Below are 50,397 nucleotides of genomic sequence, written 5' to 3' on the forward strand. Positions count from 1 at the left end.
CGCCGTGCTGGCGCACGAATTCGGCCACTTCGCGCAGCGCTCGATGGCGGTCGGACGCTGGGCTTACGTGGCCCAGCAAGTCGTGCAGGAGATGGTGGCGCGGCGCGATAAACTGGACGACCTGATTGAAGGCATTGGCCGCCTTGATATCCGCTTGCGCCTGGTGGCCTGGGTGTTGCAGGTCATCGTCTGGTCACTGCGCTCGCTGGTGGAGCAAGCGTTCCGCCTGGTGGTGTTGATGCAGAGGGCCTTGTCGCGTGAGATGGAGATGCAGGCTGACCTGGTGGCCGTGTCGCTGACCGGCAGCGACGCGCTGATCCACGCCTTGCATCGGCTGGGCGCGGCGGACGACGCCTGGGAGCGCACCGTCGGTTTCGTGTTCGGCGAATATGGCGCCGGGCGCGCCACCGTCGATGCCTATGCCATACAAAGCCATGTCACGGCGCGCATGGCCGGGATCCTGGACGATCCCTATTACGGCAAGGTGCCGCCGCTGCCGGCGCAGCAGCCGGAACAGCACCGTGTTTTCAAGGCGGAACTGGGCCAGCCGCCGCGCATGTGGCAAACCCACCCGCAAAACCACGAGCGCGAAGAGAATGCCAAACGGCGCTACCTGGCAGCGGCGATCGACCAGTCCAGCGCATGGTCGCTGTTCGACGATCCTGCGGCCCTGCGCCAACGCATGACCATCCACTTGCTGGAAGGGCAGGAAGGCAAGGCCGAACCGGTCGAACTGGAAGAAAGCCTGAAGCGCCTGGCGAAGGAATATCGGCGCGAGCATTTCCAGAGCCGCTATTGCGGCGTGTACTTCGGCCGCTCGCTGACGCGCCATGCGGCGCAGGCCGCGCAGCTGCGCGCCGCCCGCAATGCGCAACCTGCCGCCGAAGCCAGCGCGCTGTATCCGGTCTCGCTCAAGGACGATGTGCGCCAGTTGCGCCAGCTGCAGGAAGAGCGCGCGCAACTGGCGGCTGTGATCAACGGCCATGCCAAGGTGCAGGGAAATCGCGTGCAGTTGGGCGGCGAAGAATACCGCGTGAATCAATTGCCGGCGGCATTGCAGCGCACCGATGAACGCATCGACCATCTGGAAGAAAAGCTGCGCCGCCATGATGCGACGGTGCGCGCCTGGCATTATGCGGCTGCCGTCAAGCTGGGCGAAGGCTGGCCTGCTTATCTGGATAGCCTGATCGACGTGCTGCATTACGCCGAACATGGCGCCGCCAACCTGCGCGACGCCTGGGGCCTGGTGCTGAACACCCGCGCGGTGGTGACTGCCGTGGCGCGCCAGAGCGAGAGCAATATCCGCCGCCTGATCGCCGATTGCAGCAGCTTGTACGTGGTGCTGGACGAAATCTATCGCGGCAACGGCGCGGTGCAGTTCGATCCACAGCTGATGGAACGCCTGGAAATGAAGGAGAGCTGGCAAGCCGCGCTGCAGAAGTTCACGCTGCCGCCGGTATCCCGTGACAACATCAACGACTGGCTGCAAGCCGCCGCCAACTGGACCTCCCACACCAGCAACTGGCTGGTGTGCGCTGCGCTCGGCGGTGCTGGAGCAAATGCTAGTCAGCGAAACGCTGCTTGCCAGCCCATGCACGCAGCGGCACGCCGATCGCCGCGGCACCGCAACCGTGCCAGGTCCCCCAATCGTACAGCGTGCTGCTGGCCGGCAGCGAGCGTAAATTGCAAACGTCGCTGGACTGGTGGTCGCGTTTCCAGCGTGCGGACGGCTGGTTTGCCGGCGGTGCGCGCCTGGCGGTTGCCGGCGGCGTGGTGGTCAGCGTTCTGGGTATGGGCATGGCGCTCGGCACGTCGACGGTCATGGTCTACAACGGCCTTGGCACGCCGGTACGCGTGACGATCGACGGCAATTCGAGGCTGGTCGATCCGGGGCAGCACGTCACCATCGATGCCAGCCCGGACGCGCAGCACGCGGTTGAAGCGCGCCTGCTGGACGGCCAACTGCTGGAGAGCTTCCGCCCCAGCGATGGCTCGAACCAGTCGGTGTACAACGTTGCCGGCGGCACCGTGATGGCGACGGGCGTGGTGCACTACGGCGGCCCTGGCGACGAACAGAATACCGTGCTGGGTGCGCCGCGCTGGTTCGACACCGACGCCGACGTGCTGTTCGAAGAGCCGCCAAAATCGGTCAGCAGCAAGAGCAAGAACTGGCGCAAGGTTCTTGCCGCCGCATCCGGCATGGAGCCGGAGTCGCTGTCCGGACTCGTCAAGGATGATGCGCAGCGCAAGGCCATGGTGCTGGCCCATGCACGCTGGGACAATATCAAGATTCCGTCGACCTACACGTGGCTGACCATGGCGCACGAAGACGGCGCCGGCGACGTGCTGGTGCAGCGCCTCAAGGAAAGTCCGGAAAACGTCCAGCTGCGCCGTGCTGAACAGGGTGTTGCCAACGAATCGCCGGAAATCTGTGCAGCCGCGCGTGAGCGCGCCAAGGAGCGGCCGGACGACGGCGACCGGCTCTACCTGGCATTGCGTTGCGGCCAGGCGGCCGGCAGCGAGGAGATCGCAGCCGCGCGGGCGCGCTTCCCCGACAACGTCTGGCTGACCTACCTGTATGCGCGCACCTTGCTGGACCATGGCGCCTGGAACGAAGCCCTCGAGCCGCTGCGCAAGGTACAGGGGCAAGCTGCCGTACGAAAACGCCGAACTGGAAATGCAGTTGGAGCGTTTGCAGCGCCTGCTGGACGGCCAGGTCAAGAACCGTATGTTGACCGAGGGCTCGCGCGTCGCTGCCTTGGCGCAGGCGGAACGTGATGCGAACGACCCCTATAGCGTCCTGTCGCGCGGCGAGATTGGCAAGGCACTGGAAGCGAGCAAGGACGACCCGCGCCAGGCGGCACGCATGCGCCGGATGGCGGGGGGCGTCGGACGGCGCCAGTGCTGCCCAGGTGCAGGCTGCACTGGAGGAACCGATGACGAATGGCATCGACCAGGTGACCTTGCTGCTCGGTGCTGCGCTGGCGTTGCGCCATGGCCGCGACACCGAGCCATACTGGGCCCAGGCGAGGTCAATGCGTGAATATGCGCCGCGCCTGCGCCGCTTCATCGAGGCGGCCAATGCAGGCAAATTCCAGGAAGCGGAAATGGAGCTGGGATCAATGCCGATGGAAGCGCGCGCTCTGGCCTATGCCGCGGGCGTGGTGGCGGCAGGCGACGCTGCGCCGTCCCGTTGGCGCAAGACCGCACGCCTGGTGTTGTTCGCGCCTGAGCGTCCATATCTGCGAAGCTGAAGCGCACTATAATGCTCCGGCGTTTTCCAACAACCGCCGGAGCATTGAGATGATTCGTTCTGCCGTACTGCTTTCACTGTTTGCCGCTTTTCCATTGGCGCATGCCGCGCCCGACCTTACCACCGTCGCAGAACGCTCCGGCTACCACGCCACGGGCCGCTATGATGAAGTTCAACGCTTGTGCGCGGATTACCAGAAGGCTTACCCGAAAGCGGTGCGCTGTTTCTCGTTCGGCGAAACGCCGGAAGGGCGGCCGATGCTGGCGCTGGCCATTTCCCGTGCCGGTGCTTTGACCGCCGCCTCAGCCAAACAGCGCAAGCTGCCGGTGCTGCTGGTGCAAGGCGGCATCCACGCCGGCGAGATCGATGGCAAGGATGCCGGCTTCTGGGCCCTGCGCGAGGCGCTGGACGGGAAAGCCGCCGCCGGTGCACTGGACAAGCAGGTGGTGCTGTTCGTCCCGGTCTTCAATGTCGATGGCCATGAGCGCTTCGGCAAAAACAATCGTCCGAATCAGCGCGGCCCGGTCGAAATGGGCTGGCGCGTTACGGCGCAGAACTACAACCTCAATCGCGATTACGTGAAGGCCGATGCGCCTGAAATGCAGGCCATGCTCAAGCTGGTCAACGAATGGGACCCGCTGGCCTACGTCGACCTGCACGTGACCGACGGTGCCAAGTTCCAGCCTGACGTATCGATCCAGGTCGAGCCGGTGCACGGTGGCGATGCGGCGTTGCTCCCGCTGGGCAAGGAGATGCGCGACAACGTCATGGCCGACCTGCGCAAGCAGGGTTCCGACCCGCGTCACTTCTACATCTCCTTCGACAAGACCGACCAGCCGGATTCCGGTTTCGTCGACAGCATGTCCACGCCGCGCTTTTCGACCGGCTACTTCCCGTTGCGCAACCGCTTTGCCATGCTGGTGGAAACCCATGCGTGGCGCGATTACCCGCACCGCGTGAAGGTCACCCGCAACACCATCGTCTCGCTGATGGAGCAGTTCGCGCAGCACGGCGCGGCCTGGGCCAAGGCCGCGGCAGAAGCCGATGTGCGTGCCGCCAAACTGGCCGACATGCCGCTCAGCTACAAGACCACCGATCGCACCGAGATGATCGACTTCCCGGGTTATGAATACACCCGTACCCCTTCCGACGTTTCGGGCGGGGTCTGGACCAGGTATGACGAGTCCAAGCCGCAGAAATGGAGCGTTCCGCTGCGCGATGAAGTGGTGCCCGACGTAGTGCTCAAGGCGCCGGTTGGCGGCTACCTGGTGCCGGCCGCGCAAGCCGCGCTGGTCGAGCCAAAGCTGAAGGCGCATGGCATCAGCTACAAACGCCTGGAGCGGGCGCCCGGCAAGGTGGCGCTGGAAGCTTTCCGCGCGGAGGAAGCCAAGCTGACCGCAACCTCCTTCGAAGGCCACCAACTGGCGAGCTGGAAAGGCGCCTGGAAGAACGAACAGCGTGAAGTAGGCAAGGGCGCCCTGTTCGTGCCGATCGCCCAGCCAAAGTCGCGCTTGTTGATGACCATGCTGGAACCGGCCGGCGCCGACTCGCTGGCGGCCTGGGGATTCTTCAACAACTACCTGGAACGCAAGGAGTACATGGAGGAATACGTGGCCGAAGAGGCAGCGCGTGAAATGCTCGCAGCCGACCCGGCGCTGGCAGCCGCTTTCAAGGCCAAGCTGGAAAGCGATCCGGCTTTTGCCAAGAATCCGCGCGCGCGCCTGGACTTTTTCGCCCGCCGCCATGCCACCTGGGACGAGCGCCATAACCTGTATCCGGTGTACCGCACGGCCGTTGTTTACTAAACTTCCTGAAACTTCGCCGTTTCTGCCACTTTCGATTGCGAGGAAAGATCTGGTAAAGGTATAAAAGCAGCATCATAAAAGGAGACACCATGGGTATCCGACCTTTCGTGGCGCTGTTTACCGCAACGCTGCTGGCCGCCGCTGCGCAAGCGGCGCCGGCGGGCAGTCCGGCGGCCGCCGTCAACGTGTTTATCGGCACGGGCGGCGACGGCCACACTTTCCCCGGTGCCAGCCGCCCCTTCGGCATGGTGCAACTGAGTCCAGATACGCAGTTGCGGCATTTCCGCCAAAGCTACCCCTGGGCTGCCGGCTACCGCTACGAGGACAACTCCATCCTCGGCTTCTCCCATACCCATTTTTCAGGCAGCGGCCACTCCGACCTGGGCGACATCCTGCTGATGCCCTATAGCGGCGAGACCAAGCTGGAGCCGGGCTATCCGGAACGTCCGTTCAGCGGATACCGTTCGCGTTTCCGCCACGAGGATGAACGCGCGGAGCCCGGCTATTACGCGGTGCGCTTGCAGGACCATGAGGTCGATGCCGAACTGACCGCCAGCGAGCGGGTCGGCCTGCACCGCTACCGCTACGCCAAGGGCGCGCAGGCCAAGCTGATCCTCGACCTGCGCCAGAGCATTTACGACTACGCCGGCAAGAACCTGTGGTCATCGCTGCGCCTGCGCGACAGCACCACGATTACAGGCATGCGCATCACGCGCGGCTGGGCGCCCGGCCGCCAGGTCTATTTCGCCATGAAGCTCTCGCGTCCCGTCGCCGGCCATACCCTGGTCAATCGCGAGGAGGGCGTGGAATACAAGGGATTCGCCGGCCCCGGCAAGACGCCCGCCGACAAGGTGCAGGTGGAAGGCAAGGCGCTGGTGGCGGCACTCGATTTCGGCACGCCGGATGACGGCACCCTGCTGGTCAAGGTCGCGCTGTCGGGCGTCAGTGAGGATGGCGCGCTGGCCAACCTGGAAGAAATGCCCGGCTGGGACTTCGACGCCGAACGCCAGCGTGCCAGCATCGCCTGGAACGAAGCGCTGTCCGCCATCGCCATCGAGGCACCCTCCGACATGCGCAGCATGGTCTATACGAGCCTGTACCACGCCATGCTGGCGCCAAGCCTGTTCATGGACCGCGACGGCAAGTATCGCGGCCCTGACAACCAGGTGCACCAGGCCAAAGGCTTCCGCTATCACTCCACATTCTCGCTGTGGGATACATACCGCGCCCTGCATCCCTTGCTCACGCTGGTGCAGCCGGAGCAGCGCAATGCCGACTTCGTGAACTCGCTGGTCGCTTCGCGCCAGCATAGCCCGCACGGCATCCTGCCGGTGTGGGCCTTCCATGGCCTGGAAACCTGGTGCATGATCGGCTACCACGCGGTGCCGGTGATCGCGGACGCCTACATGAAAGGCATCAAGGGCATCAATGCAGACGAGGCGTTGGCAGCCATGGTAGCCAGCGCCGACTACGGCCCTTACGGCGGCCTTGAACATTACAAGAAGCTGGGCTACGTGCCGATCGACCTGGAGCCGGAAGCGGCCTCCAAGACGGTGGAATACGCCTTCGACGACTGGACCATCGCGCGCATGGCCGAGAAGATGGGCAAGAAGGACGTGGCCGCGCGCTTCTACCAGCGCGCGCAGAATTACCGCAATGTGTTCGACAGCAGGACGGGCTTCGTGCGCGCCCGCAAGTCGACCGGTGAATTCCGCGAGCCATTCAACCCGGTACAGTCCAACTTCGGCAGCGACTATACCGAAGGAAGCGCCTGGCAATATTCCTGGTATATGCCGCACGATAACGCTGGCCTGGTCGGCATGCTGGGCGGCGACGCCGGACTGCAGTCGAAGATCGACCAGGTGTTCGACGCCAAGGTCGATGACAACGTCTACGCCCACATGGAAGACATCTCAGGCCTGATCGGCCATTACGCCCACGGCAACGAACCATCGCACCACGTGGCCTATTTGTATAACTTCGCCGGCGCACCGTGGAAGACCCAGGCGCGGCTGGCGCAAATTGTCGCCAGCCAGTACCACAACAAGCCGGACGGCCTGGCGGGCAATGACGACCTGGGCCAGATGTCGGCCTGGCTGGCGTTCACCGCGCTGGGCTTCTATCCAGTAGCGCCGGGCAGCAATCAGTATGTGATCGGCCGTCCATTCGTGGACAAGGCGGTACTGACGCTGCCGAACGGGAAGCGCTTCACCATCCGCGCCGAGGCCATGTCGGCCGCGAACGCCTTTGTCGGCAGTGTCGCGCTGAACGGCAAGCCGCTGCTGCGCAGCTTCCTGCGCCATGAAGACCTCATGGCCGGCGGCGAGCTGGTGTTCCGCATGCAGGCCGCACCGAACAAAGAGTGGGGCCGCGAAATCAGCGCCCGTCCATATAGCCAGACTGGATACCAGCAATGAAGATATTTGCCTTGGCATTGACCCTCGCATGCGCGGCGGCACCCGCCGCAGCCCAATTCGTCGGCAAGATCAGCGACCCGGTGGAGTGGGTCAATCCCCTGATGGGAACTGCCAGCAAGCCCGAAATGTCGAACGGGAATACCTATCCCGCCATCGCGGTCCCTTGGGGCATGAACCTGTGGACGCCGCAGACCGGCAAGATGGGCAACGGCTGGACCTACCAGTACGAAGCCGACAGGCTGCGCGGCTTGAAGCAGACCCACCAGCCATCGCCCTGGATGAACGACTACGGCCAGTTCTCCGTCATGCCGGTGACCGGCGCCAAGCGCTTCACGGAAGACGACCGCGCCAGTGTGTTCTCGCACAAGGCGGAAACGTCCAAGCCGTATTACTACAGCGTCTACCTGGCGGATGCTGACGTCACCGCGGAACTGACGCCGACCGAGCGTGCCGCCCAGTTCCGCTTCACATTCCCGGCGTCGGACCAGAGCTATGTAGTGGTGGATGCCTTCGACAAAGGTTCCTACGTCAAGATCCTTCCCGAGCAGCGCAAGGTGATTGGCTACAGCACGCGCTACGCGCGCGGCCCGCTGCCATCCAACTTCCGCCTGTACTTCGTGATGGTTTTCGACAAGCCCTTTAGCTCCACCGACGTATGGCGCGGCAAGGAACTGGTGGAAGGCGCGCTGGAAATGGAAAGCCAGCATAGCGGCGCTATCGTCGGCTTCAAGACCACGCGCGGCGAGCAGGTGCACATGAAGGTCGCGTCCTCCTTCATCAGTCCGGAGCAGGCCGAGCTGAACCTGCAGCGTGAACTGGCCAACGACGATTTCGACACCACGCGCGCCCGCGCCAAGGCAAGCTGGAACCGGGTGCTGTCGAAAGTGGAAGTGGAGGGTGGCAGTATCGACCAGATGCGCACCTTCTACTCAAGCCTGTACCGTATGGTGCAGTTCCCGAACAAGATGTATGAGATCGATGCCGCCGGCCAGCCGGTGCACTGGAGCCCTTATAACGGCAAGGTATTGCCCGGCTACCTGTTCGCTGGCACCGGCTTCTGGGATACGTTCCGCGCCCTGTATCCGTTCCTGAACCTGGTCTACCCATCGATCAACCGCGAAATGCAGGCCGGCCTGGCAAACGCCTACCGCGAAGGCGGTTGGCTGCCCGAGTGGTCGAGCCCCGGCTATGCTGACATCATGGTCGGCAACAACTCCGCCTCGGTGGTGGCCGACGCGTGGATCAAAGGCAGCCGAAGCCCGGACATCGAAACACTGTGGCAGGCGCTCAAGCACGGTGCCGACAATGAAGGACCGGTCAGCGCGGTTGGACGCGCAGGCGTGAAGTACTACAACGAGCTCGGCTACGTGCCATACGACGTGAAAATCAACGAGAACGCCGCACGCACGCTGGAATATGCCTACGACGACTTTGCGATTTACCAGTTGGGCAAGGCGCTCGGCAAGCCGGAGTCGGAAATCGGCATCTACGCCCGGCGTGCCATGAACTACAAGAAGCTGTTCGATCCGGAGACTGGCCTGATGCGCGGCCGTAACAAGGATGGCAGCTTCCAGGCCCCGTTCAACCCAGTCAAATGGGGCGATGCCTTCACTGAAGGGAACAGCTGGCACTACACCTGGTCGGTGTTTCACGACATCGATGGACTGCTGAACCTGATGGGCGGCCGTGCGGCCTTCGCCAGCAAGCTGGATACCGTGATGAGCATGCCGCCGGTGTTCGACGAAAGCTATTACGGCTCGGTGATCCACGAGATCCGCGAGATGCAGGTGGCGAACATGGGCCAGTACGCGCATGGCAACCAACCGATCCAGCATATGCTCTACCTCTACAACTATGCCGGCGCGCCGTGGAAGTCGCAGTACTGGATCCGCGAAACGCTGAACCGCATGTACCAGCCAACGCCGGACGGCTACTGCGGCGATGAAGATAACGGCCAGACGTCGGCCTGGTATGTGTTCTCCGCGCTCGGTTTCTACCCGGTGACGCCGGCAGTCGGGCAGTACGTGGTTGGTGCGCCGCTGTTCCGGCACGCCACCGTACACCTGGAAAACGGCAAACGGATTCGCATTAATGCGCCGGCCAATGGCGCCAGCATGCGCTACATCCGCGCCGCCAAACTGAATGGTCGCGCGCTGCAGCGCAACTGGCTGGGCCACGATGAACTGCTGCGCGGCGCCAGCTTCGATGTGGAGATGTCGGCGCAGCCGAACCGGCAGCGCGGCATCGCGCCGGCCGACGCCCCGTACTCGTTCTCGCGCGCCGAGGGCGCGGCTACTTCGCGGAAACGATAGCGTCGATCATCTGCTGGGAATAGGCGTCGCCCTTCGCTTCGGCTGCCTGCATCATCGAGCGCCAAAGTGGAACGATGCCGACGCCCAGCTTGTCGAAGCGCACCAGGCCACAGGCATAAATGCCGTCGTAGGTATCGACGGTGTTGTTGAGCTTCTCGCAGGCCGCGGCCTGCTTCGCGCGGTAGGTCTTTACCGAATCTTCGCTATACACACCGGTCTGGAGCAGGGCGTCGAGGGACATCGCCTCCGCACCGCCTTCGTGGATCCACGGATCCTGTCCGCCTATGCCGCCGCGCGAGACAGCCATTTGCCAGATGTGCGCCATCTCGTGTGCAACATTGAGGGCCGCGTAGTCGCGCAGTTTCGGATGATCGGTATTCAACTGCTGGCCTTCCAGGCGGTAGGAGACCTGGCCCTGGCCCATGACGGCGCCACCCTTCATCGAAAAGCCAGGCGACTCGAAGTTGGCGACCGATACCATGATCAGCAGTTCGTCCTTTAACTGCCGCTGGTAAGCCTTCTCGTAGTAAGCGGAAGTTTTTGCGCCGACATCGAGTATCGTTTCGCGCAGCCACTGCGGGGTTCTTGGATCAATCAGGACTGTCGCCGCACCAGCGGGGATAGCCTGCGCCGGACCAAAATAGGCATAGCCACGCTCTGCGCCGGGCTCCATGCGGTTATCCGGCGGCGCGATCACGTTTTCCTGCGCCAGGCCAAACAGCTTGATATCGGTGTGCATGGAGAGCGTCTTCCTGCCCTGCTCGACGTCGCCTTGCAGGTGGCCGAGGTAGACCGTCGTCCCGCCATCGCCGAAGCGGTTGAACGAGACGTACTCTTTGGGCGACCAGCCGTCGAACGTCTTGATCTGCACGCTGGCCGACTTGAACGGCTTGCCCTTCGACGCAATCACATCGAAGTCCGGTCCGGACTTCATGCCCATGCCGGGAGTGAGCACCTTCCACTCCTGTTTGCGGAACTCGCCGATGGAATGCAGCTTGAGCGCAGTAACAGGCTGCGCGAACCGGTAATCCACGCGCCACAAGCCTGGCGCCACATGGCGCACGTCCAGCGCCACCGCAAGCTTAGGCTGCTCCTCCGCCTGAACAAGCGGCGCAGCACACAACATCAGGAAAGCGGCGCACAGGCCAGGGAATCGATGCATCGGGAGGTCCCTTCAGTAAGATTGAAGGGACCGATTTTAACCCGGGAAGTTGCTTTTATTGCAAATTTACCAGAGGAATCGTGGTCGGGGCCGGCGTCGAGCAAGGCTCTTCGTCGAAGGCGATATCGCCCAGCGGGTTGGCGATGCCGTCGGTCTTCAGGTCGGTGAAGCCGAACAGCTCGCGGTCCATCAGGTGCGAAGGAATCACGGTGGACAGGGCGGAGAAGGTGCTCTCCACGCGGCCCGGGTGCTTCTTCTCCCAGTCGCGCAGCATGGCCTTGATCTGCTTGCGCTGCAGGTTTTCCTGCGAGCCGCACAAGTCGCACGGGATGATCGGGAAGTTCTTCACCGCGGCATAGCGCTCGGTGTCTTCTTCCTTCACGTAGGCCAGCGGACGGATCACCATGTGCTTGCCGTCGTCGGACACCAGCTTGGCCGGCATGCCCTTGATCTTCCCGCCAAAGAACATGTTCAGGAAGAAGGTCTCGAGAATGTCGTCGCGGTGATGGCCCAGGGCGATCTTGTTGCAGCCCAGTTCATCGGCCACGCGGTACAGGATGCCGCGCCGCAGCCTGGAGCACAGCGAGCAGGTGGTTTTGCCTTCCGGGATCAGGCGCTTGACGATCGAGTAGGTGTCCTGGTTCTCGATGTGGAACGGCACGCCCAGCTGCTCCAGGTAGGCCGGCAGCACGTCGGCCGGGAAATTCGGCTGCTTCTGGTCCAGGTTGACGGCCACGATCTCGAAGTTGATCGGCGCGCGTTCGCGCAGCGTCATCAGGATGTCCAGCAACGCATAGGAATCCTTGCCGCCGGACAGGCAGACCATCACCTTGTCGCCGTCTTCAATCATGTTGAAGTCGCCGATGGCCTGGCCGACCAGGCGGCACAGGCGCTTGTGCAGCTTGTTGTTTTCGTAGGCGACCTTGTCTTCGCTCTTGGTGTCGACGACGGCGTTCATGCTGCGTCCTTGATCTGGAACACTTCCACGCCAACGCCTTCGCAATCCGGATACACGTCAGGCTTCATGGTCGACACGCGGGCAGCGCGCACGCTTGGATGCGCCAGCATGGCTTTCACCACGTCGTCCACCAGGGTTTCCTGCAGGTGCACGTGGCCTTCGGCCATGCGGCGCGCGATGGTCTCGCGCATGAAGTCGTAGTCGACCACCTCGTGCAGCTCGTCGGCCTTGGGGGTCGACACGGCCAGCGGGATGTACAGGTCAACGTTGATCAGTACGCGCTGCTCGCCTTTCTTCTCGAAATCGTGCACGCCGATGTTGATCAGCACTTCATAGTTGCGCAGGAATAGCCGGCGGCAGTTTTGCAATTGCGGGTGAATCAGGGCGGACAGCATGGTGCTTAAACCTTAAAAATGACAATTCTTTATTTGGCCAGGAACATCACGTCGCGCGGCGAAGGCAGCAAATGCTGGCCGCCATCGACCAGCAGGGTGGTGCCGGTCACCGCACGCGCGCCAGCCGCATAGACCACGGCGGCGGCAATGTCCTCGGGAGTGCTGGAACGGCCCAGCGGCGTCTGGGTGTGCGCCTTGGCGAAGCCTTCCTCGCTCTGGTCGCCCGACACCATGGTGATGCCGGGCGCCACGCCTACCACCCGGACCTTGGGCGCCAGCGACTGGGCCAGCATGGTGTTGGCCGCCTGCAGCGCCGCCTTGGACAGGGTGTAGGACAGGAAATCAGGGTTGAGATTATAAAGCTTCTGGTCCAGCAGGTTCACAACCACGGCCTGGCCGCCCTCCGGCGTGGCGTCGTACAGGGCGCGCGCCAGCTGGATCGGCGCTGCGACATTGGCGTGCATGTGCGCGTCGAGCCGGGCGTAGCTGAAATTCAGGTCGCTGTCGTAATCGAACAGCGAGGCGTTATTCACCACGCAGTCGACCCGCTCGAGCGCCTTCAGCGCCGCCGGCAGCAGCGCGCGCACGGCTTCTTCATCGGACAGGTCGCATTGCAGCGTGATGGCGCGGCGGCCCAGGGCGGCAATGGCTTGCGCCACTTCGCGCGCTTCGTCGTGCGAGTGGCGATAGTGGACGGCGATGTCCCAGCCGGCGCGTGCCAGGCCGAGCGCGATCTCGCGTCCCAGGCGGCGGCCGGCGCCGGTCACCAGGGCCACACGCGAATTTTCCTGAGCAGTTGTAGTCATAGTCAAAACGAGCAAAATGGCGCCGGGCAGCGCTGAACCGCTACAATGCCGGCATGTCTTTACCAGCACCTTCACCTGACGCGCTGGCCGCGTCCCAAGCCTTGCAGCGCCTGATTGCCGACGATATTGCGCGGCATGGTGGCGCCGTTCCGTTCTCGCGCTTCATGGAGCTGGCGCTGTATGCGCCCGGCCTGGGCTATTACAGCGGCGGCGCCGCCAAGCTGGGCAAAGATGGCGATTTTACAACCGCACCCGAGCTGAGTGCCCTGTTCGGGCAGTCGCTGGCGCATGTTGCAGCCGCTATTATGGACCAAAGCGCGCCGCACATCCTCGAATTCGGCGCCGGAACGGGCAAGCTGGCCAGGGATATCCTGACCGAGGCGGCGCATGCCGGCATTCTGGTCGAGAGCTATTCCATCGTCGAACTGTCCGGCGAGCTGCGCGCCCGCCAGCAGCAGCTGCTGCGCGATTTTCCGCAAGTGCGCTGGCTCGATGCCTTGCCGGAATCGTTCCACGGCGCGGTCTTCGGTAATGAGGTGCTGGATGCGATGCCGGTGGACGTGGTCACCCTCACCGAGCAGGGCTGGCAAGCGCTGCACGTCGCCGTCACGGAAGCGGGCTTCGCCTGGCGTCCAGCGGCCGCCGACGCCGCGCTGCTGGCGCAAATCGAGCGCCAGGTACCGGATGCCGGACAGCTGCCGGCCGGCTACGTGACCGAAGTGCACGCCGCCGGCTGCGGCTTCATGGCCACGCTGGCCAGCATGCTGGTGCAAGGCCAAGGCGCCGCCTTCCTGTTCGACTACGGCTTCCCGGCGCGCGAGTTCTACCTGGGCGACCGCGCCAGCGGCACCCTGATGTGCCACTACCGCCACCACGCCCACGCGGAACCGTTCTACCTGCCCGGCCTGCAGGACATCACCGCCCACGTCGACTTCACCGCCATGGCGCTGGCGGCGCAGGATGCCGGCGCCGAAGTCATGGCGTATAACAGCCAGGCCGGCTTCCTGATCGGCGCCGGCATCGGCGAGCTGATGCAGCGCTTCGACCCGGCCGACGCATTGAACTACCTGCCGCACGCCAACGCGCTGCAGAAGTTGCTTTCTCCTGCCGAAATGGGAGAATTGTTCAAGGTGCTGGTGATCGGCCATGGCGTTGAGCTGCCCGGGCAATTGCTGCGTGGCGACCGCAGCTACCGTTTGTAATATGATTGAGAGATGGGAAAGATACATACTCACTATGACAACCTGAAGGTAGCGCGCGGCGCGCCACAGGAAGTGATACGTGCGGCTTACAAAGCGCTGAGCCAGAAATATCATCCTGACAAGAATCCCGGGGATGAGAAGGCGGCCCGCATCATGGCGATCGTCAACACGGCGTATGGCACGCTGTCCGATCCGCAGCGGCGCAAGGAGCACGATGAGTGGATCACCCAGGAAGAGTGGGAAATCGAATGGCTCGATAGCACCCGGCACGAGCCCGCGCATGAGCCTGGCTGGTCCGGCGAACTCGACCTGCCGCGCCGGCGCCGGGTGCTGAAATCCTGGCGCTTCTGGGGCACGGTTAGCGGCGCCGCCGCCGCCGGTTGGCTGGGCGGGGTGCTGACGGTAACCGAGCCGCGCGCCATGTCCAGCGTGCTGGCCGGGGCCTGGGGCGGCAAGGCGCCTGCTGAACTGACGGCCACCGCGGCCGCCACCCCGAAAATCCACCCGCCGCGGGTGGAAAAGGTCACCCCGGACGATGGCTGGGCCGTCGCCAAGCCGTATTCGCCGGAACCATCGATCGCTGCCGCCGCGGCGCCGCCGATCAAGGTGTTGGCTCTGTCGCAAGTGGTGCTGCCTGGCGCCGCCGTCGACTGCGAAGCCGAGGTCGCCCCGTCGGTCGCGCCGAATGGCGAGCCATGGCCGGTACAGTCGGGCTATGTGGAAGGCTTCCCGGTCGGGAACAAGGGCGAAGACATGCAGCTGACGCTGGACAACAGCGCCAACGCCGCGCCGGTGTTCATCAAGGTGTACGACCTCGAGCGCCGCTCGAACGTGCGCTACGCGTATGTGCAGCCGCACGACAAGCTGGTGGTCGACCAGCTATCGAACGGCAAATACGAAATCCGCTACCAGAACCTGAACCTCGGCGCCGGCCAGAGCGGCTGCACCCACAAGAACGGTTAAGCGGTTCCGGCAGCCAGCGTCTCGCTCAGTCCCATTTCCGGGCTGGCCATCAGGCGGTAGATATCCACCAGGATCAGCATGCGCTGGTCGATGGTGCCGAGGCCGATCATGTACTCCGAGCTGAAGGCGGTGCCCAGGTCCGGCGCCGGCTTGATCTGCTCGGGCGTCAGCGTGGTCACGTCGGACACCGAATCGACCACCATGCCCACCACGCGGCCATTGATGTTCAGGATGATCACCACCGTGAACTGGTCGTACACCGGTTCGCCCAGCTTGAACTTGATGCGCATGTCGACCACCGGAATGATGATGCCGCGCAAGTTGATCACGCCCTTGATGAATTCGGGCGCATTGGCGATGCGGGTCACCGCTTCGTAACCGCGGATTTCCTGCACTTTCAGGATATCGATGCCGTACTCTTCGGCGCCCAGCTTGAATGCCAGGAATTCCTTGCCTTGGCTGGCGTCTTCTTGCGCAGTAACTTGCATGGTTTTTTCCTTTAGCAAAATCTGTGTTGTCAAAGCGTATCAGAGTGCAAAGCGATTTACGAGCGGGCAATTTTTAATTGCTAGCTAAGTCAAATCTGATTATGCTGGATGTAAAGATTAGCGCATTTTGATCAAGGAGACTTCATGGCGGACCCTCAAGCCGTCGATGACAACTGGCTGCTGGAAGAAGACGAAGAAGAGAAGCAGCCAGCATCGACCGGATCGCCTGAACAGCGGCTGTGGCGCGTGCTGATTGTGGACGACGACCAGGACGTGCATGCGGTGACCCGGCTGGCGCTGCGCAACGTCAGTTTCAAGGGGCGCGAGCTGGAGTTGTTCTCGGCCTACAGCGGGCGCGAGGCGTTCGACATCCTGCGCGATACGCCCGACATCGCCCTGGTCCTGCTCGACGTGGTGATGGAAACCGACGATGCCGGCCTGCTGCTGGCGCGCCGCATCCGTGAGGAGCTGCACAATTCCATCGTGCGCGTGGTGTTGCGGACCGGCCAACCTGGCCAGGCGCCGGAGCAGCGCGTCATCATCGAATACGACATCAACGACTACAAGGCCAAAACCGAACTCACCACGCAGAAGCTGTTCACCACGGTGATCTCGGCGCTGCGTGCGTACGAGAGCCTGAACATGCTGGAGCGCTCGCGCATCGGCCTGGGCAAGATCCTGGCCGGCGCGACCAACCTGTACCAGATCCATTCGCTGCGCGAATTCGCGTCCGGCGTGCTGAACCAGGTTTCCGCGATTCTCGACGTGGGTGCCGATGGCGTGCTGTGCCTGATGCAGGTCGATACCGGCGACACCACCGTGGTGGCCGCCACCGGCGGTTATGCACCGCTGGCGGAAAACGAGCAGATGCCGGAAAACCACCCGCTGTGGCCGACCATCAGGAAGGCCTTCAAGGAAAAGAAGAGCCAGTTCGAACACCCGGCCAATGTGCTGTTCATCCACACCCAGGACAGCCGCGACGTGCTGATTTCGGTCACGCCGCCCTGGCCGCTGGCGCAGATCCAGCGCGACCTGCTGGAAGTGTTCTGCGAGCGCATCGCCGCCGCCTTCGACAACCTGTACATGTTCGGCCAACTGCGCAAGGCGCAGGAAGCCACCGTGGTGGCGCTGGCCGACCTGGCGGAATTCCGCGACGGCTGCACCGGCGGCCATGTGCGGCGGGTCCAGCAACTGTCCTCGGCGATTGCGGCGCGCATGCGCGAGCGCGGCGTGTATGACGACGAGCTGACGCCGCAACTGGTCGACATGATCGGTCTCGCCTCCATCCTGCACGACGTGGGCAAGGTGGCCACGCCCGACCATATCCTGTTGAAACCGGGCGCCCATACCGATGAAGAGCGCGCGTTGATGCAAACCCATGCCGCCGTCGGGCGCAGTGTGCTGGAACGCGCGGCCAATATGGTGGACGGCGTCAGCTACCTGACGTACGGGGCGGAAATTGCTGGCGGCCATCATGAGTATTGGGACGGCGGCGGTTATCCGAGCCAGCTCAAGGGCAAGCAGATTCCTTTGTCGGCGCGCATCGTGGCGGTGGTCGATGTCTTCGATTCCCTGCTGCATGAGCGTCCGTACAAGGAACCTTGGCCGTACCCGGAAGTGATGACCTATATCCGCGACCGGATCGGTACCCAGTTCGATCCGGAAGTGGTGGCGGCCCTGAACGACGTGGTCGAGCGCAACCCGGGCCTGGGCCAGGGCCGCTGAGCGATCCCGACTGTGGCAGCCGCGCCGCGCCGCCCCGTTCATTCTCTCCAAATTTCACGGCGTGCAGCGTGCAAGCGCTAAAATAAGGACAGCCCTTGTCCTACGCCGACAGCCATGAATGAACTGAAGGGCCTGACAGCGCTGGTCATCGAGCCCAATCCCAGCATGCGCGCCAGCTTGCACAATATGCTGAGCTTGTGCGGCCTGGTGCGCATTGACGATGCCGCCAGTTCCAACCAGGCGATCCGCGCGCTGGAAACCCGGATCTACGACCTGGTCCTGTGCGAGTACGCGCTGGAAGGCGGCCAGGATGGCCAGCAGATGCTGGAAGACTTGCGCCACCACCGTTTGATCAATGCCGCCACCATGTTCTTCATGGTCACTGGCGAAGGCCAGTTCAGCAAGGTTGTCAGCGCCGCCGAGCTGATGCCCAACGATTACATCCTCAAGCCGTTTGCTGCCGATGCCATGCTGGAGCGCATCTGGCGTGCCCTTGACCGCCGCAATGCCCTGCTGCCGGTGTACCAGTTGGTCGAGATGGGCGACTTGCGTGCGGCGATCGAAGCCTGCGAGGAAGGTGAGGCTGCGCAGCCGCGCTTTGCCATGGAATTCCGCCGCCTGCGCGCGGAAATGCACATCCAGGCCGGCGAGCCGGAGCTGGCGGAGCCGCTATATGCCGAGCTGTGGGACAGCCGCCAGGTGCCGTGGGCCCGCCTGGGCCAGGCCAAGACCCTGTACCTGCGTGGCCGCTTCGATGAGGCGCGCGCGATGCTGGAAGACCTGCTGGGCAAGAACAGCCGCTTCCTCGATGCCTACGACTGGCTGGCGCGCACGCATGAAGCGAATGGCAACCCGGCGGCGGCGCAGGCCGTGCTGGCCGAAGCGGTGGAGTTGTCGCCGCACGCGGTGCGCCGCTTGCGCCGGCTGGGCGAAGTGGCATTGGAGGCGGGCGACGTCGATGGCGCCGAGCGCGCCTTCAAGCAGGTGGTCAGCAAGACCCGCTACTCCGAATTCCGCACGCCGGAAGACCACGCCAAGCTGGCGCAAACCCTGGTCAAGAAGGGTGACCCGGTGCAAGCCGCCGCGGTGATCCGCGACCTGGACAAGTCGCTGTCCGGCACCCCCAACACCGACCTCTGCAGCGCCATTGCTTCAGCCGCGCTGCATGAATTCACCGGCAACGTGGCGCGCATGAATGCTTCGCTCGACTACGCGGTCAGCGGCGCGCGCGCGGCAACCGGCCTGTCGAATGAAATGAAGATGGAACTGGCGCGCACCTGCCTGGAAGTGGGCAAGGAGGAACAGGCGACCGAAGTGATGCGCGACGTGATGCGCAACTCCGCCACGCCGGGCGCCATGGAGCGCGCCATGCGCATGATGGAAAAGAGCGGCCACGCGGAACTGGGGCAACGCCTGGCCGATGAAAGCCGCAACGAGGTGGGCGAGATGGTGGCGGCCGGCGCGGCGCTGGCGAAGCAGGGCGACTTCCGCGGTGCGGTCGACCTGATGCTGGAAGCGGTGGCCAAGCTGCCGGACAACGCCCAGGTCGCCTTCAACGCGGCGGTCGCGATCCTGAAATGCCTGGAAAACCAGGGCTGGGACGATGCCCTGGGACGCCACGTGCTGGCGCTGGTGGCCACCGTGCGCCGCCTGGATCCGGCCAACGACAAGCTGAACGCATTGGCCGGCCTGCACCAGGACATATTGAAGAAATACAACATCCGGCCGGCTGCGCGGCGTGAAGCAGGAGTGCGCGTCGCGATCTGATAGCCGCTGGCGCTACAATGGGCTATGAGCTCCAATCCACCAGAAGATCGCCCGGTCCGCGCTTACCTGCTGAAGAAGTTGTGCAGCGATGATGAGGGCTTGTTTGCGCTTGGCGTGTCGATCGCGCGCGTGGTGCAGATGGCCGACTCGGACGACCAGGGCACGCAAAGCCTGGCTTACCACGTGCTGTCGGACGTCGCGCTGACGCAGAAGATCCTGCGCCTGGCCAATACGCCGCAATACCGCCAGGCGTCGGGCGCCCCGGTAACCACAATTTCCCATGCGATTTCGCTGCTTGGTTTCGATAATGTGAAGACCACGGCGCTGGCCATGCTGCTGGTCGACACCATGGCCAACAGCAAGCACGCGCAAAGCGTGCGCGTGGAGCTGGAGGCGGCGCTGTGCGCCAGCCTGGTAGGGCGCGAGCTGGCGCGCTACAGCCCTTACCAGAAGGCGGAAGAAGCGGCCATCGGAGCGCTGTTCAAGAACCTGGGGCCGTTGCTGATTGCTTCGCGCGAGCATGAACGCTTCCGCGAAATCAACGCGCTGGTGGTGGCCGGCGAACATTCGCAAGGCCAGGCTTCGCAAATGATCCTTGGCAGCACGTATGACACGCTGACGGCCACCGTGCTGCGTGAATGGAAAATCCCCGACGTGATCATCCGCTCGCTGGCGCCCCTGTACGGCAGCACCTTGCGGCCGCCGGCGGACCGCACGGAATGGATACGGCAGGTGGTGCACTTCAGCATGGATGCGGCGCGCGCGCTGACCCGCCTTGGCGGCGTTGCTGCCGACGACGTGCGGCTGCTGCACCAGCGCTTCGGCAATTCGCTGGCGCTGGAGCGCGAGCAGGTGACCACGGTGCTGACGCGTGCCCGCAGCAGCATGGACGCCTTGTTGAACAGCATGCAGCTGGATGGCGCGTCGGGCGGTTCGGCCGGCGAGCCGGGTGATCCGTATGCCGAATCGGGCGAGGCGCCTGGCGCTGCCGGAACCTTGCCGAGCGTGCTGGCGCTGGCCAGCCTGGATTCCGGCGCGAAGGAGGGCGCATACCCGAGCGGCAAGCCGTTCGACGCGCGCGAGCAGTTGCTGGCGGGGGTGCAGGAGCTGACCGAGATGCGGGTGGAGGGCAAGGCGCGCGTCAATGAACTGGTGCAGGCGGTGCTGGAGACTTTGTACCGCAGCATGGGGTTCCGCTTTGCGACCGTGTGCCTGAAGGATGCGAAGACGGGGCAGTTCCGGGCCCGCATTGCGCTGGGGGACAAGCGTGCCTTGCGGCAGGAGGGTTTCGTGTTTCCGCTGCAGGGGAAGGATCTGTTCCACCTGGCGCTGGAGAATGATGCGGATCTGATGATCGCGGATGCGAGCGTAGCGAAGATTCGCGACCTGCTGCCGAAGTGGCACCTGGATTTGCTGCCGGATGCGCGCAGCTTCATCGTGCTGCCATTGGTGGTGCAGGGCGTGCAGCTTGGCTTGTTCTACGCGGATCGCGCGCAGCCGGCGCCGGAAGGGGTGGCGCCGGATGAGACGTCGCTGATTCGGGCGCTGAAGGCGCAGGTGCTGGCGGCGTTGTCGCCTTAAAACCGGTAAACCAGGGTCAGACCCAAGGGTCTGACCCTGTCTGCGCGGCGGCCGCGGTCAGGGTTGTGTGCCGTTGATCTTCTCAAAAAGTCAAAGACCCAGAACCAACCCCGACACGCTCGATCTGACAGGGTCTGACCCTTGGGTCAGACCCTGGTTTACCGGTTTCAGACGGATTCAGGCAACCGCCCGGCCAGCGCCTCAAACTCCGCCACCGGCATTGGCCGCGCAAACAGGTAGCCCTGCGCTTCGTTGCAGTATTTGCTGCGCAAGAACTCCAGCTGCGCCTCCGTCTCCACCCCCTCGGCCACCACGCCCAGCCCCAGCGCATGCGCCAGCCCGATGGTGGCAGTCACAATCACGGCATCGTTCGGATCGCTCTCGATATCCTTCACGAACCCGCGATCAATCTTGATCCGGTCAAGCTCGAACAGCTTCAAGTAACTGAGCGAGGAATAGCCGGTCCCAAAGTCGTCGATTGCCACCTTGATCCCGCGTGCCCGCAGCTCGCGCAGCAGGTCGCGGCTGCGCTCCGGATCCTGCATGGCCGCCGATTCGGTAATTTCCAGCTCCAGCAGCGCAGGATTGATCCCGCTCTCGCGCAGCAACTGGTCCAGCAGCGGCAGCAGGGCGCTGCCGTGGCACTGGCGCGCCGACAGGTTGACCGCCAGCCGCAGCGAGCCGTCCCAGCGGCGCAGCAAGCCAACCGCCTGCTGCAGCACCCACTCGCCCAGCGGCAGGATCAACCCCGATTCTTCCGCAATCGGGATAAAGCGGTCCGGCCCCACCAGGCCCAGTTCCGGATGGTGCCAGCGCAGCAGCACCTCGGCGCCGATCACGCGGCGCGTGGCCAGTTCCACCTGCGGCTGCAGGTACAGCTCGAACTCCTGGCGTTCCAGCGCCTGCCACAGGCGGTTTTCCATCATCAGGCGGTCGTGGGTGGCGGCATTCATGGCCGCTTCAAAGAACTGGAAGTTGCCGCGCCCCTGGCTCTTGGCTGCGTACATCGCGGTATCCGCATGGCGCAGCAAGGTGGCGCTGTCATGGCCATCGGGCGGGAACATGGCCACGCCGACGCTGGTGCCGGTATGGATAGTCTTGCCCGCCAGGTGGAACGGCTCTGCCAGCGCAGCCACGATGCGCACCGCGACCTGGCTTGCTTCAGCTGGCGTGACGTTGCCGCCGGTGACGACGATGAATTCATCGCCGCCCAGCCGGGCGATGGTGTCGACTTCGCGCAGCAACTCGCGCAGGCGGTCGGCCACCGCCACCAGAAGCTGGTCGCCGGTGGCGTGGCCGTGGGTGTCGTTGATCTTCTTGAAGTGATCCAGGTCGAGGAACATCACCGCCGCCGTGCCGCTGGCGCGGCGGGCCTGCGCCAGCAACTGGTCGAGGCGCAGGTTGAGCGACAGGCGGTTATCCAGGCCGGTCAGCGGATCGTGGTGGGCCAGCTTGTAGATGCGCTCCTGCGCGCGCTGCTGCTCGGTCAGGTCGTGCAGGATGGCGACGAACAGGTTGCCGTCCGGGAGTTCCACCTCGCTGACCGAAGCCGCGATCGGGAAAATGCTGCCGTCGTGCCGGCGGCCGCTCGACTCGTGCTCGTGGGTGGCGCCGCCGGCGATATTGCGCAGCAGGCGCGCCGCGTTATCGCTTTCCGCTTCCGGCAGCAGGGCCGCCATCGGCATCCCGGCCAGCGCCTCGGCCGGGTAGCCGAACAGGCGGCAGGCCGCCGCATTGGCTGAAACCAGCAAGCCATCGGCGCCGATGGTGAGGATGGCATCGGCCGCCTTGTCGAGGATGGCTTGCAGGCGGGCTTCACGCTCGCGCAGGCGGATCGTGGCTTCCGTTACCTGCTGCTGGATCTGGGCCCGTTCGCCGCTGGTCAGCAACATCAATGCGCCCAGCAGGCCGGTCAGCATCAGGCCGGCACTCAGCACCAGCCAGCTCTGCCAACCGTGCTGGTGCACCATGAAGGCGGCCGAGGGCGCCAGCACCAGTTCATAGTCGCGCCCGCCAAGGCTGAGCTTGCGCCAGTAGTCATCGTCGTTCGGCTCGCGCGACAGCGAGTCGATCAGGGTGGTCGGTCCCGGCTGGCTGCGGTCGATCAAGCGCGCCTGGATGTGCGGGAAGTCGGCGGTGGCCAGCGCGCCGTTGACGTAGGAGTCGATCTGCATGGCCAGCAGCAGCATGCCGGCCGCCGGCTGGCCATCGCCCGGATCGACAGCCTGCAGCAGCACTACGCCGCTGCCTTCGCCCGGCATGGACAGCAGCACCGGGGCGCTGGCCACCGGCTTGCCGGTGCGCAGCGCTGCCCTCACGGCCTGGGCGCGTACCGGTTCGGCCAGCCAGTCCAGGCCCTGGTAATGGCGGCGTGCGGCGGGCTCGATGAACATGGTGACCATGTGGTCGCCGGGCGGCACCGCGGCCTGGTTGGGCGCGGAATGGCTGTGCGTGTGGCCGGGGCCGGTAGCCGGGGCGATCATGCGGAAGTCGGCGCCGATGGTGGTGCGCGCCCAGCTTTCGAACGCCGGCCGCTCAGCCTCCGAGACCGGCCGCAGCCAGGCCATCGACAGCAGTTCCGGCCGCTGGTCGAGGTAGCCGTGGGCGATCTTGTCGAAGCCCGTTGCCGACATCACGCGGCCATAGCGGTTGATGGCGCGCGCCATGGCAAACACATAGCGCTCATGCTCGCTGAAACGGGACTGCAGCAAATCGCCCACCTGTTGCGCCTTGAGGCGGAAGCCTTCCAGGTGTTGCCGTGTTTCCCAGCGCGCCACCAGCACGTACAACATCACGCACAGGCTGACCAGGAACAGTTGCGGCACTCCCACCAGCAAGCGCCGGCGCTGCCATAGCCCGCGCGGCTGGCCGAACAGGACCCAGCACAGCGGCGCAGCCAGCAGCACGCCGATGGCGTCGCCAATCCACCAGGTCAGCCAGCTCGTCAGCAAACTCCCGGGCGCAATGGCGCCGGCCACGACCGCCGCGCCATTCGACAGGGTACTGCTGACCAGGGTGACGCATACCGCCAGCAGCAGGAAACGCAGCACATCGCGGCCGGCGCCGATTTCCGGCCGGATCGCACGGCGGAAATACAGCATGCCCAGCCAAGCCTGCAGGGCCGAGCCAAGGGCAGCAGCGAGCGCGGCCAGGCCTTGCGGCAAGGGCGGCAGAGTGAGCGGATTGGGCGCGCCCGGCAGGGGCAGGAAATTGATCAGCAAGGCGCCGATGGCCACCCCGGGCAGCAGGCGCGCACCGAAGGTGATCACGCCGGCCAGGGCGATCCCGGCCGGCAGGAAGAGCGGACTGGCATAGCCGGGCGCCAGCGACAGGTAGAGACAAAAGCGGCCAATGACCGCGTAGGCCGCCAGCATCAGCAGGTTGGCGGCCAGCGTTTGCTGCCAGCCGGGGGAGGGATTCTTCACAGAATGGGCGCTCCGGCGCACGGGATAAGTTGACCGATTTTAAAGCAAAAGGTGCAACGCAAAAACAACACTTGCAAATTTGCAGGACTAGCCATTACAATCTCGCCCCGAAGCGCACGTCATGCAGCGTTTGCGAAATAAGCAAATAGCGGTGTTGACAGTGTTGGAAAGTTGCTTCATACTCTGCGGTTCCTTCGCGGAGGGGTGGCCGAGTGGTTAAAGGCAGCAGACTGTAAATCTGCCCTCTTATGAGTACACTGGTTCGAATCCAGTCCCCTCCACCAAAGCTTGCAGGTAGCTGAGTGAAGTTGTAGTCGAAAGTAGTCGGAACCTCGCGGGTGTAGCTCAATGGTAGAGCTGAAGCCTTCCAAGCTTATGACGAGGGTTCGATTCCCTTCACCCGCTCCATGCAGCACAGTAGTAAAAATAAGCCCTTGTAGCTCAGTGGTAGAGCACTCCCTTGGTAAGGGAGAGGCCACGTGTTCAATCCACGTCAAGGGCACCAGAATTCTGCAGTATCCATCTGATTAGTCGGGCGCGTGCCCAGCAACTCACATTTGTTAGGAGTCTAAAATGGCAAAAGAAAAGTTCGAGCGGACTAAGCCGCACGTGAACGTTGGCACCATCGGTCACGTTGACCATGGTAAGACCACCCTGACCGCTGCTATCGCAACCGTCCTGTCGAAGAAATTCGGCGGCGAAGCCAAAGCTTACGACCAGATCGACGCTGCTCCAGAAGAAAAAGCACGCGGCATTACCATCAACACCGCCCACGTTGAGTACGAGACTGCAAACCGTCACTACGCTCACGTTGACTGCCCAGGCCACGCCGACTACATCAAGAACATGATTACCGGTGCTGCGCAGATGGACGGCGCGATCCTGGTTTGCTCCGCAGCTGACGGCCCAATGCCACAGACCCGCGAGCACATCCTGCTGGCACGCCAGGTTGGCGTTCCATACATCATCGTGTTCCTGAACAAGTGCGACCTGGTCGACGACGCAGAACTGCTGGAACTGGTCGAAATGGAAGTGCGTGAGTTGCTGTCCAAGTACGAATTCCCAGGCGACGACCTGCCAATCATCAAAGGTTCGGCACGTATGGCACTGGAAGGCGCAGCTGGCGAGATGGGCGAAGAGTGCATCATCCGTCTGGCTGATGCCCTGGATACCTACATCCCAACCCCAGAGCGCGCAGTTGACGGCGCCTTCCTGATGCCTGTGGAAGACGTGTTCTCGATCTCCGGCCGCGGTACCGTGGTGACCGGTCGTGTTGAGCGCGGCATCATCAAGGTCGGCGAAGAGATCGAAATCGTCGGTATCATCGACACCGTGAAAACCACCTGCACCGGCGTGGAAATGTTCCGCAAGCTGCTGGACCAGGGTCAAGCCGGCGACAACGTTGGCCTGCTGCTGCGCGGCACCAAGCGTGAAGACGTTCAGCGTGGTCAGGTTCTGGCGAAGCCAGGCTCGATCAAGCCGCACGATCACTTCACCGGCGAGATCTATGTTCTGTCGAAAGATGAAGGCGGCCGTCACACCCCGTTCTTCAACAACTACCGTCCACAGTTCTACTTCCGTACCACCGACGTGACCGGTTCGATCGAACTGCCAGCGGACAAAGAAATGGTTATGCCAGGCGACAACGTCTCCATCACCGTCAAGCTGATCTCCCCGATCGCTATGGAAGAAGGCCTGCGTTTCGCAATCCGTGAAGGCGGTCGTACCGTCGGCGCCGGCGTCGTAGCCAAGATCCTGGCTTAAGGCGAAAAGAATCCAGCCAAGGCTAGCGCCCATCGCTGATGGGTGCTAGAATTACGGATTCCACTGTAAAGTTTTACGTAGGGGCGTAGCTCAATTGGCAGAGCGTCGGTCTCCAAAACCGAAGGTTGGGGGTTCGATGCCCTCCGCCCCTGCCACCGAATCTGGTGCAGGGCACCGAAAGTAAAAGTTAAATGTCTAATCAATCCGTGCAAACCGTTAGCACGACGAACGATAAGTTCAAAGTCGTGTTGGCAGTTGTGGCGTTGATTGCAGGCGTGGTCGGATTCTTCGTCCTGACCGGTAAACCAACCCTGGTGCGGGCAGCTGCGCTTGTGGTTGGTTTGCTTATTTCCGCCGGCATCGCGTACACCTCTGCCGCAGGCCGTGATTTCCTGAATTTTGCGAAAGAATCCGTTCGCGAAACCAAGAAGGTAGTATGGCCAACCCACAAGGAAGCCCGTCAGATCACCCTGATCGTGTTCGCCTTCGTGCTGGTGATGGCGATTTTCCTTTGGGGCACGGATAAGATTCTCGAATTTGTGTTGTACGACCTCATCCTGGGTTGGAAGAAATAATGAGCGAAATTGTACAAGACGAGCCGGGCAAGGAAGAGCCTGCGCAGGCAGTGTCGACCCCAGTCAGCAACAAGCGCTGGTATGTCGTGCACGCCTACTCCGGTATGGAGAAAAGCGTCCAGCGCGCCTTGACGGAGCGCGTCGAGCGCGCCGGTATGCAAGATCAGTTTGGCCAGATCCTGGTGCCAACCGAAGAAGTCGTTGAAGTTCGTAACGGTCAGAAGTCCGTTACCGAGCGCCGCTTCTTCCCAGGCTATGTTCTGGTTGAAATGGAAATGACCGACGAAACCTGGCACCTGGTGAAAAACACCAGCAAGGTGACCGGCTTCATCGGCGGCAAGTCGAACAAACCGACTCCGATTCCTGCACGCGAGATCGACAAGATCATGCAGCAAATGCAGGAAGGCGTGGAAAAACCGCGTCCGAAAGTGCTGTACGAAGTGGGCGAGCAAGTCCGCATCAAGGATGGCCCGTTCACCGACTTCAACGGCAACGTCGAAGAAGTCAACTACGAAAAATCCAAGGTGCGTGTCTCTGTCACCATCTTCGGCCGCGCGACCCCAGTCGAACTCGAGTTCGGTCAAGTCGAAAAAGTTTAACGCCTGGCTGAGCGTCTAATCAGTCAAACAAGAGGAGCCCCGCCGCGTGCGGGGCGCTACTACTCAATCCAACGATAGGAAGTGCCCAAATGGCAAAGAAAATCATTGGCTTTATCAAGCTGCAAGTTCCAGCTGGTAAGGCAAACCCATCCCCTCCAATCGGTCCAGCACTGGGCCAGCGCGGTCTGAACATCATGGAATTCTGCAAAGCGTTCAACGCGCAGACCCAAGGTATGGAACCAGGCATGCCAATCCCAGTCGTGATCACTGCGTTCGCGGACAAGTCCTTCACCTTCGTGATGAAGACCCCTCCAGCGACCTTCCTGATCAAGAAGCACTCCGGCGTGCAAAAAGGTTCCGCTAAGCCACATACCGACAAGGTAGGCAAGCTGACCCGCGCCCAAGCTGAAGAAATCGCTAAACTGAAGACCCCGGACCTGACCGCTGCCGACCTGGATGCTGCTGTACGCACCATCGCTGGTTCCGCACGTTCGATGGGCATCACCGTAGAGGGCATCTAATCATGGCAAAACTGTCCAAGCGCGCTCAAGCCATCAAGGCTAAAGTTGACCGTACCAAAGTGTACGCCTTCGACAACGCTGTTGCTCTGATCAAAGAACTGGCGACCGCCAAGTTCAACGAATCGATCGACGTGTCCGTTCAGCTGGGCGTGGACCCTAAGAAGTCCGACCAGGTTGTGCGTGGTTCCGTGGTTCTGCCAGCTGGCACCGGTAAGACTGTTCGCGTTGCTGTGTTCGCAACCGGCGACAAGGCTGAGCAGGCTAAAGCTGCTGGCGCTGACGTTGTTGGTATGGAAGACCTGGCCGAGCGCGTCAAAGCCGGCGACATGCCTTTCGACATCGTGATCGCTTCCCCAGACACCATGCGTATCGTTGGTACCCTGGGCCAGATCCTGGGCCCACGTGGCCTGATGCCTAACCCGAAAGTTGGCACCGTTACCCCTGACGTCGCTACCGCCGTGAAAAACGCGAAAGCCGGCCAGGTTCAGTACCGTACCGACAAGGCAGGTATCATCCACGCTACCATCGGCCGTAAATCGTTCGCCGACGCAGATCTGAAGACCAACCTGGTTGCCCTGATCGACGCACTGAACAAGGCTAAGCCAGCATCGTCGAAAGGCGTTTACCTGCGCAAAGTATCCCTGTCGTCCACCATGGGCGCTGGCGTACGCGTGGACCACGCTGGTCTGTAAGGCAACGTACGGGTGCTCAGGTGCGGACACGCGCAGCGTGTTCGACCCTGACACCGCTAGTTAAAGTATTAAGTCCCATCCGGAAGGGTGGGCGGATCTTTGGGCTGGCCGGGGCAACCCGGCCGCGCCTTCAAAGACCGTTGGGCCCGGAGCATCAGGTAGGTTCTGGGTTAATCAGCCCTAGGGCTCCCCAACGCAGATGGTGATCCCGAACAAGTTTATGTAGTCCCTTTAGACTCCTAAACCTCGGACGCCGTTGTTCGAACCGATGCGAGGCGTAAGCCAAGCATTATTTAAGGAGAAGACCGTGGGTCTCAATCTGAATGACAAGAAGGCCGTTGTCGCCGAAGTTTCCGCAAAAGTAGCAACTGCGCAAACTATCGTCGTGGCCGAATACCGTGGCATCCAGGTTGGTCACTTGACTAAACTCCGTGCTAATGCGCGTGCGCAAGGCGTGTACATCCGTGTTCTGAAGAACACCCTGGCACGTCGTGCAGTTGAAGGCACGCAGTTCGCCGCTCTGGCTGACTCCATGACCGGTCCGCTGATCTACTCGATCTCGGAAGATGCTGTTGCTGCTGCGAAAGTCATCGCTGACTTCGCAAAAACCAACGACAAACTGGTCCTGAAAGCCGGTAACTACGCAGGTAAGCAGCTGGATCAAGCCGCTGTTACCGCGCTGGCGAGCATTCCTTCCCGTGAAGTCCTCATTTCGCAGCTGTTGGGCGTTATGCTGGCTCCGGTGTCGGGCTTTGCACGTGGCCTGGCTGCTCTGGCAGCCAAGAAAGAAACCGAAGCCGCTTAATTGCTGGCGTGGTTTCTTAGTCAATACCAATTCTGTAGTATTACAAACAAATTAGGAGTTTCAAATGGCAATTTCCAAAGACGACATCCTGAACGCAGTATCCGAAATGTCCGTAATGGACCTGAACGAACTGGTCAAGGCATTCGAAGAAAAGTTCGGCGTGTCCGCAGCTGCAATGGCAGCTCCAGCCGTTGGCGGCGCAGTAGCCGCTGCTGCTGAAGAGCAGACCGAATTCAACCTGGTTCTGTCCGAAGTCGGCGCTAACAAAGTTGGCGTGATTAAGGCTGTTCGCGAAATCACCGGTCTGGGCCTGAAAGAAGCCAAGGATCTGGTTGACGGCGCACCGAAGACCGTGAAAGAAGCCCTGTCGAAAGCTGACGCTGAAGCTGGCAAGAAGAAGCTGGAAGAAGCTGGCGCCAAGGCCGATCTGAAGTAATTGAACCAAGGCGGGATTCCTGCCTTAGTTTAGGAAGCCAATGCGGCGGATCTCATCCGGAAGGGTGGGTCCGCCCTTGGCTCCTTTGTCGTCTCTGAAGTAGAAGTTGTTGTTTTATAGTGAATTGAGTCTTGCGAAGCGCGCCCGCAACGCTGAATTCTCTACCTTTTCCTGTCTCACACGGAGTGTCCATGCACTACTCATTTACTGAGAAGAAACGCATTCGCAAGTCCTTTGCGAAACGCGCCAACGTCCACAACGTTCCGTTCTTGCTGGCTACCCAGCTTGAGTCTTACGAGAACTTCTTGCAAGAGCACACTCCTGTTGCAACACGCAAGAACGAAGGCCTGCAATCGGCTTTCACGTCGATCTTCCCAATCGTTTCCCACAACGGCTTCGCTCGCCTGGAATTCCTGTCCTACGTCCTGGGTGACCCGGCGTTCGACGTCAAGGAATGCCAACTGCGCGGCCTGACCTTCGCTTCCCCGCTGCGCGCCAAAGTGCGCCTGGTGATCCTGGACAAGGAATCGCCAACCAAGCCGGTCGTGAAGGAAATGAAGGAGCAGGAAGTCTACATGGGCGAACTGCCCCTGATGACGACCACCGGCTCGTTCGTGATCAACGGTACCGAGCGTGTCATCGTATCGCAGCTGCACCGTTCGCCAGGCGTGTTCTTCGAGCACGACCGCGGCAAGACCCACTCGTCCGGCAAGCTGCTGTTCTCGGCACGTATCATCCCTTACCGCGGTTCCTGGCTGGACTTCGAGTTCGACCCGAAAGACATCCTGTACTTCCGCGTCGACCGTCGCCGCAAGATGCCGGTATCGATCCTGCTGAAGGCGATCGGCATGACGCCGGAACAGATCCTGGCGAACTTCTTCGTCTTCGACAACTTCAACCTGCGTTCGGAAGGCGCAGAGATGGAGTTCGTGTCCGAACGCCTGCGCGGTGAAGTCGCGCGCTTCGACATCGTCGATCCGAAGTCGGGCAAGACCATCGTCACCAAAGACAAGCGTATCAACGCCAAGCACGTGCGCGAAATCGAAACGGCCGGCATCCAGCACATCTCCGTGCCGGAAGACTACCTGCTGGGCCGCGTACTGGCCAAGAACATCGTTGACCAGGAAACCGGCGAAGTGGTGGCACTGGCCAACGACGAGCTGACCGAGGAAACCCTGGGCAAGCTGCGCGACGCCAATATCAACACCATCCAGACCCTGTACACCAACGATCTGGACCAGGGCGGCTACATTTCCCAGACCCTGCGTATCGACGACACCGCCGACCAGACCGCAGCCCGCGTCGCGATCTACCGCATGATGCGTCCTGGCGAACCGCCAACCGAAGAGTCGGTGGAAGCCCTGTTCAACGGCCTGTTCTACAGCCCGGACCGTTACGACCTGTCGGCCGTGGGCCGCATGAAGTTCAACCGCCGCATCAGCCGCGATGAACTGACCGGCGCCATGACCCTGTCGAACGAAGACGTGCTGGCCGTGATCAAGATCCTGGTTGAGCTGCGCAATGGCCGCGGCGAAGTCGACGACATCGATCACCTGGGTAACCGCCGCGTACGTTGCGTGGGCGAACTGGCCGAGAACCAGTTCCGCGCCGGCCTGGTGCGCGTTGAGCGCGCCGTCAAGGAACGCCTGGGCCAGGCCGAAGCCGACAACCTGATGCCGCATGACCTGATCAACTCCAAGCCGATCTCGGCTGCGATTCGCGAGTTCTTCGGTTCGTCCCAGCTGTCGCAGTTCATGGACCAGACCAACCCGCTGTCGGAAATCACCCACAAGCGCCGTGTATCCGCTCTGGGCCCTGGCGGTCTGACCCGCGAACGCGCAGGCTTCGAAGTGCGCGACGTGCACCCGACCCACTACGGCCGCGTGTGCCCGATCGAAACGCCTGAAGGCCCGAACATCGGTCTGATCAACTCGCTGGCACTGTACGCCCGCCTGAACGAATACGGCTTCCTGGAAACCCCGTACCGCAAGGTTGAAGGTTCCAAGGTCACCGACAAGATCGACTACCTGTCCGCCATCGAAGAAGGCCGCTACATCATTGCCCAGGCTAACGCCAAGATCAATGAAGAAGGTAAGCTGGTCGATGAACTGGTGTCCTCGCGTGAAGCCGGCGAAACCATCCTGGTTTCCCCAGAGCGCGTGCAGTACATGGACGTTGCGCCAGGCCAGATCGTGTCCGTCGCTGCCTCGCTGATTCCATTCCTGGAACACGATGATGCGAACCGTGCACTGATGGGCGCCAACATGCAGCGTCAGGCCGTGCCTTGCCTGCGTCCTGAAAAGGCGCTGGTCGGTACCGGTATCGAACGTACCGTGGCAGTCGACTCCGGCACCACCGTGCAGGCCCTGCGCGGCGGCGTGGTGGACTACATCGACGCCGGCCGCGTCGTGATCCGCGTCAACGATGAAGAAGCACAGGCTGGTGAAGTCGGTGTCGACATCTACAACCTGATCAAGTACACCCGTTCCAACCAGAACACCAACATCAACCAGCGTCCAATCGTCAAAGTGGGCGACCGTGTGGCCAAAGGCGACGTGATCGCCGACGGCGCATCGACCGACCTGGGCGAGCTGGCACTGGGCCAGAACATGACCGTGGCCTTCATGCCATGGAATGGCCTGAACTTCGAAGACTCGATCCTGATCTCGGAAAACGTTGTAAAAGACGACCGTTACACCTCGATCCACATCGAAGAACTGTCCGTCGTGGCACGTGACACCAAGCTGGGCGCGGAAGAAATCACCCGCGATATTTCGAACCTGGCGGAGAACCAACTGGCTCGCCTGGACGAATCCGGCATCGTGTACATCGGCGCTGAAGTGCAGGCCGGCGACGTGCTGGTCGGTAAGGTGACCCCGAAAGGCGAAACCCAGCTGACCCCGGAAGAGAAGCTGCTGCGCGCGATCTTCGGCGAAAAAGCCTCCGACGTGAAAGACACCTCGCTGCGCGTGCCATCCGGCATGGTGGGTACCGTCATCGACGTGCAAGTGTTCACCCGCGAAGGCATCCCGCGCGACAAGCGCGCCCAGCAGATCATCGACGATGAACTGAAGCGCTACCGCCTGGACCTGAACGACCAGATGCGTATTGTGGAAGGCGATGCCTTCCAGCGTCTGGAAAAGATGATGATCGGCCAAGTTGTCAACGGCGGCCCTAAGAAGCTGGCCAAGGGCGCCAAGATCACCAAGGACTACCTGGACGACCTGGACAAGTTCCACTGGTTCGACATCCGTCCTGCCGACGAAGACATGGCCAAGGCCCTGGAAGCCATCAAGGAATCCATCGCCGAGAAGCGCCACCAGTTCGACCTGGCCTTCGAAGAGAAGCGCAAGAAGCTGACCCAGGGCGATGAACTGCAGCCTGGCGTGCAGAAGATGGTCAAGGTCTACCTGGCCGTCAAGCGTCGCCTGCAGTCCGGCGACAAGATGGCAGGCCGCCACGGTAACAAGGGTGTGGTGTCGCGTATCGTTCCGGTGGAAGACATGCCATACATGGCTGACGGTACCCCGGCCGACGTGGTGCTGAACCCACTGGGCGTTCCGTCCCGTATGAACGTTGGTCAGATCCTGGAAACCCACCTCGGTTGGGCAGCCAAGGGCCTGGGCATCCGTATCGGCGAGATGCTGCAAGCGCAGATCAAAGTCGAAGAGATGCGCAAGTACCTGACCACCGTGTACAACGAGTCCGGCGCCAAGGAAGATATCGCTTCCCTGTCCGACGACGAGATCATGAAGCTGGCATTCAACCTGAAGAAGGGTGTGCCGTTCGCGACTCCGGTGTTCGACGGCGCGCACGAAGAAGAGATCCGCCGCATGCTGGACCTGGCGTATCCGGACGATATCGCCAAGCACCTGGGCATGACCCCGTCCAAGAACCAGGTCACCATGTACGACGGCCGCACCGGCGAAGCGTTCGAGCGCAAAGTCACCGTGGGCGTGATGCACATGCTGAAGCTGCACCACTTGGTCGACGACAAGATGCACGCCCGTTCCACCGGTCCTTACTCCCTGGTGACGCAGCAGCCTCTGGGCGGTAAAGCCCAGTTCGGTGGCCAGCGCTTCGGTGAGATGGAGGTGTGGGCACTGGAAGCGTACGGCGCGTCCTACGTGCTGCAAGAAATGCTGACCGTGAAGTCCGACGACGTGAACGGCCGTACCAAAGTGTACGAAAACCTCGTCAAGGGCGACCACGTGATCGATGCCGGCATGCCGGAATCGTTCAACGTGCTGGTGAAAGAGATTCGTTCGCTGGGTATCGATATCGACCTGGAACGCAACTAAACACCGGTAAGTCAGGGTCTGACCCAAGGGTCAGACCCGCTCTGCGGCAGCCGCGTAACGGGTCCGACCCTTGGGTCGTACCCAGGGTTACCGGTTTAAGTAAGTAAAGAATTCATCACTATCTGGAGTGATACATGAAAGCCCTGCTCGATTTATTCAAGCAAGTACAGCAAAACGAGTCGTTCGACGCGATCAAGATCGGTCTGGCCTCTCCTGAGAAAATCCGTTCGTGGTCCTATGGCGAAGTCAAAAAGCCAGAAACCATCAACTACCGTACCTTCAAGCCAGAGCGCGACGGCCTGTTCTGCGCCAAGATCTTTGGCCCGATCAAGGACTACGAATGCCTGTGCGGCAAGTACAAGCGCCTGAAGCACCGCGGTGTCATCTGCGAAAAGTGCGGCGTTGAAGTAACCCTGGCCAAAGTGCGTCGTGAGCGCATGGGCCACATCGAACTGGCTTCGCCGGTTGCCCACATCTGGTTCCTGAAATCGCTGCCGTCCCGTCTGGGTATGGTGCTGGACATGACCCTGCGCGATATCGAACGCGTCCTGTACTTCGAAGCATACGTTGTGACCGATCCAGGCATGACCCCGCTGAAGAAGTGCCAGATCATGTCGGAAGACGACTACGCCGCCAAGTACGAAGAGTACGGCGACGACTTCACCGCCTTCATGGGCGCTGAAGGTATCCGCGAACTGCTGCGCTCGATCGACATCCACCGCGATGCCGAAGCCCTGCGCGTGGAACTGAAGGAATCGAAGTCCGAAGCCAAGATCAAGAAGTACGCCAAGCGTCTGAAAGTGCTGGAAGCATTCCAGCGTTCCGGCATCAAGCCGGACTGGATGATCATGGAAGTGCTGCCGGTGCTGCCGCCGGAACTGCGCCCGCTGGTGCCGCTGGATGGCGGCCGCTTCGCGACCTCCGACCTGAACGACCTGTATCGCCGCGTCATCAACCGTAACAACCGTCTGAAGCGCCTGATGGAGCTGCGTGCTCCAGAGATCATCACGCGTAACGAAAAGCGCATGCTGCAGGAAGCGGTTGACTCGCTGCTGGACAACGGCCGTCGCGGCAAAGCGATGACCGGCGCCAACAAGCGTCCGCTGAAGTCGCTGGCTGAAATGATCAAGGGTAAGGGCGGCCGCTTCCGTCAGAACTTGCTGGGTAAGCGCGTCGACTACTCCGGCCGTTCCGTGATCGTGGTGGGTCCACAGCTGAAACTGCACCAGTGCGGTCTGCCAAAGCTGATGGCCCTGGAACTGTTCAAGCCGTTCATCTTCAACAAGCTGGAACTGATGGGTCTCGCGACCACCATCAAGGCCGCCAAGAAGCTGGTCGAAGTGCAAGAGCCAGTGGTGTGGGACATCCTGGAAGAAGTGATCCGCGAACATCCGATCATGCTGAACCGTGCACCAACCCTGCACCGTCTCGGTATCCAGGCGTTCGAGCCGGTGCTGATCGAAGGTAAAGCGATCCAGCTGCACCCACTGGTCTGCGCAGCATTCAATGCTGACTTCGACGGTGACCAGATGGCAGTCCACGTGCCGCTGTCGATCGAAGCACAGATGGAAGCCCGCACCCTGATGCTGGCTTCGAACAACATCCTGTTCCCATCGAACGGCGAACCATCGATCGTTCCTTCGCAGGATATCGTGCTGGGTCTGTACTACGCGACCCGCGAAGCCGTCAACGCCAAGGGCGAAGGCATGATGTTCCCGGACGTGTCCGAAGTCATCCGTGCTTACGACAACAAGGAAGTCGAACTGGCCACCCGCATCACCGTGCGTATCGTTGAGAATCCAAAAGATCCAGCGACCGGCGAGTTCGTGCGTACCCTGACCCGTTACGAAACCACCGTTGGCCGTGCCATCCTGTCCGAGATCCTGCCGAAAGGCCTGCCATTCAGCGTACTGAACCGTTCGCTGAAGAAGAAAGAGATCTCTAAGCTGATCAACACGTCCTTCCGCAAGTGCGGCCTGCGCGCCACTGTGGTGTTCGCCGACCAGCTGATGCAGTCGGGCTTCCGCCTGGCAACCCGTGCCGGTATCTCCATCTGCGTGGACGATATGCTGGTGCCGGACGTCAAGAAGACCATGATCGCGACCGCCGAAGCGGAAGTGAAGCAGATCGAGCAGCAGTACGCTTCCGGTCTGGTCACCGCCGGCGAACGTTACAACAAGGTCGTCGACATCTGGGGCAAGACCTCCGATGAAGTCGGCAAGGCGATGATGGACCAGCTGAAAGTCGAAGACGTGATCCGTCGCGACGGCTCCAAGTCGACCCAGGAATCGTTCAATGCGATTTACATGATGGCCGACTCCGGTGCGCGTGGTTCCGCAGCACAGATTCGCCAGCTGGCCGGTATGCGTGGCCTGATGGCAAAACCTGACGGCTCCATTATCGAGACGCCGATTACCGCGAACTTCCGCGAAGGCCTCAACGTTCTGCAGTACTTCATTTCGACCCACGGCGCTCGTAAAGGTCTGGCCGACACCGCACTGAAGACCGCGAACTCCGGTTACCTGACCCGTCGTCTGGTCGACGTGACCCAGGACCTGGTGGTGATCGAAGACGATTGCGGCACTTCCAACGGCACCCTGATGAAGGCGATGGTCGAAGGTGGTGAAGTGATCGAAGCCCTGCGCGACCGTATCCTCGGCCGCGTGGCAGGCACCGACATCGTCAATCCTGAGACCCAGGTCACCGTGTACGAAGCCGGCACCCTGCTGGACGAAGACATGGTGGAAGACATCGAACGCATGGGCGTGGACGAAGTCAAAGTCCGCACCCCGCTGACTTGCGACACCCGCTACGGCCTGTGCGCCAAGTGCTATGGCCGCGACCTGGGCCGCGGCATGCTGGTCAACTCCGGCGAAGCAGTCGGTGTTGTGGCAGCGCAGTCGATCGGTGAACCTGGTACCCAGCTGACCATGCGTACCTTCCACATCGGTGGTGCGGCATCGCGTGCAGCAGTGGCATCGTCGGTGGAAGCCAAGTCGAACGGTATCGTGCGCTTCACCGCCACCATGCGTTACGTCACCAACGGCAAGGGCGCACAGATCGTCATTTCCCGTTCCGGCGAAGTGCTGATTACCGACGACCACGGCCGTGAGCGTGAACGTCACAAGGTGCCGTACGGCGCCACCCTGATCGTCAAGGATGGCATGGTCATCAAGGCCGGCGCTCCTCTGGCAACCTGGGATCCGCTGACCCGTCCGATCATTACCGAGTACGCTGGTGTGGTCCGTTTCGAGAACGTCGAAGAAGGCGTGACCGTGGCCCGTCAGGTCGACGACGTGACCGGCCTGGCCACCCTGGTGGTGATCGACGCCAAGCGTCGTGGTTCCCCAGGCAAGGCCCTGCGTCCACAGGTGAAACTGCTGAACGAAGAAGGCCAGGAAGTGAAGATCGCCGGCACCGAACACGCTGTAGCGATCGGCTTCCAGGTGGGCGCACTGATCATGGTGAAAGACGGCCAGCAAGTGTCCGTGGGTGAGGTTCTGGCGCGTATCCCGACCGAATCGCAGAAGACCCGAGACATTACCGGCGGTCTGCCACGCGTGGCGGAACTGTTCGAAGCACGTTCGCCGAAAGACGCGGGCATGCTGGCGGAAGTCACCGGTACCGTGGCTTTCGGTAAAGAGACCAAGGGCAAGCAGCGCCTGGAAATCACCGACATGGACGGCAACAAGCACGAGTTCCTGATTACCAAGGACAAGCAAGTGCTGGTGCACGACGGCCAGGTGGTGAACAAGGGCGAGATGATCGTGGACGGCCCGGCCGATCCGCAAGACATCCTGCGCCTGCTGGGTATCGAAGCGCTGGCACGCTACATCGTTGACGAAGTGCAGGACGTGTACCGTCTGCAGGGCGTGAAGATTAACGACAAGCACATCGAGGTGATCGTTCGCCAGATGCTGCGCCGCGTACAGATCGTCAACGCCGGCGACACCGACTACATCGTCGGCGAGCAGGTGGAGCGTTCCGAACTGCTGGAAGAAAACGACCGTATGAATGCCGGCAACAAGATCCCGGCTACCTACGAAAACGTGCTGCTGGGTATTACCAAAGCATCGCTGTCGACCGACTCCTTCATCTCGGCCGCATCGTTCCAGGAAACCACCCGTGTCCTGACCGAAGCTGCGATCATGGGCAAGCGCGACGGTCTGCGCGGCCTGAAGGAAAACGTCATCGTTGGCCGCCTGATCCCTGGCGGTACCGGCCTGGCCTTCCACCGCGCTCGCAAAGAGAAGGAAGTGTGGGAAGCCGAAGAGCGCAAAGCGCTGCTGGAAGCCGAACGCGCCGCCATCGTGGCCGAGCTGCCAGCGGACGAACCGCACCACAGCGACGAAGCGTAAGCTTTCTGCCGCTAGCGAAAGCGCCACCTTCGGGTGGCGTTTTTTTTGCCGCAAATGTCCACTTTGGTTCCTGACCCCGAAGTGGACATTTTCGTGACAAAAACGCCACCTTCGGGAGGCGTTTCTTTATGCGCCGGGGTTTGAAAGATTGCCAGGCGCCAATTGCATACTACAATCAGTATTTCTGAAATTGTTTGAGAACGATATGGCCGAATCCCTGCAAATCACCTGTGACGCGACGACGGTGGGCGACGATGGAAAACTGTACCTGCACGAGTCAATGTTCAGCGGCCTGTTCGACTTGCCAAACAATCATGCGGAAATCGTGGCACGCCTTCATCCTGCCAAACGCAAGCTGTTCGATGCGCTGGTAGCGGGCGAGCGGATTGAGACCGAGGCCAGGGATTCGCAGGGCGTTGCGGTAAAGGTCCCGCTGGACAATGACGTCACGGTGCATGTGAACCAGCGTTATGGCGGCGTGCGTCGCTTCAGCTACGCGTCCATTATCGCGAAACATGCCCGCAGCTACGGCGAGGTACAGGCGCGGGGCTTCGATTCCAACTGCGAGCCGGTGATCCGTCAAATGCCTGACCGTAGTTTCCGGATTCTCTTCAACACCATGCCGCCGCGCGGGCATGCGCTGGGCGCGGCCTTCAATATGGACCATTTCGGCGCTTGCATGATCAAGCTGACCGAATCCAAGATGACCTGGGATGACCGCGACGTGTTCCATCTCGCGTCCGCTACCGAGGCCGAGATCCGCGCCATCCTGCAGTTCTTGGTCAGCTACGGGAAGAATTGAGGTCGCCTGCGACGACCTCAAATTCGGTTCGCATTTACTTCTTGTCGCTGGCCGCCGCCTTCGAGTCGTCGATCAAATCGAACTTGCCGTCGGACGTCATGAAGAAGGTGCATTCGGCGCCAGCGGCGCAGCCGCTGACGTGTTTTTTGCCGGCAGCTTGCATCAGGTAGGAGCCCGGGCCCAGTTTGGTTTCGGGGGCGCCGTCTGTCTTGTGGGTGAAGGTTCCGGAAATGATCACGATCTTCAGCGCGCGCGTATGGTGGTGCAGGGCGTTGATCTGGCCGGCATCGAATTTCACCATCACCCCGTAGGGACCTTTCATCCAGTCGCCCCATAGCTTGGCGACCTTGGTGCCGGGGAGCGGGCCGGGCTCCCATTTTACCGATTCGGCTGGCCAGACCATATCTTCCATGGGCTTGTCTTTGGCTGGCGCGTTCGCGCTCAGCAGGGTGGCAACCGCTAGCACCGCAAATGCCATTGTTTTCATGGTGGCGCTCCTTCTTGTTGTGGTTGGCGGGAAACTGGCGTCCACCTATCGTTATAGCCCATCCATCCGGGATTCCAAGTGGGGCTTCTGCGACAAAACTGTGCCAAAACAGTGGCCGGGGGAGTGGTTTACGGCCGAGGCCGTGTCCCACTTGGGGTGTGACCCCATGGTGTGACACGGGCTGGGCTGTAGCTGGGGTATATTGCTTCGATGGAGAGCGTCGAAGAGCTTGAGCGGTGGTTCAGGATGGCGGGCGTCAGTTCGCTGCATGCCTGTATCGGGCCGCTGCCGGGATCGGGGGCTGCGCTGGGGCGCTGGTCCAGCGATGGGCCGGAGCACGCGATCCGCTCGGTGAGCCCGCATCCGGGCACTTATCGCCTGGCGCTGATGATGGAGCCGCTCGATGCGCGTATCTGGCAGGGCAATACGCCGGTCTGGGGCGGGACCATCGGGGCCAATCGCTTCCGCCTTTGTCCGCCGGGGGAGCAGGGGCGCTGGAGCCAGCTTAGCGGCTGCGATATCGTCAACGTCTTCCTGCCGGTGCAACTGGTCGATCGCCTGGCCGCCCAGCGCGGGGAGCAGATCGATGCGACACTGGCGGCCAGCCAGTTCACGTCCGACCGCATGGTGTTCGACCTGGTGCGCAAGATGCTCGATGCGCAGGTGCTGGCGGGGCCGCTGGCGGCGGAAATGTGCGATCACCTTGCCATGGCCCTGGTTTGCTACCTGATCGAGCATTATTCGCGGCCGTCGCAGGCCGCGGAGAGCTCGCTCGGCGGCGCGCGACTGCGCCGTGTGCTGCGCCATATCACGGAGCATCTCGATACGCCGCTGGCCAATGCCGGACTGGCTGCGCTGTGCGGCATGAGCGCGGCGCATTTTTCGCGAGAGTTCCATCGTGCGGTTGGCTTGCCGCCGCATCGCTATGTGTTGACGCGCCGTCTTGAGCAGGCTTGTGTGGCGCTGGCGGGCGGGGAGGCGCGTATCGTCGATATCGCCGAGGAGTTCGGCTTCCATAGCGCCAGTCATTTCACGCGGACCTTTACGGCGCATTACGGCTTGTCGCCGGCTGCGTGGCGGGCCGGCCGCTGTAACAATTGTTAATAGCAGGATTGTGCAATTTGCGCGCGTTTGTGCACGCGTAGCAAACTGACCGGCCACAGAATCTCCAGTCCCAAACCACAACAAATGGAGAGACAAGATGGCTTCACTTCGTAATTCCCTGGCGCTGCTTGCGCTGGCGGCGGCCGGCGCTGCGCAGGCTGACAATATTTCGCTGCGCATCGGTTTTGCCGAGGGCCGCGCAGGCGCGGAATTCAAGCCGCTGCATGCGCAGGTGGGCAAGTTTGCCGTGACGCCGGATGTGCGCCAGGGCGCTGAAGGCGACCAGTGGCTGGTGGTTGCCAAGGATGCCCAGGGACGCGTGCTGCACCAGGTGAGCGTCAATAATGGCTTGCGCCGTCACGTGGAAACCTTCAACCCGCGCTCCGGCGCCATCGACTTGTCGACCACGGTGCAGCAACGCGAAGGCAGCTTCGAGGTGTCGCTGCCATTCGACAAGGCGACCGCCAGTGTCGAGGTGCTGCCGCAGCAGGGCGGTGCGGCCAGTGCCAAGTCGGCTGTCGCCGCGGCCGGGCCGCTGGCACGCTTCGACCGCAGCACGCTGGAGCAGGCTGCTGCCAGCGGCAAGGCTGCCCGTTCCGCCATGCTGGCGGCGACGCCGGCCGCAACGGCGACCACGATCCTGAATAACGGCAGCGCGGCTACCCATATGGACTATGTCTTTATCGGTGACGGCTACACGGCCGCTGAAATGGACAAGTGGCGCGCCGATGCGCAGAAAGTGATCAACGGCTTCCTGGCTGACCCACTGTTCAATGCCAACCGTGCTGCGATGAATATCCATCGCGTCGACGTGGCCAGCAACCAGTCCGGCGTGGACGAGATCGACAAGGGCATTTATCGCGACACGGCGATGGATGCCGAATTCGGCTGCTACAACATCGAGCGCCTGCTGTGCGTGAACAACACCAAGGCGACCAATATCGCCGGCTCCGTGCTGGCGCCCGATGCGCGCGATGTGATCGTGGTGATCGCCAACTCCACGCGCTATGGCGGTTCGGGCGGCGCGGTGGCGACGCTGTCGATGCACGCTTCGTCGATCGAAGTGGCGCTGCATGAAATTGGCCATACCGCGTTCGCGCTGGCCGATGAATACGAGTACGGCACCTGCAGCACGAGCAGCGAGCCGAGCGAGGTCAACGTGTCGCTGAACGGCTCGCGCTCGGTCAAATGGGGCAACCTGATTGCCGGCAGCACCGCTGTCCCGACCGGCCTGGGCGTCTATCCGAACGGCACCGTCGGCACCTTTGTAGGCGCGCAGTACTGTGGCTCGGGCAAATACCGTCCGACCGAAAACTCGCGCATGCGCACGCTCGGTTATCCGTGGCATGCGGTGAATGAAGGCGCGGTGAAGAAGGTTTTCGCCAAGTACACGGGGTCAGGTTCGGTGACCCAGACCGGTACGCTGGCCAACGGCGGCAGCGCGATCGCGCCAAGCGCTTCGCCAGGCTGGGTGCAGGCCGGTGCCGGCACCTTCTCCCTGCAGCTGAGCGGCCCTTCCGGGACGGACTTCGACCTGTTCCTGTACAAATGGTCGGGCAGCGCGTGGACCAAGGTCGCGGCCAGCGAGGGCAATACTTCCAGCGAGTCGATCGGCTACAACGGCACGGCGGGCTATTACTACGCGCAGGTGAAGTCGTATTCGGGCAGCGGCAACTATTCGCTGAGCTACGCCTTCCCTAAGCCTTGAGTTCGCGCTGGCGTGCCTTCGGCAGGGCGGAGAAGGCCTTGTCGTAGGACCATTGCACCAGCTCGACCAGGTAGTCCGGCGGGAAGCTGCGCACGTCGACGATGGTGACCCAGTGAAACCGGCCCATGTAACGGGCCGGTTTCACTCCCGGCATGCCAGTGAGTTCGAGAAAACGGTCGGGCGTGGCGCGGAAGCTGAAGCGCCACTGTTCCGGTTCGCTGGTCTTGAAGTAGGCGAAGGTCTTGCCGCCGATCTTGTAGCTCAGTACATTGACAGGAGGCGCGTGCAGCAGGCTTTCTGCGCCCGGCAGGCTGGCGCAGTGGGTTTTCAGCTTGGGGACGGTCAGGTGGTGGATAGGCATGGTGCATCATGCTAACATTTAGTCTATGATCGCCTCGGCCCTGTTTACCCCCGCCCAGCAAAAGCTGCTGGGTTTGCTGTTTGTGCGCGTGAATGAGGGTTTCCACCTCAATGAAATCATGCGCCTGACGGGGCTGGGCAGCGCTTCCGCGCAGCGCGAGCTCAAGCGCCTGCACGAATCCGGGCTGATCGTCTCCGAGCGCATTGGCAATGTACGCCAATTCCGTCCCAACAAGGAAAACCTGGTCTATTCCGAACTGGCCAGCCTGGTCAAGAAGACCTTTGGCCTGGTCAGCGTGCTGAATTCGGCCCTGGCGCCGATGCGCAAGCAGCTTAGCGTGGCTTTCGTCTACGGCACCACGGTCAAGGACGCGGAAGACTCCAGCGCGCCGGTCGAGCTGCTGCTGATCGGCGAGAATACCACTTATGGCGAACTGCTGAACCGCTTGCCGGTGGCCGAGCGCCTGCTGCGCCGCAAGATCAATCCCAACCTGTATTCCGTCGACGACTTCCAGCGCCGCTTGCGCGAGCAGCAGCCTTTCATCCTCAAGATGCTGGGAGACCGCAAGGTGTTTGTATTGGGCGACGATACCGACCTCGATAACATCATCAAAGAAGTCCACCCGGAGGATGAGCATGGAGACGCGTTACCGGACGTTTAGGGAGTTCTATCCCTTCTACCTGCAGCAGCATGCCAACAGCACCTGCCGCCGGCTGCATTTCGCCGGCTCCAGCATTGTGCTGCTGCTGGTGGCGATAGCCATGGTCACGGGCGAGCTGGTGCTGTTATGGCTGCTGCCCGTGGTCGGCTACGGCTTCGCCTGGGTCGGCCACTTCTTCTTCGAGCACAACCGGCCGGCGACCTTCCAGTACCCGCTGTTCAGTTTAATGGGCGACTGGGTAATGTTCCGCGATATGCTTACGGGCCGCGTTGGATGGTGAGGCTGCGGCAAGCGGCAGGCTGATTACCACGCGCGTGTAGCGCCCCGCCTCCGACTCGCAGCCGATCTCGCCGCCGAAGGCCGATACCACGCGCTTGCAGAATGCCAGGCCCATGCCGGTGCCGCCGCCATTGCGATGGGTGGTGTAGAACGGTTCGAACACATGCGGCAGGACATCGGGCGCGATGCCGTGGCCGTTGTCGGTCACCACCAGCCAGTTGTAGGTGCCGCGCGAATAGCACTCGACCTCCACCGCGCCGCTGTTGTTGACCTTCACTGCCTGCAGCGCATTCTTCAGCAAGTTGTACAGCACGAACATCAGCAGCACGTCCGAGCCGTGGAAGCTGTATTCGTTGCGGATGCTGACGCGCACCTGAGACCTCTCGGCACCGGAGAAGGGATAGCAGGCCATCGCTTCATCCACGCATACGCTGACCGAATGCACGGCGAAGCTTTCGCTGCGCATGATGCCGTCGCGCGCAGAGGCCAACAGCATGTCCACGATGAAGTTGGAGCGCGACACTTCGGCATCGATGCTGCGCGCGATTTCGCCCAGGTGTTCCAGCTGGCGCGTGCCCAGCGCTCCCTGGTGCTGCGGCCGGTAGCCGGCAATCAGTTCGGGCAGGCTGCGCGCCAGGATGCGGGTCTGGCTGCGGATGCTGGCCAGCGGGGTGCGCATTTCATGGGCGATGGTGGCGGCGGCCGCCATCGGGTCGGCCAGCAGGTTGTGGCGCACCATGGCCTGGGCGATCAGGCCCAGCGAAGCCATGATGAACACCACGCCTGGCGGATAGATCTCGACCCCGTAGTTGCACAGGTAATCGCTGGCCGCGCCGAAGTAGATCAGGATGCTCACCAGCACGTAGCGCAAGCGGGTGCGCTCGGTCGACACCGCGCGCTGCTGGCGGCGGTACAGCAGCCACAGGGCACGCCCGATCACGAGCACGGTCTGCGCCAGGTGCAGCGGATGCAGCCAGCCTGCCTTGGGGTAGGAGCCGTAGAAGTAGTGCTGCAGGCCGGACAGCATCCAGTCCGTGGTAGGCAGCAACAGGCCCAGGCCGCAGGCAAACAGGTAGCTGGCGTAAAGGCCTGGCCGCTCGTCCTTGCTGCCGGTCAGCTCGATGATGAAGTGGTACAGCGTGGTGGGCAGGAACAGGATGGGCAGGTAGCCCACGCGTGCCAACGCCATGGCCGTGCTGTGGTTATGCGTCAGGAAGAGCAGCGCCCAACTGGCCTGCCAGAAGAAGGTCGTGGCGCAGACGGCGAAAAAGGTCAGCCCGACCCGGTTCGGGCCGCGCGAGCGCAAAACGTACAGCCCATAGCAAATAAATAGGGCTGAGACCAATGCCGGTATTAGCGCATACATTGAGTTTCCTCAGCTTGAAAACGGATTGTTAACAGCTTATTGTCAAGAAATTGGACAAGTATTGAGGAATATCAATAGTTCGGCGCGCCAATCGGAAAAAGTAAGGGCTGGCATTAAGCCGTTTTACTTTTATGGAGAGATAGTCCTATGTACATGCACGTCCCAGCCCCCGACGCCCCTGCCGCAGCCGAAATGACCTTCCACCATAAGCTGTCGATATTCCTCAAGGATTCCAATGCCTACGGGAATACTTATTTCGCGCGGTATTTCGAATGGCAGGGTATTTGCCGGGAAAAATGGTTTTATGAATGTATTTCCCGCGACATGTTGCAGGCGGAGGGGGTATTTATTACGAAACATGCGCAGAACGATTACCTGCAAGAGACTTTCCCATTCCAGGAAGTTTCCTGCGAGGTGAATGCCTACGATGTGCGGAAATGCTCGTTCTGGCTCGAGTTCCGCTTCTACGCCGAGGGACACCCGGTATCGGTGGGCCGGCAGCAGATCGTGTTCGCCAACCACGCGAAAGAGATCGCGCCGTTGCCGGAACTGGTACTCAAGCGCATCAAGCGCTATGCACTGAAAAAATAGGCTATTCGTAGACGGTGCCGATGCCCAGCAAGCCTGGCAGCGGCACCGCCTGCGCCAGCGCAGGCCAGTCGGCCAGGCGCACGGTGACGACCTGGTATGGGCCCATGGTGCGGTTTTCAAACGGCAGGCCGGGCTGGGCGGCAATGCGCTGGCTGACGCCCGCATTGTGCAACTCCACCGCGGCACTGGTGTCGCCCGGTGCGTAAATGAACTTGATGCCCTTGCATTCCTTGCCCAGCAGGCGCAGGCGGTAGCCGGAGGCGCGTTGGGCGGAAATCAATTGTTCGCAGGCCTCGTGCAGCATGGCCAGCGGGTAGACACCGTCGTCACGGGGCCGGATCGAGTAGCGGCCGCTGAACTGGTAATGTCCTTTGCGCCGGTTCAAGCGCAGCACGGCATCTTCGTCAAAAGCCTGCTTCAGCATGGGCAGGGTGGCGCGCCCCAGCGCGTCGACCGCAAGCTCGATATTGGTGGTCTCGCCAACCAGCTGGATGCGCAGGCCATCCATGGGGGTATCGGGCGCAAGCGGGCGGATCTGCAGGTGGGCCTGGATCAAAGGGCGCTTGGCCACATATGGTGCGAAAAAGCTGGCGGCTTTGTAGGCGCGGCGATAGCTGTGCCACTCGGCATCGGCCGGCGCCACTATCTGCACCACGGGCATGTCTTCGCCGGCGCGCACCGCGCCCGCGGCCAGCATGGCGACGGCGATCAGCAAGGTTCGACAATTCATGGGCCGCAATTGTAGGGCAAGCTGCGCCAGGGACCCCTGCCGAAAGTCATGTCGATGACGAAAGGCACTGCCGGCGGCATATCCGTGGAGGTTAGAATTGCGGCGCCATTTATCTTTTTGTCAGCTATGCCCGCCATTCTCCCGTTCCGGCCGCGCCCCGGCAGTGCTGCCGGCATCATCCTGCTTGCCAGCTTGGCTGGCGCTGCCATCGAAATCCTGGTGCCGTGGTATCTCGGCCCGGGCAGTGCCGACCTGTTCAGCCCAGCCGGCGTGCTGGCGCGCCGCCTGGCCGACTGGTACGCGCCGGCCCCATCGCTGGTCCGGGCTGGGTCGGACCATGCCTCGGTGGCCTTGCACATCTTCCTCGGCCTGGTTGCGCTGCTGTGTGCTGCTTTCGTCGCAGCCACCGCGCTGACCTTGCAGCCTCGCCGGCGGCTGGCGCCCGGCGCCAGGCGGGGCTTGCTGGCGCTGCAACTGGCAAGCGCCTGTGCGATCCACTCGGTGGTGCTGTCGATGGTGCTGGCCGCCATGTTGGCCAGCCATCTGGCGCCGCGCCGTGCGCTCGCTGCGCTGGCCGCCATGCTGGGGCTGAATACCGTCTCGATTGCCGCGTTGGCGGCGCTGGCGCTGCACGGCGGCATCTCGTCCAGCGACCGCAATGCCACCGCGACGGTTCTGTACGTGCTGCTGGAACAACTGGTGGTCTTGCTCACATTCGCGCTGGGCTGGCTGGCTTCACGCGAACGGCGCGGCCGCCAGGCGCTGGCTGCCAAACATGCCGAGCTGTTGGCCACGCAATTGCTGCTGGCAGACACCATCCGCGAATCGGAACGCATGCGTATTGCACGCGACCTGCATGATTCGACCGGTCACCACCTGACGGCGCTCAAGCTGCACCTGGACCTGGCGCGGCGCAAGGCGGGCGAGCAGGCCGACGCTTCGCTGCTGACCGCGCATGAGCTTTCGCGTGAGCTGCTGGCACAAGTGCGGGCGGTGGTTGCCGCCGAGCGGACAGCCGTGGGCGTTGATTTGCGGCTGGCGTTGGAGCGACTGTGCGCCGGCATTCCGCAGCCGGTCATCACGCTGCGGGTGGATCCCGCTATGCATGCGCCGGCGCCTGCCGTTGCGCATGCCTTGTTCTGCTGCGTGCAGGAAGCCCTCAGCAACGCCGTGCGCCATGCGGATGCTGCCAGCCTGGTGATCGATATAGCGATGCGCGACGGACAGCTGCACGCCTTGATCGAGGACGACGGCGCCGGCCGTGGCACGGCGCAGGAAGGCAACGGCTTGCGCGGCATGCGGGAGCGCCTGGCCTTGCTGGGCGGTGCGCTGCACGCTGTCGATTTGCCTCGGCGTGGTTTTGGCCTGCGCATCACCTTGCCCAATGCCGGAGCGCAGCCATGATCCGCGTGGTATTGGTGGACGACCAGATGCTGGTGCGCAGCGGTATTCGCGGACTGCTCGACATGACTCCCGATATCCGCGTGGTGGCCGAAGCTGCAGATGGCGCGCAAGCGGCAGCGCTGCTGGCGCGCACCGACGCCGACGTCCTGCTGCTGGATGTGCGCATGCCGCATTGTTCCGGCATTGACCTGCTGCGCAGCGGCCAGGCCCTGCCGCCCGCCATCCTGCTCACGACCTTCGATGACGAAGAAGTGCTGTTCGAAGGCATGCGCGCCGGAGCGCGCGGTTTCCTGCTGAAAGACATTTCGCTGGAGCGGCTGGCGGACGGCATCCGCAGCGTAGCGCAGGGCGGCACGCTGTTCCGGCCGGCGCTGACCGAACGCACGCGCGCTGCCTTTGAGAGCGCGCGCGGCGTGCACGATGCCGGCGGCACGCTCAGCGAGCGCGAAATCGAGGTGCTGGCGCTGGTGGCCGCAGGTATGAGCAATGCGGAAATCGCGGCGGCATTTGCGCTGAGCGAAGGCACGGTGAAAAACCATGTGTCGAGCATCCTGGCCAAGCTTGGTGTGCGCGACCGTGTGCGGGCGGTGCTGCATGGCCTGGAAATGGGCTTGATCTGATGCGCGCCACCGTTTTGCTGCTGCTGGCAGTGGCCTGCCAGGCGAAGGCGCAATCGCCCGTTACCCTGATGCCGGAGGGCAGCCGCGAAGGCAGCGTGGGCCTGGTCTACGGTGAGGCGTGGGCTCGGCGCGGCAGCAATGCGCGTGAGAATTTCATCTATCCATGGTTCTCCATGCAGTGGAGTAACGGCGCCTTTGTCGAAGGATTGTCCGCCGGATGGAAGCTGTCGGATGAACCGCATTTCCAGTACGGTCCGATGGTCGGCTTCAGCAATCGGGCGCAGGGGCGCCGGTGGAACACAATTGGCGCCCGGCGGCTTTGTACAGTGGCGTGTGCTGCATGACGTTGAAGTGGTCGCGCAGGCTGGCGTCGGCGCCAGGGATGGCAAGGTGAAGGCGGAATTGGCGGTCAACTGGATCAATCCGCTGAATGCCGACCACACTTTGATGCTGCAGGCAGCCACTGGAGAGGATGACGGTTGGAGCAATCGCCTCGGCGCGCGCTGGCATTGGAGGCTGGGACGCCGGCAGGCGCTGGTGGGCTCCGTCACCGGCATCCGCCTGGCTGGCAGCAGCGCCCATGCGCCAGGCATCGAGCGACGCAGCAGCGTCGCCTGGAGTACTGCACTGCTGTACAGCTTTTAGAAGCTGTATTTCAGCCCGGCTGAATAGCCGCCGCGACCGAAATGCCGGCCCTTGTCGCTGACATCGATGCGGCCGAAGTGTTCGGCCTCCAGCGTCAGAGTGACGTTGTCCGTTAGTTTGTAACCCAGTCCCACGCCAAGCAGCGGCGAGAATCCGCTCTTGCTGTCTGCGGTACCGGCCAGCCCGTCGATGCGGTAGCGCTGTGCCGATATGCTGATACGGCCGAACAGCTCAAAGGAGTCGCCTAGCTGCCAGGTGCCGCGCGCGGCGACGTACAAGGTGTCGGTAGAGATGCCGACATTGGTGCCGGATGCGGCAAAGCGGTCCTTGCCGAAGCGGGCGTAGCCGCCTTCCAGCGCGAGACTTTCGCTGATCCTCATGCCGCCATACAGCTTGAAGCGCAGCGGGTTGTTATTGCTCTTGACGCGGCCGGCCTGGGTATCGAGGCTGGTGCTGCCCGATGCGATGATGGAAGCGCCGGCGAAGTAGTCTTGTGCGCTCGCACTGCCCGCGCAGCACAAGGCAAGGATGGAGATGATGCGTTTCATTGAAACCCTTTTCAGTGATGGCACGGCTTGTGTGCCGTGCCATCACTGTAGGGAAGGCAGGGCGCGCGCGCACCTGCCGAAAGTCATGGTTGCCTTACTTGGCGCTGGCGATCCAGGCGTCCACCTTGGTCTCCAGCAGGGGCGAGCGGCACCGTGCCGTCGCCCAGCACGACGGCATGGAACTTGGCCAGCGTGAACTTGCTGCCCAGGGCTTTCTCGGCCTTGGCACGCAGCTCCTGGATCTTCAGGGCGCCGGTCTTGTAGGCCAGCGCTTGCGCCGGCCATACCATGTAGCGTTCGGTCTGGTTGCGCGCCACGCTTTCGTCGCCCAGGGTTTCGGTCATGTACTTGATCGACTGCTCGCGGGTCCAGCCTTTGGCGTGCATGCCGGTGTCGACCACCAGGCGCACCGCGCGCAGCATCTCGTCGTTCAGGTGGCCGAAGTACTGCGCCGGATCTTCGTACAGGCCCATTTCCTTGCCCAGGGTTTCGGCATACAGCGCCCAGCCTTCGGTGAAGGCGGTATTGCCGCCGAACTTGCGGAACTTCGGCATGTCCAGTTCCTGCATCAGGGCGATGTGGAAGTGGTGGCCCGGTTTGCCTTCGTGCAGGAACAGGGTGTTCATGCCGGTGCTGCCGTACTTGGCCGGGTCGGTCACCACGGACCAGAACACGCCGGGACGCGAGCCGTCCAGGGCCGGCGCGGTGTAGTGGTCGGAGGCGGTATCGCGGCTCAGTTCAGGCTCCAGGCGCAGGTCCAGCTTGGCCTTCGGGATCAGGG

The 50,397-nt window shown here is 62.3% G+C and carries 41 protein-coding genes, 4 tRNA genes and 1 pseudogene; 34 read left to right on the top strand and 12 right to left on the bottom strand.

Annotation, left to right across the window (positions count from 1 at the left end; all coding sequences use genetic code 11):
• The 6 genes from ACQ4MM_RS12150 to ACQ4MM_RS12175 all read left to right on the top strand — a co-directional run.
• The coding region (locus tag ACQ4MM_RS12150; protein ID WP_431477609.1) for a M48 family metalloprotease at positions 1 to 1,858 on the top strand (1,858 nt) is incomplete at its 5' end.
• Entirely contained in the window at positions 1,798 to 2,778 is a 981-nt protein-coding gene (locus tag ACQ4MM_RS12155; RefSeq protein WP_431477610.1) for a hypothetical protein, read from the top strand. The genes ACQ4MM_RS12150 and ACQ4MM_RS12155, both read left to right, overlap by 61 nt.
• A gap of 158 nt (positions 2,779 to 2,936) precedes the next feature.
• The gene (locus tag ACQ4MM_RS12160) at positions 2,937 to 3,254 is read left to right on the top strand and encodes a hypothetical protein (RefSeq protein ID WP_431477611.1); all 318 of its coding nucleotides are present in this window, start codon (positions 2,937 to 2,939) and stop codon (positions 3,252 to 3,254) included.
• A 49-nt stretch (positions 3,255 to 3,303) separates the two neighbouring features.
• Positions 3,304 to 5,058, top strand: a complete 1,755-nt coding sequence (locus tag ACQ4MM_RS12165; RefSeq protein WP_431477612.1) for a M14 family metallopeptidase — start codon at positions 3,304 to 3,306, stop codon at positions 5,056 to 5,058.
• An 89-nt stretch (positions 5,059 to 5,147) separates the two neighbouring features.
• Positions 5,148 to 7,475 (top strand): GH92 family glycosyl hydrolase, encoded by a 2,328-nt coding sequence (locus tag ACQ4MM_RS12170; RefSeq protein ID WP_431477613.1) that lies wholly within the window; start codon positions 5,148 to 5,150, stop codon positions 7,473 to 7,475.
• A complete protein-coding gene (locus ACQ4MM_RS12175; RefSeq protein ID WP_431477614.1) occupies positions 7,472 to 9,787 on the top strand; it encodes a GH92 family glycosyl hydrolase in 2,316 nt (771 codons plus the stop codon). The genes ACQ4MM_RS12170 and ACQ4MM_RS12175 overlap by 4 nt, the downstream gene beginning before the upstream one ends.
• On the opposite strand, the gene ACQ4MM_RS12180 is transcribed toward ACQ4MM_RS12175, so the two are convergent.
• The 4 genes from ACQ4MM_RS12180 to ACQ4MM_RS12195 are packed head-to-tail and all read right to left on the bottom strand — an operon-like array spanning position 9,768 to position 13,108.
• Positions 9,768 to 10,949, bottom strand: coding sequence for a hypothetical protein (locus ACQ4MM_RS12180; protein ID WP_431477615.1), 1,182 nt, complete (start codon positions 10,947 to 10,949; stop codon positions 9,768 to 9,770). The two genes, ACQ4MM_RS12175 and ACQ4MM_RS12180, sit on opposite strands and share 20 nt — an antisense overlap.
• 55 nt (positions 10,950 to 11,004) lie before the next feature.
• Complete coding sequence (ttcA, locus tag ACQ4MM_RS12185) at positions 11,005 to 11,907, bottom strand: tRNA 2-thiocytidine(32) synthetase TtcA (RefSeq protein WP_431477616.1); 903 nt, start codon at positions 11,905 to 11,907, stop codon at positions 11,005 to 11,007.
• Positions 11,904 to 12,302, bottom strand: coding sequence for a dihydroneopterin aldolase (locus ACQ4MM_RS12190; RefSeq protein WP_431477617.1), 399 nt, complete (start codon positions 12,300 to 12,302; stop codon positions 11,904 to 11,906). Before ACQ4MM_RS12190 ends, ttcA begins: the two co-directional genes overlap by 4 nt.
• 29 nt (positions 12,303 to 12,331) lie before the next feature.
• Complete coding sequence (locus ACQ4MM_RS12195) at positions 12,332 to 13,108, bottom strand: SDR family oxidoreductase (RefSeq protein ID WP_431477618.1); 777 nt, start codon at positions 13,106 to 13,108, stop codon at positions 12,332 to 12,334.
• Positions 13,109 to 13,161: 53 nt separating this feature from the next.
• Here ACQ4MM_RS12195 and ACQ4MM_RS12200 point away from each other — a divergent pair, with 53 nt between their 5' ends.
• Together ACQ4MM_RS12200 and ACQ4MM_RS12205 are read left to right on the top strand one after the other, a co-directional pair.
• Positions 13,162 to 14,310: a class I SAM-dependent methyltransferase gene (locus tag ACQ4MM_RS12200; RefSeq protein ID WP_431477619.1), complete on the top strand. Its 1,149-nt coding sequence runs from the start codon at positions 13,162 to 13,164 to the stop codon at positions 14,308 to 14,310.
• 12 nt (positions 14,311 to 14,322) lie between these two features.
• Positions 14,323 to 15,273, top strand: coding sequence for a J domain-containing protein (locus ACQ4MM_RS12205; protein ID WP_431477620.1), 951 nt, complete (start codon positions 14,323 to 14,325; stop codon positions 15,271 to 15,273).
• Here ACQ4MM_RS12205 and ACQ4MM_RS12210 read toward each other — a convergent pair.
• The gene (locus ACQ4MM_RS12210; RefSeq protein ID WP_431477621.1) at positions 15,270 to 15,761 is read right to left on the bottom strand and encodes a chemotaxis protein CheW; all 492 of its coding nucleotides are present in this window, start codon (positions 15,759 to 15,761) and stop codon (positions 15,270 to 15,272) included. The two genes, ACQ4MM_RS12205 and ACQ4MM_RS12210, sit on opposite strands and share 4 nt — an antisense overlap.
• Positions 15,762 to 15,905: 144 nt before the next feature.
• Here ACQ4MM_RS12210 and ACQ4MM_RS12215 point away from each other — a divergent pair, with 144 nt between their 5' ends.
• The 3 genes from ACQ4MM_RS12215 (at position 15,906) to ACQ4MM_RS12225 (ending at position 20,834) form a co-directional block, all read left to right on the top strand.
• Entirely contained in the window at positions 15,906 to 17,486 is a 1,581-nt protein-coding gene (locus ACQ4MM_RS12215; RefSeq protein WP_431477622.1) for a DUF3369 domain-containing protein, read from the top strand.
• Between the two features lie 114 nt (positions 17,487 to 17,600).
• Complete coding sequence (locus ACQ4MM_RS12220) at positions 17,601 to 19,253, top strand: tetratricopeptide repeat protein (protein ID WP_431477623.1); 1,653 nt, start codon at positions 17,601 to 17,603, stop codon at positions 19,251 to 19,253.
• Positions 19,254 to 19,277: 24 nt separating this feature from the next.
• Positions 19,278 to 20,834 carry an HDOD domain-containing protein gene (locus tag ACQ4MM_RS12225; RefSeq protein ID WP_431477624.1) on the top strand — a complete coding sequence of 519 codons (1,557 nt, stop codon included), beginning with the start codon at positions 19,278 to 19,280 and terminating at the stop codon, positions 20,832 to 20,834.
• Between the two features lie 167 nt (positions 20,835 to 21,001).
• Here the strand turns inward: ACQ4MM_RS12225 and ACQ4MM_RS12230 are convergent, their stop codons facing one another.
• Positions 21,002 to 24,259, bottom strand: a complete 3,258-nt coding sequence (locus ACQ4MM_RS12230; protein ID WP_431477625.1) for an EAL domain-containing protein — start codon at positions 24,257 to 24,259, stop codon at positions 21,002 to 21,004.
• 198 nt (positions 24,260 to 24,457) lie between these two features.
• Here ACQ4MM_RS12230 and ACQ4MM_RS12235 point away from each other — a divergent pair.
• The 14 genes from ACQ4MM_RS12235 (at position 24,458) to ACQ4MM_RS12300 (ending at position 39,112) form a co-directional block, all read left to right on the top strand.
• Positions 24,458 to 24,543 (top strand) — tRNA-Tyr (locus tag ACQ4MM_RS12235).
• Between the two features lie 50 nt (positions 24,544 to 24,593).
• Positions 24,594 to 24,667, top strand: a tRNA-Gly gene (locus tag ACQ4MM_RS12240).
• 22 nt (positions 24,668 to 24,689) lie between these two features.
• Positions 24,690 to 24,764: transfer RNA gene (locus ACQ4MM_RS12245), tRNA-Thr, on the top strand.
• A gap of 68 nt (positions 24,765 to 24,832) precedes the next feature.
• The gene (tuf, locus tag ACQ4MM_RS12250) at positions 24,833 to 26,023 is read left to right on the top strand and encodes an elongation factor Tu (RefSeq protein WP_431477626.1); all 1,191 of its coding nucleotides are present in this window, start codon (positions 24,833 to 24,835) and stop codon (positions 26,021 to 26,023) included.
• A gap of 79 nt (positions 26,024 to 26,102) precedes the next feature.
• Positions 26,103 to 26,178: transfer RNA gene (locus ACQ4MM_RS12255), tRNA-Trp, on the top strand.
• A gap of 36 nt (positions 26,179 to 26,214) precedes the next feature.
• Positions 26,215 to 26,598 carry a preprotein translocase subunit SecE gene (gene secE, locus ACQ4MM_RS12260; RefSeq protein ID WP_090436079.1) on the top strand — a complete coding sequence of 128 codons (384 nt, stop codon included), beginning with the start codon at positions 26,215 to 26,217 and terminating at the stop codon, positions 26,596 to 26,598.
• Positions 26,598 to 27,197: a transcription termination/antitermination protein NusG gene (nusG, locus tag ACQ4MM_RS12265; protein ID WP_431477627.1), complete on the top strand. Its 600-nt coding sequence runs from the start codon at positions 26,598 to 26,600 to the stop codon at positions 27,195 to 27,197. Before secE ends, nusG begins: the two co-directional genes overlap by 1 nt.
• A gap of 89 nt (positions 27,198 to 27,286) precedes the next feature.
• On the top strand, positions 27,287 to 27,718 hold the full coding sequence (gene rplK / locus ACQ4MM_RS12270; RefSeq protein WP_028103004.1) for a 50S ribosomal protein L11: 432 nt from the start codon (positions 27,287 to 27,289) through the stop codon (positions 27,716 to 27,718).
• 2 nt (positions 27,719 to 27,720) lie between these two features.
• Complete coding sequence (rplA, locus tag ACQ4MM_RS12275) at positions 27,721 to 28,410, top strand: 50S ribosomal protein L1 (protein ID WP_057261486.1); 690 nt, start codon at positions 27,721 to 27,723, stop codon at positions 28,408 to 28,410.
• A gap of 307 nt (positions 28,411 to 28,717) precedes the next feature.
• On the top strand, positions 28,718 to 29,215 hold the full coding sequence (gene rplJ, locus ACQ4MM_RS12280) for a 50S ribosomal protein L10 (RefSeq protein WP_431477628.1): 498 nt from the start codon (positions 28,718 to 28,720) through the stop codon (positions 29,213 to 29,215).
• 64 nt (positions 29,216 to 29,279) lie between these two features.
• Positions 29,280 to 29,651: a 50S ribosomal protein L7/L12 gene (gene rplL, locus ACQ4MM_RS12285; protein WP_431477629.1), complete on the top strand. Its 372-nt coding sequence runs from the start codon at positions 29,280 to 29,282 to the stop codon at positions 29,649 to 29,651.
• A 191-nt stretch (positions 29,652 to 29,842) separates the two neighbouring features.
• Positions 29,843 to 33,952, top strand: a complete 4,110-nt coding sequence (rpoB, locus tag ACQ4MM_RS12290) for a DNA-directed RNA polymerase subunit beta (protein ID WP_431477630.1) — start codon at positions 29,843 to 29,845, stop codon at positions 33,950 to 33,952.
• A gap of 134 nt (positions 33,953 to 34,086) precedes the next feature.
• Entirely contained in the window at positions 34,087 to 38,310 is a 4,224-nt protein-coding gene (rpoC, locus tag ACQ4MM_RS12295; protein WP_431477631.1) for a DNA-directed RNA polymerase subunit beta', read from the top strand.
• A 205-nt stretch (positions 38,311 to 38,515) separates the two neighbouring features.
• Positions 38,516 to 39,112, top strand: a complete 597-nt coding sequence (locus ACQ4MM_RS12300; protein WP_431477632.1) for a hypothetical protein — start codon at positions 38,516 to 38,518, stop codon at positions 39,110 to 39,112.
• Positions 39,113 to 39,146: 34 nt separating this feature from the next.
• On the opposite strand, the gene ACQ4MM_RS12305 is transcribed toward ACQ4MM_RS12300, so the two are convergent.
• Entirely contained in the window at positions 39,147 to 39,599 is a 453-nt protein-coding gene (locus ACQ4MM_RS12305; protein ID WP_431477633.1) for a cupin domain-containing protein, read from the bottom strand.
• A 210-nt stretch (positions 39,600 to 39,809) separates the two neighbouring features.
• Between ACQ4MM_RS12305 and ACQ4MM_RS12310 the strand changes: the two genes are divergently transcribed.
• Positions 39,810 to 40,703: a helix-turn-helix domain-containing protein gene (locus tag ACQ4MM_RS12310; RefSeq protein WP_431477634.1), complete on the top strand. Its 894-nt coding sequence runs from the start codon at positions 39,810 to 39,812 to the stop codon at positions 40,701 to 40,703.
• Positions 40,704 to 40,800: 97 nt separating this feature from the next.
• Positions 40,801 to 42,411 carry a M64 family metallopeptidase gene (locus tag ACQ4MM_RS12315; RefSeq protein WP_431477635.1) on the top strand — a complete coding sequence of 537 codons (1,611 nt, stop codon included), beginning with the start codon at positions 40,801 to 40,803 and terminating at the stop codon, positions 42,409 to 42,411.
• Here ACQ4MM_RS12315 and ACQ4MM_RS12320 read toward each other — a convergent pair.
• Complete coding sequence (locus tag ACQ4MM_RS12320) at positions 42,401 to 42,772, bottom strand: MmcQ/YjbR family DNA-binding protein (RefSeq protein WP_431477636.1); 372 nt, start codon at positions 42,770 to 42,772, stop codon at positions 42,401 to 42,403. The two genes, ACQ4MM_RS12315 and ACQ4MM_RS12320, sit on opposite strands and share 11 nt — an antisense overlap.
• A gap of 25 nt (positions 42,773 to 42,797) precedes the next feature.
• On the opposite strand from ACQ4MM_RS12320, the gene ACQ4MM_RS12325 reads away from it, so the two are divergent.
• Positions 42,798 to 43,433 carry an ArsR family transcriptional regulator gene (locus ACQ4MM_RS12325; RefSeq protein WP_431477637.1) on the top strand — a complete coding sequence of 212 codons (636 nt, stop codon included), beginning with the start codon at positions 42,798 to 42,800 and terminating at the stop codon, positions 43,431 to 43,433.
• On the top strand, positions 43,408 to 43,713 hold the full coding sequence (locus ACQ4MM_RS12330) for an Mpo1-like protein (RefSeq protein WP_431477638.1): 306 nt from the start codon (positions 43,408 to 43,410) through the stop codon (positions 43,711 to 43,713). The genes ACQ4MM_RS12325 and ACQ4MM_RS12330 overlap by 26 nt, the downstream gene beginning before the upstream one ends.
• Here ACQ4MM_RS12330 and ACQ4MM_RS12335 read toward each other — a convergent pair.
• The gene (locus ACQ4MM_RS12335) at positions 43,657 to 45,078 is read right to left on the bottom strand and encodes an ATP-binding protein (protein WP_431477639.1); all 1,422 of its coding nucleotides are present in this window, start codon (positions 45,076 to 45,078) and stop codon (positions 43,657 to 43,659) included. The genes ACQ4MM_RS12330 and ACQ4MM_RS12335 overlap by 57 nt on opposite strands.
• Positions 45,079 to 45,225: 147 nt before the next feature.
• Here ACQ4MM_RS12335 and ACQ4MM_RS12340 point away from each other — a divergent pair, with 147 nt between their 5' ends.
• Positions 45,226 to 45,669, top strand: coding sequence for an acyl-CoA thioesterase (locus tag ACQ4MM_RS12340; protein ID WP_431477640.1), 444 nt, complete (start codon positions 45,226 to 45,228; stop codon positions 45,667 to 45,669).
• 1 nt (position 45,670) lies between these two features.
• Here ACQ4MM_RS12340 and ACQ4MM_RS12345 read toward each other — a convergent pair whose 3' ends face one another.
• Positions 45,671 to 46,399 (bottom strand): hypothetical protein, encoded by a 729-nt coding sequence (locus ACQ4MM_RS12345; RefSeq protein WP_431477641.1) that lies wholly within the window; start codon positions 46,397 to 46,399, stop codon positions 45,671 to 45,673.
• 126 nt (positions 46,400 to 46,525) lie between these two features.
• Between ACQ4MM_RS12345 and ACQ4MM_RS12350 the strand changes: the two genes are divergently transcribed.
• From ACQ4MM_RS12350 to ACQ4MM_RS12365, 4 genes are read left to right on the top strand one after another with little or no spacing between them, the layout of a single operon-like run.
• Positions 46,526 to 47,803, top strand: coding sequence for a sensor histidine kinase (locus ACQ4MM_RS12350; protein ID WP_431477642.1), 1,278 nt, complete (start codon positions 46,526 to 46,528; stop codon positions 47,801 to 47,803).
• Positions 47,800 to 48,423 carry a response regulator gene (locus ACQ4MM_RS12355; protein ID WP_431477643.1) on the top strand — a complete coding sequence of 208 codons (624 nt, stop codon included), beginning with the start codon at positions 47,800 to 47,802 and terminating at the stop codon, positions 48,421 to 48,423. The genes ACQ4MM_RS12350 and ACQ4MM_RS12355 overlap by 4 nt, the downstream gene beginning before the upstream one ends.
• Positions 48,423 to 48,767, top strand: coding sequence for a hypothetical protein (locus tag ACQ4MM_RS12360; protein WP_431477644.1), 345 nt, complete (start codon positions 48,423 to 48,425; stop codon positions 48,765 to 48,767). Before ACQ4MM_RS12355 ends, ACQ4MM_RS12360 begins: the two co-directional genes overlap by 1 nt.
• A complete protein-coding gene (locus ACQ4MM_RS12365; protein WP_431477645.1) occupies positions 48,757 to 49,068 on the top strand; it encodes a hypothetical protein in 312 nt (103 codons plus the stop codon). Before ACQ4MM_RS12360 ends, ACQ4MM_RS12365 begins: the two co-directional genes overlap by 11 nt.
• On the opposite strand, the gene ACQ4MM_RS12370 is transcribed toward ACQ4MM_RS12365, so the two are convergent.
• Entirely contained in the window at positions 49,065 to 49,616 is a 552-nt protein-coding gene (locus tag ACQ4MM_RS12370) for an outer membrane beta-barrel protein (RefSeq protein ID WP_431477646.1), read from the bottom strand. The genes ACQ4MM_RS12365 and ACQ4MM_RS12370 overlap by 4 nt on opposite strands.
• Before the next feature lie 94 nt (positions 49,617 to 49,710).
• A pseudogene (locus ACQ4MM_RS12375) lies at positions 49,711 to 50,397 on the bottom strand (DUF885 domain-containing protein); the annotation flags it as partial.

It is taken from the genome of Massilia eburnea, assembly GCF_050709955.1.
In the GTDB taxonomy this organism is placed as follows: Bacteria; Pseudomonadota; Gammaproteobacteria; order Burkholderiales; family Burkholderiaceae_D; genus Rugamonas; species Rugamonas eburnea_A.

Coding starts and splice junctions, on each gene's coding strand:
- ACQ4MM_RS12155 (WP_431477610.1), top strand. CDS start 1,798: ATGGCGCTCGGCACGTCGACGGTCATGGTCTACAACGGCCTTGGCACG.
- ACQ4MM_RS12160 (WP_431477611.1), top strand. CDS start 2,937: ATGACGAATGGCATCGACCAGGTGACCTTGCTGCTCGGTGCTGCGCTG.
- ACQ4MM_RS12165 (WP_431477612.1), top strand. CDS start 3,304: ATGATTCGTTCTGCCGTACTGCTTTCACTGTTTGCCGCTTTTCCATTG.
- ACQ4MM_RS12170 (WP_431477613.1), top strand. CDS start 5,148: ATGGGTATCCGACCTTTCGTGGCGCTGTTTACCGCAACGCTGCTGGCC.
- ACQ4MM_RS12175 (WP_431477614.1), top strand. CDS start 7,472: ATGAAGATATTTGCCTTGGCATTGACCCTCGCATGCGCGGCGGCACCC.
- ACQ4MM_RS12180 (WP_431477615.1), bottom strand. CDS start 10,949: ATGCATCGATTCCCTGGCCTGTGCGCCGCTTTCCTGATGTTGTGTGCT.
- ttcA (WP_431477616.1), bottom strand. CDS start 11,907: ATGAACGCCGTCGTCGACACCAAGAGCGAAGACAAGGTCGCCTACGAA.
- ACQ4MM_RS12190 (WP_431477617.1), bottom strand. CDS start 12,302: ATGCTGTCCGCCCTGATTCACCCGCAATTGCAAAACTGCCGCCGGCTA.
- ACQ4MM_RS12195 (WP_431477618.1), bottom strand. CDS start 13,108: ATGACTACAACTGCTCAGGAAAATTCGCGTGTGGCCCTGGTGACCGGC.
- ACQ4MM_RS12200 (WP_431477619.1), top strand. CDS start 13,162: ATGTCTTTACCAGCACCTTCACCTGACGCGCTGGCCGCGTCCCAAGCC.
- ACQ4MM_RS12205 (WP_431477620.1), top strand. CDS start 14,323: ATGGGAAAGATACATACTCACTATGACAACCTGAAGGTAGCGCGCGGC.
- ACQ4MM_RS12210 (WP_431477621.1), bottom strand. CDS start 15,761: ATGCAAGTTACTGCGCAAGAAGACGCCAGCCAAGGCAAGGAATTCCTG.
- ACQ4MM_RS12215 (WP_431477622.1), top strand. CDS start 15,906: ATGGCGGACCCTCAAGCCGTCGATGACAACTGGCTGCTGGAAGAAGAC.
- ACQ4MM_RS12220 (WP_431477623.1), top strand. CDS start 17,601: ATGAATGAACTGAAGGGCCTGACAGCGCTGGTCATCGAGCCCAATCCC.
- ACQ4MM_RS12225 (WP_431477624.1), top strand. CDS start 19,278: ATGAGCTCCAATCCACCAGAAGATCGCCCGGTCCGCGCTTACCTGCTG.
- tuf (WP_431477626.1), top strand. CDS start 24,833: ATGGCAAAAGAAAAGTTCGAGCGGACTAAGCCGCACGTGAACGTTGGC.
- secE (WP_090436079.1), top strand. CDS start 26,215: ATGTCTAATCAATCCGTGCAAACCGTTAGCACGACGAACGATAAGTTC.
- nusG (WP_431477627.1), top strand. CDS start 26,598: ATGAGCGAAATTGTACAAGACGAGCCGGGCAAGGAAGAGCCTGCGCAG.
- rplK (WP_028103004.1), top strand. CDS start 27,287: ATGGCAAAGAAAATCATTGGCTTTATCAAGCTGCAAGTTCCAGCTGGT.
- rplA (WP_057261486.1), top strand. CDS start 27,721: ATGGCAAAACTGTCCAAGCGCGCTCAAGCCATCAAGGCTAAAGTTGAC.
- rplL (WP_431477629.1), top strand. CDS start 29,280: ATGGCAATTTCCAAAGACGACATCCTGAACGCAGTATCCGAAATGTCC.
- rpoB (WP_431477630.1), top strand. CDS start 29,843: ATGCACTACTCATTTACTGAGAAGAAACGCATTCGCAAGTCCTTTGCG.
- rpoC (WP_431477631.1), top strand. CDS start 34,087: ATGAAAGCCCTGCTCGATTTATTCAAGCAAGTACAGCAAAACGAGTCG.
- ACQ4MM_RS12300 (WP_431477632.1), top strand. CDS start 38,516: ATGGCCGAATCCCTGCAAATCACCTGTGACGCGACGACGGTGGGCGAC.
- ACQ4MM_RS12305 (WP_431477633.1), bottom strand. CDS start 39,599: ATGAAAACAATGGCATTTGCGGTGCTAGCGGTTGCCACCCTGCTGAGC.
- ACQ4MM_RS12310 (WP_431477634.1), top strand. CDS start 39,810: ATGGAGAGCGTCGAAGAGCTTGAGCGGTGGTTCAGGATGGCGGGCGTC.
- ACQ4MM_RS12315 (WP_431477635.1), top strand. CDS start 40,801: ATGGCTTCACTTCGTAATTCCCTGGCGCTGCTTGCGCTGGCGGCGGCC.
- ACQ4MM_RS12320 (WP_431477636.1), bottom strand. CDS start 42,772: ATGCCTATCCACCACCTGACCGTCCCCAAGCTGAAAACCCACTGCGCC.
- ACQ4MM_RS12325 (WP_431477637.1), top strand. CDS start 42,798: ATGATCGCCTCGGCCCTGTTTACCCCCGCCCAGCAAAAGCTGCTGGGT.
- ACQ4MM_RS12330 (WP_431477638.1), top strand. CDS start 43,408: ATGGAGACGCGTTACCGGACGTTTAGGGAGTTCTATCCCTTCTACCTG.
- ACQ4MM_RS12335 (WP_431477639.1), bottom strand. CDS start 45,078: ATGTATGCGCTAATACCGGCATTGGTCTCAGCCCTATTTATTTGCTAT.
- ACQ4MM_RS12340 (WP_431477640.1), top strand. CDS start 45,226: ATGTACATGCACGTCCCAGCCCCCGACGCCCCTGCCGCAGCCGAAATG.
- ACQ4MM_RS12345 (WP_431477641.1), bottom strand. CDS start 46,399: ATGAATTGTCGAACCTTGCTGATCGCCGTCGCCATGCTGGCCGCGGGC.
- ACQ4MM_RS12350 (WP_431477642.1), top strand. CDS start 46,526: ATGCCCGCCATTCTCCCGTTCCGGCCGCGCCCCGGCAGTGCTGCCGGC.
- ACQ4MM_RS12355 (WP_431477643.1), top strand. CDS start 47,800: ATGATCCGCGTGGTATTGGTGGACGACCAGATGCTGGTGCGCAGCGGT.
- ACQ4MM_RS12360 (WP_431477644.1), top strand. CDS start 48,423: ATGCGCGCCACCGTTTTGCTGCTGCTGGCAGTGGCCTGCCAGGCGAAG.
- ACQ4MM_RS12370 (WP_431477646.1), bottom strand. CDS start 49,616: ATGAAACGCATCATCTCCATCCTTGCCTTGTGCTGCGCGGGCAGTGCG.